The organism is Roseomonas alba (genome assembly GCF_019430885.1).
GTDB classification, from domain to species: Bacteria; Pseudomonadota; Alphaproteobacteria; order Acetobacterales; family Acetobacteraceae; genus Neoroseomonas; species Neoroseomonas alba.
The window spans coordinates 111,788-167,567 of sequence record NZ_JAHYBZ010000002.1 but is presented as its reverse complement, the minus strand read 5'-3'; the positions used below and the strand labels follow the sequence as shown (position 1 = coordinate 167,567).

Genomic DNA, 55,780 nt, shown 5'->3' with positions numbered 1-55,780 from the left:
ATCCCGCGCCAGCCAGTCCAGCACGCCGGCGAAGCCGTAGCCCTGGTTGCCGCCGATGCCGACGATATGGCTGAAGCCGACCGCCTCGCCCGCCGCCCAGTCCAGCACCGCGCGCGCGATGGCCGAGGATTGCGTGACCAGCGCCAGCCGTCCCTTGGCCGGCATGATGTGGGACAGGGTGGCATTCAGCCCGATCGCCGGGATGGCGATGCCGAAGGACCCTTGCCCGAGCACCCGCATGCCGCTGCGCTGCTCCATGCCGGCGATGTCGCTCGCCTGCCCCGGCACCACCCCGGCATGGCAGCCCTTCGCGGCAAGCGCGATCATGGCCGCTTCCAGCGCATCGGCCGGCAGGCACAGCACGGCGAGATCCGGGGCCACGGGCAGGTCCGCAATGGACGCGACGGCTTCGAAGCCCTCTGGCGTCCCGCCGACGGCCATCAGCCGCCCGCGGAAGCCGCCCGAGGCGATATTGCGCGCGAGGATCGGGGCCTGGGCGCTGCCTTCCCCGATCACCAGCACCAGGCTGGATGGGTGGAGCAGCGCGGCATCTCGAAAGCCCCCGCGCGGGGTCAGGGTCAGTGAATTCAGCATTGTGCAGTGCAACATGATGATGCGGCGACGGACCTGCAACCGCGGAATCCGCATGCCGGGGGACCACCACCTTGCGGCGGATCGTGACCCGGCTTCCACTGCGCTCCGATGAAGGAGTCAGGAATGAGCCAGGATCGTTGGGACCCCGAAATGCGTGCCTTCACCGCCATGATGGAGGAACGCGGCCGCGCCTTCCCCCCCATCGTGATGGCACCGCCGCTGGATGCGGCGCGGGCGTCCAATGACGGTCCGGGCATCGCCCTGGCGGCGGCCACCGGGCCGAAGATGGCGGAAAGCGCCGATCGCTGGCTGTCCGTCCGCGGCCGGCGCCTGGCCTGCCGCGTCCACCGCCCGAGCACAGACGCGCCGCTGCCGGTGATGGTCTATATCCATGGCGGTGGCTGGGTCTGGGGCAGCATCGACACCCATGACCACATCATGCGCGGCTACGCCGAGGGCGCCGGCTGCGCCATCGTCGGCCCGGACTATGCGCTGTCGCCCGAGGCCGCCTTCCCCCAGGCGCTCGAGGAATGCGCCGCGGTCGTCCGCTGGGTTGCGCGGAACGGCGCCGAATGGGGCCTCGATCCGTCGCGCATCGTGGTCGGCGGGGATTCCGCTGGCGGCAATCTGGCCCTGGCGGTGGCGCTACTGCTGCAACAGACCGATCCCGAGTTGAAGCTCGCCGGGCTGCTGCTGAATTACGGCGTGTATGATTCGCGTCTCGACACGCCGTCCTATGTCGAATTCGCCACGGGCCACACGCTGACGCGCGAGAAGATGGACTTCTACTGGCGCTGCTACTGCCCGCGCGAGGCCGACCGGATGCATCCCCTCGCCGCCCCGCTGCGCGCCGACGCGGCGGACCTCGCGAAGCTGCCGCCCTGCCTGATGCATGTCGCCGAACTCGACGTGCTGGCGGGCGAGAATGTCGCGATGGAGAAGCGCCTGCGCGATGCTGGCGTGACCGTTGAAAGCACGACCTTTCCCGGCGTGCTGCACGGCTTCCTGCGGGCGATGGGGCATGTGTCGGCGAGCGACCGCGCGGTCGCGGAGGCCGGGGCCTGGCTGAAGCGAATCCTGGCCTAGCGGGGGATGTCGGGAAGGGACTAGCCTCGAAGGTTCGAAGGTTGGACGGAGAGGGGCTTTGCCCCTCCCCGAACCCCTCCCCACCAAAGGCCACAGGGCCTTTGGAAACCGATACTTGGCGCTACGCGGGGAATCGCTTTCGCGATCTCGAAGGGCGCTTGGTGCAAGACGCCCGATCATCTTCCCCCGGGGCTGGGCGCAAACCGCGCGCTCCACGATGGCCTGAACCTAAGTGCGGGGCGCCAGATGACGGTTTCCAAAGGCCCTGTGGCCTTTGGCGGGGTGAGGTTTGGAGAGGGGCAGAGCCCCTCTCCATTCCCGCCAGCGCCCCTACTTCGGCGCCTCCACCAGGATCTTGATATGCTGTTTGTCGTGCACCAGCGTCTCGAAGCCCTCGGCGACGATGTCGTCCAGCGCGATGCGCTTCGTCACCAGGCGCTCCGCCGCGAAGACGCCGCGCGTCATCAGCTGCATCACCGCGGGGAAGATGTCGCGATAGGCGATGATGCCGCGGACCACCCGTTCCTGCAGCACCACGGTGTTGGGCTGGAAGGACGCTTCCTTTTCCCAGATCGAGACGATCACCGTCTCGCCCTCGAAATGCGTGCTGTCGATGCACTGCTTCAGCACCGCGGGCACGCCGGTCACCTCGAAAGCGACATCCACGCCGCCATCGGTCAGGTCGCGCAGCCGCGCCACCGCATTCTCCTGCGACGGATCGATCACCGTCGTCGCGCCGAGTTCCTTGGCCTTCGCCGCGCGCTGCGGCGAAAGCTCCACCACGTGGATCGCCGCGGCACCCGCCGCGCGCAGCGCCTCGACCACCAGCAGCCCGATCGGCCCGGCGCCGAACACCGCGGCCGTGTCGCCCGCCTTCAGGCTCGACAACCGCACCGCATGCAGCGCGACCGCGGCGGGTTCGACCAGAGCGCCCTGCTCGAGCGACAGGCCCTCGGGCATCTTGTGGACCATGCGCTCATCCACGACGGTATGGGCGGAGAACCCGCCGCCACCGCCCGACAGCCCGTGGAAGCCGAGCTTCTCGCAGATGTTGTACTTGCCGCGGCGGCAGGCGGCACATTTTCCGCAGGCGAGGATCGGTTCCACGACCACCCGGTCACCTGGCTTCACGCGCGTGACGCCCGCGCCGACCTCGCTCACCACGCCGGAGAATTCGTGCCCCATGATGATGGGCGCCTTCTCGTGGCTCAGCGGATGCGGCGCGGCGACGGGCACGAAGATCGGGCCGGCGACGTATTCATGCAGGTCGGATCCGCAGATCCCGGTCCAGGCGACCTTGATCTTCACGCGGCCGTCCGAGACGGCAGGCTCGGGCACATCCTCGACGCGGATATCCTTGGCCTTGTACCAGCGAGCAGCTTTCATCGGGGTATTCCTTGGCCGGTGAGTGAAGCGCCACCTTAGTCCGGCGACCCGAGCCGGCCTTGATGTACGTCATCACACGGTCGCCCCCTGGCCGAGCGCGGCCCCTGGCGGTAGGATTCCTGCGCTCAGAACCACAATACGGAACCGTCCATGAGGTTGATCTTACGCCGTGACGCCCTGGCCGGCCTCGGCACGATTCTCGCTGCCCCCGCCCTGCGCGCGCAGTCCTGGCAACCCAGCCGCCCGCTCCGCATCATCGTCACCTATCCGCCCGGCGGCGTGAACGACATCGTCGCACGCATCGTCGCCGAACCGCTGTCGCGCGAGCTCGGCCAGCCTGTAGTGGTCGAAAACCGCGCCGGCGCCGGCGGCAACATCGGCACGCAGCACGTCATCCAGTCGGATGCGGACGGCACCACCATCCTGCTCGGCACCACCGCGCTGTTCGGCGTGAATCCCATCGTCTATCGCAGTTCCGGCGTCGATGCGGTGCGCGACACCACCAGCCTCGGGCTGCTCGGTCAGGTCGCGAACATCCTCTCGGTCATCCCCGGCAAGGTCGAGGCGACCGACCTGCGCAGCTTCATCGCCGAGGCGAAGCGCCGCCCGATGGTCTTTGGCTCGGTCGGCAACGGCTCCTCTTCGCATCTCTCGGCCGTGGTCTTCATGAAGATGGCGGGCATCGAGGCGACCCACGTGCCCTATCGCGGTTCCTCGCCGCTCGTCGCGGCGATGCTCGCGAAGGATGTCGATTTCGGCTTCGACACCTCGGCAACCTCGACGGCGCATATCCGCTCCGGTGCCTTCCGCCCGCTCGCGGTGACGACCACGACGCGCGCCTCTGCCCTGCCGGAGGTGCCGACCATGGCCGAGGCCGGGCTGCCGGGCTACGACCTCGGCATCTGGTTCAACCTCGCCGTGGTGAAGCGCACGCCGCCGGAAGCAGTGGCGCGGCTGCGCGACGCGCTCGGCAAGGCCATGGGGCCGCAGACGGTGGAACGGCTCCGCACCGCCTATGTGGATCCGATCAGCGTGCCTGTGGCGGAGAACGACGCCTGGATCGCGGCGAGCGCGGCGCGCTGGCAGGGGATCGCGCGGGACGCGAATATCGCCGCCGATTGACGCGGGCGACCGGAGAGGGGCGCCGCCCCTCTCCGAACCTCACCCCGCCAGGGTGCCGGGCAACCCAGGACCGCCGGCACTTGATGCCGGGCACCACGTCCGCACGCCATGGCGCCATGCCATCCACGGCACGAAGGATCGTCCATGACCACTCTCGAAGAACGCCTGACCGCGGTCGAAGACCAGCTCGCCATCGCGGATCTGCGCGCCCGCTACTGCCATCTGCTCGACGGGCGCGACTGGCCGGGCTTCATCGACCTCTTCACCGAAGACGGCGTCTTCGAGGGACTCTCCGCCGTGCGCGGGCGCGCCGCACTGACCGAATTCTTCAGCCGGCGCGTGCCCGCCATGACCGAGGAATTCTGGCATTTCTGCTCCAATGGGACGGTCGTGCTGGACGGCACCCGCGCCACGGGGCGAATCTCGATGGAATACCTCTCGGTAATGAACGGCGTGTCCTATGTCTCCGCCGGCCACTATGACGACGAGATGGTGAAGCAGGACGGCGTCTGGCGCTTCGCCGCGCGCCGCCTCACCTTTTACTTCCTCACGCCGCTGCACGAGGGCTGGGCCGGGCGGCCCTTCCACAACCCGGCCGCCTGAGAGGCTGTTTGGAAACGCGCCATACGGCGCGATTCCGCGTTCGGCACCGGCCCGCACCCCGACCCGGCCACCCAGGTCAGTATCCTGGAATGGGTGGCCGGGTGGCGGAGCGGGCCTGTGCCGGACGTTTGAGGCAGTCTCTGACGCGGCGCCTACTACCCGGCCAGCGCCCGCTTTGCCGTTTCGGCCAGGAACTTCGCCGCCGTCGGCAGCACCTCGTCATTGAAGTCGTAGAGCGGATTGTGCAGTTCGCGCCCATTCTCCGCCGGCCCGTTGCCGATCCAGACGAAGGCGCCAGGGACGTATTTCAGGTACCAGGCGAAATCCTCGCCGGTCATGGCCGGCAGCATGTCGCGCCGCACTTCCGTCACCGCGGCGGCCGCCTGCGCGGCCAATTCGCGTTCGGCTGGCGCATTCGCCGTCACCATCACGCCGGCGCGGAAGGAGAAGGTTGCATGCACGCCATAGGTCGCGGCGATGCCGTCGGCGATGCGCGACAGCCCCTGCTCGATCGTCTCCTGGTCCTCGTCGCGCAGCCAGCGCGCCGTGCCCTTCAGCGTGACGCGCGCGGTGATCTGGTTCTGCGCCTCGCCGCCCTCGACCACCGTCAGGGACACCACGCCGCCGGTCAGCGGATCGAGATTGCGCGCCACGATGGTCTGGATGGCCACGATGGCGTGGCCCGCCGCCACCATCGGGTCGCGCGTCAGATGCGGCAGCGCGGCGTGCCCGGCATGGCCGTCGAAGGTGATCTCGAACCGCGCCCCGGCCGCCATCACGGCCCGGTCATGCACGGCGATGGTTCCGGCGGGCAGGCCCGGCCAGTTGTGCCAGCCGAAGATGCGCTCCATCGGGAATTTCTCGAACAGCCCGTCCTCGATCATCTTGCGGGCGCCGCCGCCGCCTTCCTCGGCCGGCTGGAAGACCAGCCGAACCGTCCCGGTCCAGGACGGATCGTCCAGCAGCACCTTTGCCGCGCCGAGCAATGCGGTGGTATGCCCGTCATGCCCGCAGGCATGCATGACGCCGGGGTTGGTGGACTTCCAGGGCAGATCCTCGTTCTGTTCCTGGATCGGCAGCGCGTCCATGTCGCCGCGCAGGCCAACGGCGCGGTTGCCGCCGCCCCGTTGCAGCGTGGCAACCACGCCATGGCCTCCGACGTTCTCGACGATGTCGGTGACGCCCATCTCCTTCAACCGGGCGACGACGAAGGCGGCCGTCTCCCCTTCGTGAAGGGTCAGGCCAGGGTTGGCGTGCAGATGTCGACGCCAGGATGTAAGGGTCGCGGCAAGATCGGTGTGCATGACTTTCAAAGCCTATCCCGCCGCGTTGCGACGCACCACAGCCCTTGGCGCCACAGCGGCGCTTTGCGCATGGCTGGCCTCAGTGCCCCTGTCCCTGGCGCAGGGCGAGGACGAGGACGCGCCCGCCACGCCGCCTTCACCGTCCGCCGAGGGCGGTCCGGCAACCCCAGAACCCGCCACCCTGCCCTATTCCGTCGAGGTCACGGCGGGTGACGACTCGGACCTTGCCGATCTCGGCCGCGCCGTCGCACAGACCGTCACCCTGCGCGAACGCGCGCCCACTGATGCGCTGGGCCTGCTCGGCCGCGTCCGGTCCGACCTGCCCCGCCTGCAGGAGGCCCTGCGCGCCGAGGGGTATTGGGGTGGCCAGGTCAGCGCGACCATCGACGGCCTGCCTCTCGACGACCCGGCCCTGCCGGCGCGCCTCGCCGCCGCGACCGGCCCCGTGCCTGTGGTCATCACACTGGCGCCGCGCCAGCGCTACCGCATCGGCCACGTCACCGTCGTCGCCGAACCCTCCGGCGCCGCGGCCGAGGTGCGGAACGCCGCACTCGCCGCCGACCTTCCCGAAGGGCAGCCCGCGCGCGCCGAGGCGGTGCTCGCCGCCGAATCGGCAATGCTCGACGCGCTGCGCGCCGGCGGCCATCCGCTCGCAACGACGGCGGGCCGTGACATCACGGTCGATCACGATCGCCAGGCCATGGACATCACCTGGCGCATCGCCCCCGGCCCGCGCGCCCGCTTCGCCACGCCGGAGGTGCGCGGCCAGTCCCGCACCGACACCGGCCTGCTGCGCCGCACCGCCGCCCGCCAGCTCGAAGGCCGGGACTATTCGCCCGCCGCCGTCGAACGCGCCCGCCGCGCGCTGGTGTCCCTCGGTGTCTTCGACAGCGTCCGGGTCGAGGCCGGCACCACGGTCGGCCCCGACGGCACCCTGCCCATCGCCTTCGTGGTCAGCGAACGCCCGCTCCGCGCCCTCGGAGGGTCAATCGCCTATGAGACCAATTTCGGCCTCGCCGTCAGCGTCTTCTGGGAACACCGGAACCTGTTCGGCGGGGCGGAGCGCCTTCGCCTCGAAGCGGAAGCCTCGCGCATCTCGGATGGCAGCTTCGGCAATGCCACCTATCGCACCTTCGCCACCCTCACCCAGCCCGAGATCTTCGAGCGCAACATCCGCCTGATCAGCCGCATCGGCCTGGTGAAGGAGAATCTCGAAGCCTATGACCGGGAGGCCTTCGTCGCCTCCTCCATCGCCGAGCATCCGCTGACCGAACGGCTGACGCTGCAATTCGGCCCGAGCTTCGAGACGGGGCGCATCGGCCGCTATGAGGAACTCGATCCCTATACGCTGGTCGGCTTCCTCGGCGGGCTGCGCTGGGACAGCACGAACAGCCTGCTGAACCCGTCGCGGGGAATCCGCGCGAGCGTCAGCGCCACGCCCTATTATTCGATCGATGACAGCTCGTCCTATGTCCGGCTGATGGCGACCGGCAGCACCTATTTCGACCTGACCGGAGACCAGGGCAGCATCCTCGCGCTGCGTACGGCGGTCGGTTCGGCGCTCGGGGCGAGCTTCGACCAGATCACCCTCGACAAGCGCTTCTACGCCGGCGGCGGCGGTTCGGTGCGCGGCTACACCTACCAGTCCATCGGCCCGCGCGATTCCGGCAACCGCCCGCTGGGCGGGGCGAGCCTGCTGGAACTCTCCGCCGAATGGCGGCAGCGCATCTCGGGCCCCTGGGGCGCGGTCGCCTTCGTCGATGCCGGCACGGTCAGCGAGGACGAGACGCCGGGCACCGGCACGCTGCGCGTCGGTGTCGGCGCGGGGCTGCGCTACCTGACCTCGATCGGGCCGATCCGCGTCGATGTCGGCGTGCCGCTGAACCCGCAGCAGGGCGATCCGGCCTACGGGCTCTATGTCGGCATCGGGCAGGCCTTCTGATGCGCCGGGCCCTTCGCATCGGCATCTTCGTCCTGCTCGGCATCCCGCTGCTGCTGGTGCTGGCGGTTGCCGGCGGGCTGGTCTGGGCGAACAGCGAGGGCGGACGCGCGACCATCGCGCGCCTCGCCGGCGATGTCGTCCCGGGGCTGACGATCGAGGGCCTCAGCGGCCCGCTACCGTCGCGGATCGGGGTCGAACGCCTGGTCATGGCCGATGAGAACGGCCCCTGGCTGGAACTGGACGGTGCGACGATCGCGCTGGACCTCCCGGCGCTGCTGCACCGGGAGGCAAGGATCACTGCGCTCACCGCGCGCCGCGTGGCCCTGCACCGCCTGCCGCCCGGCAGCGGGGAACCGCCGCCGCCACCCGATCCCGACGCGCCGCTGATCCCAGCCCTGCCGGACCTGCCACTCACCGTCCGGCTCGACCGCCTGGCGGTGGATCGCATCGAGCTCGGCGAACCCGTCGCCGGCGTCGCCGCCACGCTGCGCGCGGAAGGCGAGGCGCTGTATGCCGCATCGAGACTGTCCGCGAAGCTGGCGGTCACGCGCCTCGACGCACCCGCCGAGATCCGCGCCGACATCGACCTCGCCCCCGGCGCCGACCGGCTGACGGCGCGCATCGACGCGAACGAGCCCCCTGGCGGACTGGTCGCGACCCTGCTTGGCCTGCCGGACCGCGCCACCATCGCGCATCTGACCTTGGACGGCCCGGCGAGCGGCGCGGCGCTCGACCTGCGGGCCTCTCTTGGCGACGACATCACCCTCACGGCGAACGGCACCGTCCGTGCCGCCCCGGATGGTGCGGCGGGCGCTCGCCTGTCGCTCTCCCTCGCGGCGGCGCCTCTGGTGCCGGAAGACCTGCGCCCCACCGCCATGCCGCTCGCCGTGGACCTCGACGCCGGCATCGACGCGGCGCAGCGCGTCACGCTGACGCGCCTCGAAGCCCGCGCCCCGATCGGCACCGTCGCCGCGGAGGGCAGCGCCGATCTCGCGGCCTCGACGGTCGATGTCTCGGCGCGGGTCGAGGCGGGCGGTTCCGCGCTGCTCGGCACGCTGGTCCCGGACGCGGCGCGCTGGGACGCGATCCGGGCCACGGCCCGCGCCACCGGGCCGATGGCGACACCCAACGTCACCCTGGACCTCGCGACCGAGGGCTTCGGCAGCGCCATCCCGCAGGTGGTCGCCGCACTCGGCCCGACGCCGCGCCTGTCGGTCCGCGCCACCGTCCCCGACCGCATCGAGAGCCTGACCATCGACGGCGCCGCCCTGCATGTCACGGCCGAGGGCGCGGTCGGCGAGACGCTCGACGCCACACTCCGTGCGACCGTCGCCGATCTCGCGCCGCTCGTCCCCGGCCTCGTCGGCGGGCTTCAGGCGGAACTGCACGCCACCGGCCCGCGCAACGACCCCTCCCTGGCCCTGACCGCACGGGGCGAGCGCATCGAAAGCCAGGGCCAGGTCGTCGAGGCTCCCGCGCTCGACCTCCGCATCGCCACCCCCCTCAGCGCCCCCCGCGCCGAGGGCACGCTGCGCGCGACCTATGCCGGCCTCGCGGCGTCGGTGGACCTGCGCGCCCTGCCCGAGGGCGAGAAGGTGCGCCTCGAATCCCTCGCCGCCGCCTTCGGTCCGGCGCGACTGAACGCGCAGGGCCTGGTCGACCCGCAGGCCATGACCTTCGTCGGCGACCTGTCGCTGAACGTCCCGGACCTCGCGCCCTTCGCGACCCTCGCCGGCACGCCAATGTCCGGCCGCGTCGGGCTGACAGCGCGGCTCGACCTGCGCGATGGCATGCAGGGCTTCGACGCGACCCTCGATGTCCCACAGGCGAATATCGGCGGCACGCCGCTCGGCGTCTCGGTCAAGGCCGCCGGCACCTTGGCCGACATGGAAGCCGGCATCGAGGCCCGCGCCCAGGACGCCCGCCTGACCACCCGCGCCCGCGTCACCCCCGATGGCGCGGCGCGGCGCGTCGAGATCCCCGAACTCCTGCTCCGCCGCGGCCCCGACAGCGTGCGCACCACCGCGCCCGCGCGCATCCTCGTCGCCGCCGATGGTGGCGTGAGCATCGAGGCGCTGGCCCTGACCACCAGCCGCGGCGGCACGCTGCGCGCCGAAGGCCGCTGGGGCCCCGAGCAGGCCGACCTGCGCGCGACCCTCGCCGCCCTGCCCGTGGCCGGCATCCTCGCCCTCGCCGCGCCGGGCCAGACCGCGGAAGGCACGATCGCCGGCGAGGCGCGCATCACCGGCCCGACCTCCGACCCCCAGGCGCGCTTCCGCATCGAGGCGACCGGCCTGCGCAACCCTGACCCCTCGCTGCGCGGGATTCCCGCCGCGCGAGTGATCATGGAGGGCACCGGCAGCGCCCGCGCCGCCGATGTCCGGCTGGAGGCAACCGCCGGCAACGCGCTGCGCGCCACCGGCACCGCCCGGCTGCCCAATGGCTTCGCCGCCAATGCCCCGGTCACCGCCCAGCTCGACGCCCAGGCCGATGTCGCGGCCATTGCCGGGCCGCTGCTCGCCGCCGGCGCCCAGCGTGTGACCGGGCGCGCGACGCTGAACGCCTCGGTCGCCGGCACGCTCGGGGCACCGCAGATCACCGGCCGCGCCACGCTCAGCGACGGCACCTTCCGCGACCTCGCCCAAGGCGTGACGCTCAACCGCATCAACGCCGTGCTCCGTGGCGAGGGCGACCGCATCACCATCGAACGCCTCGAAGCGCGCACGCCGGGCAACGGCACCATCTCCGGCAGCGGCACCCTCTCTCCCGCCGCGGAGGGCCTGCCCGCCGACATCACCATCACCGCCCGCAACGCCCGCCCGCTGCGGTCGGACCTGGTGACCGGCATCTTCGACGCCGACTTGCGGTTGGCCGGTCAGCTCCTGGCGGACTCCCGCGCCACGGGCCGGATCGCGATCCGACGCCTCGACATCACCGTCCCGGAGCAGTTGCCCCGCAGCGTCCAGACGTTGGACGGCGTGCGCGAGACTGGGCGGCGGCCGCCGGGCACGCCTCCGCTCGCCCCGCCGGTGCCGCCGGGTGCGGCATCCGCGGGCCCGCAGATCGCACTCGCCATCGACATTGCCGCCCCGCGTGCCGTCTTCGTGCGCGGCCGCGGCATCGACGCCGAGTTCGGCGGCACTCTCGCCCTGGCCGGCACGGCCACCGCACCCGTGGTCAATGGCGGCCTGACCCTGCGGCGCGGCGAGATCTCCGTCTTCGATCGCCGCCTCACCTTCACGCGGGGCACCATCGCCTTCGACGCCGGCACGCTGGTGCCGACGCTCGACTTCCTCGCCAGCGCCCGCGCGCGGGAGGTGACGGCGAACGTCACCGTGACCGGCCCGGCCAACGACCCGAAGCTGGAATTCTCTTCCACGCCGGAACTGCCGCAGGACGAGATCCTGTCCCGCCTGCTCTTCGACCGCCGCGCCAATGAGCTCAGCCCCTTCCAACTCGCGCAACTCGCCCAGGTGCTGGCCGGCGCGGCCGGAATCGAAGTGCCCGGCGCCGGCGGCATCCTCGACCGCATACGCCGGACCCTCGCCCTCGATCGCCTGTCGGTGAACCAGGACAGCCAGCAGGGAACCGACAACACAAGGAACCAGGGCGGGGCGTCCCTGGAAACCGGCCGCTACGTCGCGGAAGGCGTCTATGTCGGCGTGCGGCAATCGAGCGAAGGCGGCCCGCCGCGCGTCGGCGTGCAGGTGGATGTCCTGCCGCGCGTGCGGCTGCAGGCGGAAACGGGCGGCAACAGCAGCGCGGGGGATCGGCTCGGCGTGACGTTCGAGTTCGAGTACTGATCAGCGAGAGGCGTCATCGAGACGAGCTCTGATAGCAGCGGCCCCATGTCCTGACCTGTGGAACCGAGAGGCGCTTTGCAGACCGCAACCTGATGTCGTGCGCCGCTGCCAGGATAGTGTGCCGAGACCCGCACTTGTGCATGGAGCGCACCTGGCGGGTGCAGCATGCCCGTGCTGCCGGGCACCAGAAGACTGCGTTCCCAGTGCTCCAAGCACTTGGCGGGGTGGTTTGGAGGGGCAGCGCCCCTCCAACTCCGCCCGCATCAGTCATTTTCCCAAGGGCCGTCGGCATGAGCCGGTGAATTTGCCGTGCGCTGGCTTCATTGTGGCGGTGCCGGACGTGCTCCCGCGCCGCTGCTGCCTCGCTCCACGCGACGCGCATGTCGCTCGCCGGAATGCGCCGCGGCCCCACCACGCCGCTTCGCCGCGGAGCACGGGTTCATCATGGGCAATCGTCGCGGCCACGGGGCGCCGCCCGCCGAGGCCGCTCCGAAGCGCGCCGCCGCCCTACGGAGCCACCGCCAGGATCGCCTTCGCCACCGCGTGCAGGTCTTCGGCGACGAAGCAGCACAGTGCGCGCTCCGCCTCGCGGGCTGGCACCAGGTCCGGCACCATCACCACCGCCATTCCCGCCGCGGCCGCCGCGCGCACGCCGTGCGGCGAATCCTCTAGCGCGAGGCAGGTCCCCGCCACGGCGCCAATGCGTTTCGCCGCCAGCAGGAAAGGATCGGGCGCCGGCTTGCCGCGGGCATAATCGCCGCGCGCCACCACCGCATCGAACCGCCCGTCCAGCCCATGCGCGGCAAGGTTCCGCCGCACCGCCTCATGCGAGGAGGAGGTCGCGATCGCCCGCTTCAGCCCCAGACTGTCGAGCAGCGCCAGCATCTCCCCTACGCCCGGCTTCAGCGCGGGCCCTGCGGCAGCGCGCCGGGCGTAGCAGCGCGCCCAGCGCGCCTCGAAGTCATCCACGGCGAAATCCTCGCCGAAATGGGCCAGAAGCCGGGCCCGATTATCCGGCCAGGTGCCGCCGATCAGGCTCAGGAAGACGGCGTCGGGCAATTCGCAGCCATGCTCGATCGCCGCGTCGCGCGCGGCGTCGCGATGCAGCGTCTCGCTGTCGAACAGCAGCCCATCCATGTCGAAGACGACGCCCATCGGCATGCGGGGCAGGGTCATTCCGCGTCTCCTGGCGCTTGCCGGTGCCTCTTCAGTCGGCCGCGGCGACGCCGATCAGGCCGCCAGTGTCCCCCACGCCGCGGCCCGACGCCAGCCAGCGGTCGGCCGCGCCGTGGCCGGCCTCGAAGAAGCGGCTCAGCAGCGGCCAGGAAACATTCACCGGGCTGGCCGAGCCGGCATCCTCAACCTCCTCCCACAGCGACAGCCGATGCAGGCGCAGTCGGTCGAGCCGATGGCAGAAGGCCGGTCGGTCCGATTGCGCCTGGCTGCACAGCCAGCGAAGTTCCTCAAGCGCCTTCAACTCCCGCTTCAGCGGGGCGGAGAAGGCGATTTCCAGCGAGCGTTGGGTGATGTCGTGCCGCAGCCGCGGGCTGCCGGGGCGATGGTCGGGCGTGAGCTGCACCAGCAGCAGCGACTCCGCCTCGCTCGCGGTCATCAGTTCGCGCAGCGGAGGATTGGCGCTGTAGCCACCGTCCCAGTAGGGCTCGCCGTCGATCTCGACGGCCTCCCGCATCAGCGGCAGGCAGGCGGAGGCGAGCACGGCTTCGAGCGTGACCTCGTCCTCGCGGAAGATGCGGGCCTCGCCGCTGGTCACATGGGTCGCGGCAATCAGCAGCGGCAGCGGGCGTTCCGACCGCAGCCGGCGGAAGTCGACCAGGTCGCCCAGCAGCTCCTTCAGCGGATCGGGGCCCGAGAAGCCGAAGCCGAACGGCGTGACCGGAAAATCCGCCAGGGCGAGGACCGAGCCCAGCACCGGCAGTCCGGCCATGCCCGACCAATCCGACAACAGGCGCCAGAAGCGGGTGAGGCGCGCCCGTGCCTCCTCCCGCCCGCCGGCGAGGAGGCCATCGGCCAGCAACACGCCGTTCACGGCGCCGGCGCTCGCGCCGGAAATGGCGGCGAGCGGCACGGAAGGTTCGGCGAGGAGCCGGTCCAGCACGCCCCAGGTGAAGGCCCCGAAGGAACCGCCACCCTGGAGCGCCAGGCCCAGGGGCGCCGGCTTGGAAGTCAGGTCATGCTGCATTGCACAACGTCACATATGCTGACCCTTTGCGTCCACAAGTCCCGCTCCGACGAGACATGTGGACAGCGCAGGGCTTCCGGGCGGGCGCCGGCGGTGCCACAAGAACGGCCCGACCAGCAGGGAGCGATGAGCATGACCGCCGACCGTTACGATCTTCTTCTCCGCGGCGGGCATGTGGTGACGCCCTGGGGTGTCGAGACCGCCGATGTCGCCGTGCGCGACGGCCGCATCGTCACCTTGGGCGACCTGCGCACGGCCGAAGCCGCCGAGACCATCGACTGTGCCGGCCTGCACGTCCTGCCCGGCCTGATCGACCCGCATGTCCATCTGCGCGATCCGGGCGACCCGGCGGTCGAGACCATCGAGACCGGGACCAAGGCCGCGGTGCTGGGCGGCCTCGCCGCCGTGTTCGACATGCCGAACACGACGAAGTCGGTGGTGACGAAGGACATCCTGGACGAGAAGCGCGCCTATCTGGCAGGCCGCGCCTATTGCGATGTCGGCCTGTATGTCGGCGCCTCGAAGAAGAACATTCCGGAGCTCGCGGAGCTCGAACTGCAGCCGAATGTCTGCGCCGTGAAGGTCTTCGCCGGCTCCTCCACCGGCGACCTGCTGGTCGAGGACGATGCGAGCCTGGAGGCCGTGATGCGGTCCGGTCGCCGGCGCATCTGCTACCACTCCGAGGACGAGTACCGGCTGCAGGAGCGCAAGCCGATGTTCACCCCCGGCATGCCACACCGCAACCACATGGTCTGGCGCGACGTCGAGACCGCGATGCTGGGCACGAAGCGCCTGATGGCCATCGCCCGGAAGACAGGCCGCCCCGCCCATATCCTGCACGTCTCGACCGCCGAGGAACTCGACTACCTGCGCGACTTCCGCGACGTCTGCACGGTCGAGGTGCTGCTCAACCACCTGACCCAGACGGACGAGGCCTATGACCGCCTCGGCGGCTTCGCGGTGATGAATCCGCCGATCCGCGACCAGCGCCACCTCGATGCCGCCTGGGCCGCGGTGAATGACGGCACGGTGGACTGCATCGGGTCCGACCACGCGCCGCATTCGCGCGAGGCCAAGGAACGCCCCTGGCCCAACACCGCGGCCGGCCTGACCGGCGTGCAGACGTTGGTGCCGCTGATGCTGGACCACGTCACCGCCGGGCGGCTGTCGATCTCGCGCCTGGTGGACCTGATGTGCGCCGGCCCGGCCCGCGTCTATGGCGCTCTGAACAAGGGGCGGCTCGCCGCCGGCTACGACGCCGACTTCACGCTGGTGGACCTCAAGCGCCAGCGCATGATCCGCAACGACTGGCTGGCCACACCGGCCGGCTGGACGCCCTTCGACGGCACGGTCTGCACCGGCTGGCCGGTCGCGACCATCATCCGCGGCCAGGCGGTGATGCGGGAGGACGAGGTGCTCGGCGCGCCCGTCGGCAAGCCGGTGTCCTTCGCCGACACCCACCGCGCGTGAGCACGGACCCGGTCGCGGCGGCGATCACTTCCCGCCGCTCCATCCGTGCCTTCCTGCCGACCCCGGTGCCCCGGGCCGATGTCGAGCACCTGCTCGACATCGCCGCCCGTGCGCCCTCGGGGACCAACATGCAGCCCTGGCGCGGCTATGCGCTGACGGGTGAGCCGCTGAAGCGTCTCTCCGCGGCCCTCGCCGCCGCGCATGACGCGCACGCGCCCACCGAGGCGGAATACCGCTACTACCCGGAACACTTCCCCGAGCCCTACCTGTCCCGCCGTCGCAAGGTCGGCTGGGACCTCTATGGCCTGCTCGGCATCGCGCGGGGTGAAGCGGCGAAGATGCACCGCCAGCACGCCCGCAACTACGCCTTCTTCGATGCCCCGGTCGGCATCATCTTCACCATCGACCGGCGGCTCGAGATCGGGTCCTGGCTCGATTACGGCTTCTTCCTGGGCAATCTGACGGCGGCGGCGCGGGGCATGGGCCTCGACACCTGCCCGCAGGCCGCCTTCGCGCCGCATCACCGCGTCATCCGCGACCACCTGCCGATCCCCGAGGAGGAAGTCGTGGTCTGCGGCATGGCGCTCGGCCATGCCGATCCCGCGGCGCCGGAGAACAGCCTGATGACCGATCGCGTCCCGGCGCGGGAGTTCTGCCGCTTCCTGGGCTGGGACTGACGGACCGTGCCGCCGCTGACGGGCTGGGCGCTGTGGCTGCGGCTGGTCACCATTGCCATGCTGTGGGGCGGGGCCTTCCCGCTCATCCGCTTCCTGTCAGGCTACCTGCCGCCCTTCGCCATGGCCGGGGTGCGCGGCGTTCTGGCGGCCATCGTCGTCTTCATCTTCCTGTGGATGCGCGGGCAGCTCGGCGGCTTCACGCGCAAGGTGGCATTCGGCGCCCTGGTGCTCGGCACCTTCAGCGGCGTGCTGCCGAATACGCTGATCCCCGTGGCCCTGCAGCGGATGGAGGCCGCCCCGGCCTCGCTGATCCAGGCCTCGGGGCCGCTCATCATCACCCTGCTCGCCGGGCTGCTGCTGCCGGGGGAAAGGCCGACGCGGCGGATGATGTTGGGCGTCGGCATCGGCTTTTGCGGCATCGCCCTGGTGATCGGGCCGGCCGCCCTCGGCGGCGGCGAGGCTCTCGGGGCCGTGCTGATCCTGGTGGTCACGACCTCCTACGCCATCAGCACCATCTGGGTGCGCATGGCCCCGCGCGGGCCGGCGGCGGCGCTTGCCCTGGGGCAGCAGGCGGTGTCGGGCATCGTCTCGGGCAGCCTGGCCATGGTGGTGGACGGGCCGCAGGCGCTGGTCCAGCCGCCGGAGGTCTGGGTGCTCGCCGTGGTGCTGGCGATCTTCGCCACCGCGATTCCGCTGACCCTCTTCCTCGGCCTCGCGACGCGGGCCAAGGCGGCGGATGCGGCGATGGTGGGCTACCTCCAGCCGGTCTTCGCGACGACCATCGCGGCACTCTGGCTGGGCGAATGGCCGTCCTGGCAGGTGGTCGCCGGCGGGGCGGTCGCCCTCGCCGGCGTCTTCGTGGTCACGACCCGGCGCTGACCTGCGCGATCCAGTCCGGCAGGTTGTAGAACATGGTCACCCGGGCGATGCGCCCGTCCCGAATGGCGTAGAAGGCGCCTGCCGGAAGGCGGTAGGTCTGGCCCTTCGCCTCCGGCAGGCCCTCATCGGTCGCGAGGTATGTCCCCTCGACGATGAATTCCGCCGCCGCACGGGCGCCGGCCGGTTCCGCCATGACCACGATGTCCACCAGGCATTCGCGGTAGCAGCGATCCATCCGCGCCATGAAGGCGGCGAAGGCGTCGCGCCCGACCTCCCGCCCGCCCTGGTTCACGTCATGGGCCACGTCCTCGGTCAGCAGGTCCAGCATCGCGGCCCGATCGCCACGGTTGAAGGCATCCAGATAGGCACGGATCAGGGCAGCGGCGTCCAAGGCGGGCTCCATCGCAGGCGGTTTTCTTGCCGGTTGAATGCCGTAAGCCTATAGCTGCGCCGCAACAACACCAGCACACCCGGATTGCCCATGCCGCAGAAGCCGCCGAGCTTCCAGGACATCATCCTGCGTCTTCACCGCTTCTGGTCCGAGCGCGGCTGCGTGATCCTGCAGCCCTATGACATGGAAGTCGGCGCGGGCACCTCGCACCCCGCGACGACCTTGCGGTCGCTCGGCCCGAAGCCGTGGAAGGTCGCCTATGTGCAGCCGTCCCGCCGGCCCGCCGATGGTCGTTACGGGGAAAATCCGAACCGGTTGCAGCACTACTACCAGTACCAGGTGCTGCTGAAGCCCTCGCCCGCCGATCCGCAGGCGCTGTTGATCGAATCCTACCGCGCGCTGGGCATCGACCCTGCCCTGCACGACATCCGCTTCGTCGAGGATGACTGGGAGAATCCGACGCTCGGCGCCTGGGGCCTTGGCTGGGAAGTCTGGTGCGACGGGATGGAGGTGACGCAGTTCACCTATTTCCAGCAGGTCGGCGGCATCCCCTGCGAGAAGCCCTCCGCCGAGCTAACCTACGGGCTCGAGCGCCTGGCCATGTACATCCAGGGCGTGGAGAATGTGTACGACCTCGATTTCAATGGCGAAGGCGTGAAGTACGGCGAGGTCTTCCTGCGTGCCGAGAAGGAATATTCGGCCCACAACTTCGAATACGCCGATGTCGGCATGCTGTTCCGCCATTTCGAGGATGCGGAGAAGGAATGCGCCGCGCTGCTGGAACGGAAGCTCGCCTTGCCGGCCTATGACCAGTGCCTCAAGGCGTCCCACCGCTTCAACCTGCTCGATGCCCGCGGCGCGATCAGCGTGACCGAGCGCGCGGCCTATATCGGCCGGGTCCGCACCCTGGCGAAGGGCTGCTGCGAGGCCTGGCTGGCGGGGGAGGCGGCGTGACCGCGCCCCTGGATGTGGTTGAGACAGCCGACGGCTTCCGTTTCGAGGGTGAGGCGGCAGCCATGCTACAGGACCTCGCCGCCCTGCTTGGCGTCACGCCGCTGGCGGCAGTTCGCCTCGCGGTGCGTGAACGACTGACCGAACTGCGTGACGTGAAGACCCAGAGCCGCGACGATGCCTGAACTGCTTCTCGAACTCTTTTCCGAAGAGATCCCGGCGCGCATGCAGGCGCGTGCGGCGGAAGACCTCGCGCGCCTGTTCGGCGAACGCTGCGCCGCGCTGGTCGAGGCACCTCCCCTCACCTTCCACGGTCCCCGCCGCATCGGCCTGTCGGCCCTGCTGCGCGCCTCGGTCACCACCGAGGGCAAGGAGGAACGCGGCCCCCGCATTGGCGCCCCCGACGCGGCGCTGGACGGCTTCCTGCGCAAGCATGGCGCGACGCGCGACGCGCTGAAGCAGGAAGGCCAGTTCTGGGTGCTGTCCAAGCCGGGCGAGACGGTGGAGGCGCGCACGCTCCTCGCCGCCGCCATCCCGGCGATCATCCGCGCCTTCCCCTGGCCCAAGTCGATGCGCTGGGGCGGGTCGTCCACCATGGCCTGGGTGCGGCCGCTGAAGCGCATCCTCTGCGTGCTGGACGGTGCCGTGGTGCCCTTCGACCTGCGCACCAACGAGGATGACGGCCACGCCCTCGCCTCCGGCAACGAGACCGAGGGCCACCGCATCATGGCCCCCGGCGCCTTCGCTGTGCAGGGCCTGACCGATTACCAGGAGGGCCTGCGCGAACGCCGCGTGGTGCTCGACGCCGCCGAGCGCGCGCGGGAGATCAAGGACGGCATCGCCGCCCTGGCCGCCGCCGAGGGGCTGAGCGTCGTCCCCGACGAGGGCCTGGTCGCCGAGGTCGCGGGCCTGGTGGAATGGCCGGTGACGCTGCTCGGGCGCATCGACGACGCCTTCATGGACCTGCCGCCCGAGGTGATGCGCACGACCATGCGCGTGAACCAGCGCTACTTCGCGCTGCGCAAGGCGGATGGGTCGGCCGCGCCGCGCTTCGCGCTGGTGGCAAACATCGCGGCGCCGGATGGCGGCGCGGCGATCACCGCCGGTAATGAGCGCGTGCTCCGCGCGCGCCTGTCGGATGCGCGGTTCTTCTGGGACCTCGACCGCAAGCAGTCGCTGGAGAGCTTCCTGCCGAAGCTGGACAGCGTCGTCTTCCACGCGAAGCTCGGCACGCAGGGGCAGCGGGTCACGCGGCTGGAACGGCTCGCGCGCATCATCGCGGAGAAGGTCGGCGCGGACCCGCACGACGCGGCGCGCGCCGCGAAGCTCGCCAAGGCGGACCTCGCCTCCGGCATGGTGGGCGAGTTCCCGGAATTGCAGGGCGTGATGGGGCGCTACTACGCGCTCGGCCAGGGCGAGAAACCCGCGGTCGCCGAGGCGATCGCGGCACATTACCGGCCGCTCGGCCCGGGTGACGAGGTGCCATCCGAGCCTGTGGCGATCAGCGTGGCGCTGGCCGACAAGCTCGACCAGCTCGCCGGGTTCTTCGCCGTGGGCGAGAAGCCGACCGGCTCAGGTGACCCCTTCGCGCTGCGCCGCGCCGCCCTCGGGGTGATCCGCATCGTGCGCGAGAACGGGCTACGCTTGCCGCTGGTGGCGCTGCTCAACGCCGCGATGGTCCCGCTCGCCGCGGACATCGGCACGGTGTCCGGCGCGCCCTTTGCGTCTGTGAAGCGTCCCTTCGGCCATGCCGAGCATCGCGTCGAGGTCTGCGCCATCGAGGTCCTCGACTTCCTCACCGACCGCCTCCGCGTCCAGCTCCGCGCCGAGGGCACCCGTCACGACGTCGTGACCGCCGTGCTCGGCGCTGCCCCGGATGACGACCTGGTCCGCCTCCTCCGCCGCGCCGACGCCGTCCGCTCCTTCGTGGAATCCGAGGCCGGCGCCGACCTCCTCGCCGCCTACAAGCGTGCCGCGAACATCCTCCGCATCGAGGAAAAGCGCGACGGCCACGCCTTCGACACGGGCTATGAACACCACCTGCTCAAGGCCCATGAGGAGGAAGCCCTGGCTGCCGCCCTCGAACCCGCAGCCAGCCGCATCGCCCTCGACCTCTCCGCCGAGGATTTCGAGCGCGCCATGGAAGCCATGGCGACCCTTCGTGCGCCTGTTGACGCTTTCTTCGACAAGGTCATCGTGAATGACCCGGCGCCGGAACTTCGCCGCAATCGTTTGAAACTTCTCGCTCGCCTCCGCGCCACGATGGACGCTGTGGCGGATTTCTCGAAGATCGAAGCCTGAGGGGGAACCCCTGATGACGCAGTGGGTCTACAGCTTTGGCGCCGGCCGCAACGAAGGTCGCGCGGATATGCGCAATCTGCTTGGCGGCAAGGGCGCGAACCTCGCGGAAATGGCCTCGATCGGCCTGCCCGTTCCGCCCGGCTTCACCATCACGACCGAGGTCTGCACCTGGTACTACCAGAACAGCGAGAGCTACCCCGCTGACCTGGAAGACCAGGTGAAGGCCGGCCTCGCCCGGGTCGAGCAGGCCGTCGGCAACAAGTTCGGCGACCACCACAAGCCGCTGCTGGTCTCGGTGCGCTCCGGCGCCCGCGCCTCCATGCCCGGCATGATGGACACGGTGCTCAATCTCGGCCTGAACGACGCGACGGTCGAAGGGCTGGTGGCGGCCTCGGGCGATGCGCGCTTCGCCTGGGACAGCTATCGCCGCTTCATCCAGATGTTCGGCTCGGTCGTGCTCGACGTGGACCATCACCGCTTCGAGGAGATCATCGAGCACATCAAGCTCGACACCGGCAAGATCGACGACACCGAACTCACCGCCTCCGAATGGCATCGCGTGGTCGATGGCTACAAGGAGATGGTGCGCGAGGTCACCGGCAAGCCCTTTCCGCAGGATCCCTGGGATCAGCTCTGGGGCGCCATCGGCGCGGTGTTCGGGTCCTGGATGAACCAGCGCGCCATCACCTATCGCCGCCTCAACGACATCCCGGCCGAATGGGGCACGGCGGTGAACGTCCAGGCCATGGTCTTCGGCAACATGGGCGATGATTGCGCGACGGGCGTCTGCTTCACCCGCGACCCGTCCACCGGCGAGAACGTCTTCTACGGCGAATACCTGGTGAACGCGCAGGGCGAGGACGTCGTCGCCGGCATCCGCACCCCGCAGCCCATGTCGAAGGAGCGCGCCAAGCCCGGCGAGAAGCCGATGGAAGAGGTGATGCCCGGCGCCTATGCGGAACTGGTGAAGGTGCGCCAGACGCTCGAGCGCCACTACGCCGACATGCAGGACATCGAGTTCACGGTCCAGTCGAACAAGCTCTACATGCTGCAGACGCGCAACGGTAAGCGCACCGCGGCCGCGTCGCTCAAGATCGCCGTCGACATGGCCCAGGAAGGCCTGATCGACCACGCCGAGGCGGTGAAGCGCGTGAACCCCGCCGCGCTCGACCAACTCCTGCACCCGACGCTCGACCCCAAGGCGCCGCGCAAGCACCTCTCCAAGGGCCTGCCGGCCTCCCCCGGCGCCGCCTCCGGCATCGTCGTGTTCAGTGCGGATGAGGCCGAGGCGCGCGCGCAGAAGGGCGAATCCGTCATCCTCGTGCGCATCGAGACCTCGCCCGAGGACATCCACGGCATGCACGCCGCGAAGGGCATCCTGACCACGCGCGGCGGCATGACCAGCCACGCGGCGGTCGTCGCCCGCGGCATGGGCCGCCCCTGCGTCGCCGGCTGCGGCGGCGTGTCGGTGGACTACAACAACCAGGTGCTCTCCTCCGGCGGCATCCAGGTGCGCGGCGGCGAGATCCTGACCATCGACGGCGGCACGGGCGAGGTCTTCGTTGGCTCCGTCGCCATGGTCGAACCCCAGCTCTCCGGCGACTTCGCCACGCTGATGGGCTGGGCGGACGAGGTGCGGCGCCTCAAGGTCCGCGCCAATGCCGAGACCCCGCTCGATGCCGAGACGGCGCGCAAGTTCGGCGCCGAGGGCATCGGCCTGTGCCGCACCGAGCACATGTTCTTCGACCCCGAGCGCATCGGCGCCGTGCGCCAGATGATCATGGCCGAGACGGAATCCGGCCGGCGCGTCGCGCTGTCCCGCCTGCTGCCCTTCCAGCGGCAGGATTTCGTCGATCTGTTCCGCATCATGACCGGGCTGCCGGTCACCATCCGCCTGCTCGACCCGCCGCTGCACGAATTCCTGCCGCATACGGATTACGAGATCGCGGAAGTGGCGAAGTCCCTGGGCGCGGATGTCGATGCGATGCACCGCCGTGCGCAGGAACTGTCGGAAGCCAACCCGATGCTCGGCCATCGCGGCTGCCGGCTCGGCATCTCCTTCCCCGAGATCTACGAGATGCAGGCCCGCGCGATCTTCGAGGCCGCCTGCCAGATCGGCAAGGAGACCCACAAGGCCCCGCATCCCGAGATCATGATCCCGCTGGTGGCGACGAAGCGCGAGTTGGAGATCACCCGCGCCCAGGTGGACCGCGTCGCGCAGGAGGTCTTCGCCGAACTCGACTACCATGTGGAGTACAGCGTCGGCACCATGATCGAACTGCCGCGCGCGGCACTGACCGCGGATGCGATCGCGGAGACCGCCGACTTCTTCTCCTTCGGCACCAACGACCTGACGCAGACGACCTTCGGCCTGTCGCGCGACGATGCCGGCAAGTTCCTGCCGCTCTATGTCGAGAAGGGCATCTTCCCGAAGGATCCCTTCGTGTCGATCGACCCGGACGGCGTCGGCGCGCTGGTGAAGATCGCCTCCGAGAAGGGCCGGCGGGTAAAGTCGGGCCTCAAGCTCGGCATCTGCGGCGAGCATGGCGGCGATCCCTCCTCGATCACCTTCTGCGAGAGCGTCGGGCTCGACTACGTCTCCTGCTCGCCCTACCGCGTGCCGGTGGCGCGCCTGGCGGCGGCGCAGGCGGCCCTGGCGGGCGGCGGCGGCGACCGCACCGCCTGACGCGGCGGGCAGGAGGGTAGGCGCCTAGAGCATTTCCGGCGAACGTCCGTTCACCTGCAATGCTCTAGGTGTTTGTTTTGCGACCATCTTCACCTGTCCAGATGAGCTCATCCGGACAGGATCTGCTCTAGGCTGCCGGCCCGCCCCGCCGCGCCATCATCCGGTTGCCCGGCCTTTCGCTGACATAGGCGAGGTCGGCAAAGCCACGCAGCCGGCTCTCCACGCTCTCGAAGGCGCTGCGCTGCGCTGGGGTCAGCGGCGCATCCGGCGTATCGCGCCGATGCACGAGATACCGCGCCAGCATCCCCGCCCCGCGCCGATGCGCCGCGGCGACCATCGCCCCCTCGGTCAAGGTGATGCTGCCGCCATCCAACGCGGTGATCGTCACGCCCACCTGGGACAGCGTGCCGCCGCGGTCGAGGATCGTCTCCTGCCGCGCCAGGAAGGCCGACATCGCCGCCTCCTGCGCTGCGGGGCTGGCCAGGAAACTCCCCTCATCCGTCACGCCCAGGCGCTGCGCCGCGGTGGTCCAGCCGCCCGATGCGTCCATCCAGCCGATGTCGCGCAACGCGGCCGGCACGAACTGGTATCGTCCCAGCGCCCCGGACACCGGATTGCGCAGCGCGTAGCCCTCCTCGCGATGCTCGGCGCTGCGCTCGGCCTCGGCGATGCGCCGGCGGAAATCGGCATTGGGCTGGGCTTCCCAGGGGCGCAGGGCGACGGCCTCGGCGGGGCGCGCCACCGCCGGCGTCGCAAACGGTGCCGGGCCGCGCGCGATGGCGGGCTGGATCGTGGGCCGGGTGGGACTCGGTATGGCCGGCGGCGTGCTGCGGGCCAGCACCTGCTTGAAGTCGCGGTGCTTCGGCGCCCGCGCCGGGGCGGCAACCGGCTGAGGCACGGAGGCTGCCTGGCGCGGAGCAGGAGGATTCGGCATGGCCGGCACATTCTGCCGGTCAAAGACTGAACGGAAGATGAGCGTGGCGGGACCCATCACCCGCGCTGCACCCCAGGCCGTGGCGCCGGGGTCATACCCTCGCCTCACCGGCGCGGTGGGAATTGGAGGGGCTCTGCCTCTCCAAGCCGCCCCGCCACAGGCCACACGGCATTTCGAGACCGATACCCGGCGACCGGGCACCAATGGTCGGGCGCGAGGATGAACGGTGTGATGGGCACGGCGCGCGTACGTACGCCGGAAACCGTCTTCCGCGCCGACCATCAAGTGTTGGTCTCCAAAGGCCCTGCGGCCTTTGGCGGGTGGAGGTCCGGGGGAAGGCATCGCCCTCCCCCGTTCCGCCATCACCCTCATCGTCACGCGTCAGGGGCGCGGCCCCTCCCCACTCCGCGGATCAGGGAGAAGGGACCGCCCGCGTCAGACCGCGGCCTCGGCGAAGATCTGGCTGACATCCCCGCGCCACACGGTCGCGCAGCGATCGAGCCAGCGATCCGCCTGGGTCTGCCCGGTTGCCACCACGGCATCGAGCGGGTCGAGGAACATCGCCTCATCCAGCCCGCGCGCGACCAGGCCGTCACGGGCGATGGCGAGCACCTCGCGCGCGACATCGATCAGGCTGCGCCCGGCGATGGTCGCAGTCAGGCCAGCGGCGGGCACAGCCTCGCGCAGCGCGCGCATCTCGCCGACCGTCCAGTCCTTCGTGAGCGCCCGCGCGGCCTTCTGTGCCGCGTCGTCATAGAGCAGCCCGACCCAGAAGGCCGGCAGCGCGTTCAGGAAGGCCGGTGCCCCGGCATCCGCGCCGCGCATCTCGAGGAACCGCTTCAGCCGCACATCGGTGAAGACCGTCGTGACGTGGTCGGCCCAGTCGCCCATCGTGGCCGTGTGGCCCTTCAGCTTCTCCGCGCGGCCTTCGAGGAAGGCGCGGAAGGACATGCCCGCCGCATCGATCCACTGCCCGTCGCGCATGATGAAGTACATCGGCACGTCGAGCACCCAGTCGGCGAAGCGTTCGAAGCCGAAGCCGTCCTCGAAGGCGACCGCGGGGATGCCGGTGCGGTCGGGGTCGGTGTCGGTCCACACCTTGCCGCGTAGCGTGCGGTAGCCATTGGGCTTGCCCTCGGCGAAGGGCGAATTGGCAAAGAGCGCGGTGGCCAGCGGCTGCAGCGCGAGCGAGACGCGCAGCTTCTCGACCATGTCGGCTTCCGCGCCAAAGTCGAGATTCACCTGCACCGTGCAGGTCCGCAGCATCATGTCGAGGCCCATGTGACCGACCCGCGGCATGTATTCCCGCATGATCGCGTAGCGGCCCTTGGGCATCCAGGGCATCTGGTCCCGCGTCGCCAGCGGATGGAAGCCGAGCGGCGCGAAGCCGAGGCCGAGCGGTGCCGCCACCGCGCGCACCTCCTCCAGATGCTGGGCGAGTTCGGCCGCCGCCTCATGCATTGTTGCGAGCGGTGCGCCGGACAGTTCGAACTGCCCGCCGGGTTCCAGCGAGACCGAGGCATCGCCGCGCTTCAGCCCGATCGGGTTGCCGCGGTCGAGGATCGGTTCCCAGCCGAAGGCCATCAGCCCTTCCAGCATGGCGCGGATGCCGCCCGGCTCGTAGGGCGGCGGGGAGAAATCACGGGTGCGGAAGCCGAACTTCTCGTGCTCGGTCCCGATGCGCCAGAGGTCGCGCGGCTTGCTGCCGGCGGCGAACCACTCGGCAAGCTGACGCGCCGAGGTGATCGGCGTGGGATCCGACTCGCCAGGATTCGACATGCAGTCCTTCCGCGGTCGCCGCAGGACGCGGCGCGTTCAGCTCACGTCCCAGTCCCCCGCCAGTGCCTGGAGCACCGCGAGGCCCGCGACCGCCGCCGTCTCGGCCCGCAGGATGCGGGGGCCGAGGGCGACGGCGGTAACAAAGGGACGACTTACGGTATCGTCAAGCTCACGACCCTCGAAGCCGCCCTCGGGACCGACCAGCCAGCCGAGAGGAAGCCTTGCCCCGGCAGCGGCATGCCGGAGGGGCATTGCACCCCTGCGCTCGGCGGCAACGAAAAGCGCTGCCCCATCCCAGGCGTCCAGCGCGGCATGCAGCGGGACGGCAGGGCAGACCGTGGGGACCGACAGGCGCTCGCACTGCTCGGCCGCGCCGCGGGCGATGGCGGCCAGGCGATCGGTGTTCACCCGGTCCACGATGCTGCGCCGCGTCATGACGGGCTGGATGACGGAAACACCGAGCTCGGTCGCCTTCTCCACGACCCAGTCCAGCGCATCGCGCTTGATGGCGGCGACCAGCAAGCGGAGATCGGGTTCCGGGCGCGGCGCGCGCAGGCGATCCCCGACGGCGAAGGCGCCGCGATCCTTGCGCAGCGCCGTGACCGTCGCGGCGAATTCGCCGTCCCGGGCGTTGAACAGCGCAACGGCATCGCCCGGCCCGCGCCGCAGCACGGTACCGAGGTGATGCGCCTGGGCGGGCGTCGCGGCGATCTCGGCGCCCGGTTCGAGCACGGCGTCGGTATGGAGTCGTGGGGTGGACATGGCGGGCCTCGCTGGCGCTTATACGCCGCGTGAGCGGATACACCGACATCCGCGCCACCGGCTGGGTGGCGCATCTGCCCGAGAGCTGGCGTCCCTATGCGCTGCTGATGCGGCTCGACCGGCCGATCGGGTCCTGGCTGCTGTTCCTGCCGGGGCTCTGGGCCTTCGCCATGGCCGCGCCGTCCTGGGGGCGAGGGCTGTGGCTGACCCTGCTGTTCGGCGTGGGGTCCGTGCTGATGCGCGGCGCGGGCTGCGTGGTGAACGATCTGTGGGACCGCGACATCGACCGCCAGGTGGAACGCACGGCGGGGCGGCCGCTGGCCTCGGGCGCGGTGCGGCCGAAACAGGCGCTGGCCTTCCTGGCAGGCGTGCTGGCGGTGTCGCTGGTCATTCTGCTGATGCTGCCGCCGGTCGCGATCCTGCTCGGCGTCGTGTCGCTGCTGCCGGTCGTGCTCTATCCGCTGGCCAAGCGGGTGACGAACTTTCCGCAGGCGATGCTTGGCCTGGTCTTCTCCTGGGCGGCGCCCATGGGCTACGCGGCGGCGACGGGCCGGGTGGATGCGGCGGCGATCGCGCTGTGGGCGGCGGGGTTCTTCTGGATCCTCGGCTACGACACGATCTATGCGCATCAGGACCGCGAGGACGACGCGCTGGTCGGCATCGGGTCCACCGCCCTGCATTTCGGCGAGAAGACGCGCCCCTTCCTGATCGCCTGCTATGGCGTGGCGATAGTCCTGCTGGTGCTGGCGGGCTGGCTCGGCGGATTGTCCTGGTGGTTCGCGCCGGCGTTGCTGCTGCCGGCGGCACTGCTGGCGCGGCAGGTGGTGCTGCTCGACATCCATGATCCCGAACTGTGCCTGCGACTGTTCTGGGCGAACCGCGAGGTCGGCTTCGCGATCGCCCTCGCCTTCCTGATCGGACGGCTGTGAGCCTCCGTTCGTCCCCCGGGCGCCGGCCATCTGGCCGGCTTGGCTTCGCGCCGTGCATGGGCGCTCCGGCGGCCGCAGCCAGCCTGGGCGCGTTCGCGGTCCGATGCTGGGCGCTGGACCATTGAATGTCCGGCATGACGCCTGAGGATTTCGTCGTAGCCCATACGGTGGTCGGGCGCGCGCCGCTGGTGCCGGAAATCGCGCTGTATCTTGCCAGCGAGATCACCCCGATCTGGCAGGCCACGGAAGACTGGCTGAAGGAACGCAACATCGAGCCGCCCTTCTGGGCCTTCGCTTGGCCGGGTGGGCAAGCGACGGCGCGGCTGCTGCTCGATGAACCGGCACGCGTCGCCGGCAAGCGGGTGCTGGATTTCGCGGCGGGGTGCGGCATCGCCTCAGTGGCCGCGGCGATGGCGGGCGCCGCTTCGGTCGAGGCTGCCGAGATCGACCCCCTCGCCCTGGCCGCGGTGCGGCTGAACGCCGCGCTGAACGGCGTGACCGTCGCGACGCCCGAGGGTGACATCGTCGGCGCCCCCTGCCGCTGGGACGTCATCCTCGCCGGGGATGTCTGCTACGAGGCGCCGATGACGGCGCATATCCTGCCCTGGCTGCGCGGCATGGCCGCGGGCGGGGCGGAGGTGCTGCTCGCCGATCCCGGCCGCGCCTACCTGCCGCGCCAGGGGCTGGAACCCGTTGCCCGCCACGTCGTGCCGACGACGCTCGAGCTGGAAGACCGCCGACAACGGGAGGTGACGCTGTTCCGCCTGCTACCGTGACGACATCGGAACATGCTAGGTTTGGCGATTGCATCCGACGCAGCGCCATGCTTCGCATTGTCATCGCACTCCTCCCCCTGCTGCTGCTCGCCTGCCCCGCCTGGGCGCAGCGCCAGACGATCTACGACGCCCAGGGCCGCTACCAGGGCTATACGGAGCGCCGCGGCGATCGCGTCACCCGCTACGATGCCCAAGGCCGCTACCAGGGCTACACGGAGCGCAGCGGCGGGCGCGTCACCCGCTACGACGCGCAGGGCCGCTACCAGGGCTATACCGAACGCAGCGGCGACCGCGTGAACCGCTACGACGGCCAGGGCCGCTATCAAGGCTACACGCAGCGTAGCGGCAATCGGACCCAGAGCTATGACGGGTCTGGCCGCTACACCGGGACGACCGAGCGCGGCCCGGGCGGCACGCGCAGCTATGACGGCACTGGAAAGTTCACCGGCAGCACCTCGCGCTGATCAGCGCGTCGCATGTTCCAGGAAGCGCAGCAGCGCCTCCATGTCCTCGGCACTCTCCAGCCGCTGTACCGGCATGGTCGTGCCGGGCGTCACCACATCAGGCCCGCGGGTGAACAGGTCGGCCACCGTCTCCGGCGTCCAGACGATGTCCCTGCGCGCCAGTCGTTCCGAGTAGGCATAGCCCGGCACGCTGCCCATCCGCCGGCCGAACAGGCCATGCAGCGTCGGGCCGGCCATGTTGCCGCCTTCCGGCGTCAGGGCATGACAGGCCGCGCAGGCACGGAACACGCGCGCGCCATGCGGGTCGAGGCCATCGGGCAGCGCCGCCTGCTCCACCTCCCCCGCCGGGCCGAGTGCCCGGCCCGCCAGCGCGTCCCAGCGCCGCACCCGCCGGTCGGCACCACCGGTCCACAACGTGCGTCCATCACTGTCGAAGGCCGCGGACCAGACCGGCGTGCCGGGGCCTTCCAGCGTGTGCAGCAGCCGCCCTTCGGGCAGCGCCAGGATCGCCACGCTCCCGCCGAGCGATCCCGCCGCAAGCAGCGTCCCGGACCCGTTCACCGCCAGCGCCACCACCGGCCGTCCCAGGGTCAGCACCTCCCGCACCGTCCCGGTGGGGGCGATCACCCGCACCGTCCCGTCGACGCCCCCGACCGCGAGGCCCCCATCCGGCAGTGCCGCCAGCGCGTTCTGCGGCAGTCCGAAGGCGGCGGTCACCTCGCCCAGCCTGTCCGCCCGCCACGCCCGCACCGTCCCGTCGAAGCCCGCGCTCATCGGCACGCCATCGGCCCGGAAGACGATGGCATTGACGTTGCCCTGATGCCCTTCCAGCACGCGGGCCCTCCCGTCCGGCGCCCAGACCCGCACCGTCCCGTCCCAGGACGCCGAAGCGATCACCCCGTCCCGAGCCGCCAATCCCGCAATCGGCCCGTTGTGTCCCAGCAACGTGCGTTCCAGCCTGCCCTCGCGCGACCAGACGGCGATGCGCCCATCCTCCCCGCCCGAAACCACCGCGCCATCGGCCAGGGGCGCAAGGGCGTTCACCGCCCCGCCATGCCAGCGCACCACTGCCCGCGCTCGGCCCGAGGCCAAGTCCCAGAAGATCACCGACTGATCGAAGCCGGCCGATGCCAGCGATCCACCCTCAGGCGCAACAGCGAGGGCGCGGACAGGGCCGCCATGCACCGCGGCCTGGTCCTGAGCCAGGGCCGGGGCTGTCAGCGCCAGAAGCAACGCGACGCATTGGAGGGGCCTTGCCCCTCCAAACCACCCCAGCATCGGGGTCCCATTGACGTTGCTACGCAATGCCAATGGATGCCCCTGATGCTTGGAGCACCTGGACCGCAGTCTTTTGGCGTTGGGCAAGGCAGTCGTACTGCACCCACCAAGCGCGCTTCGTGCGCAAATGCGGGTTTCGGCATCCGTTCTGTCAGCGGCGCCCGGCGTCAAGTTGAGGTTTCCAAAGGCCTTTCGGCCTTTGGTGGGGTGGCTTGGAGGGGCAAAGCCCCTCCAATTCCAGAGCGAAAGCATGGCGCTAGTCAGGAGGGCCCTTGCAACCCCTGACCTGGCGTCGCGCCGGACCACCGGCCCCTGCACACCAGGCGCGGTCGAAGGGGTCGTCATCTCCGCCGCCAAATGCCGCGGGCATCTGGCGGAGCGAGACCCGGAGGAGGCCGAAGCCCCTCCCCGCGTGCCCTCACACGACGACGCCACCGCTGACATGCAGCACCTGCCCCGTCACATATCCCGCCGCCGGCGACGCCAGGAACGCAATCCCCGCCGCCACGTCGTCCGGCGTGCCGAGCCGCCGCAGCGGGATGCGCGCCGCGATCGCCTCCCACTGCGCCGGCGTCATGGCGGCGTGGGCGCCGGGGTCCTTGCGGGTATAGCCTGGAACCACCGCGTTCACCGTCACATCCGGCGCCCATTCCAGCGCGAGGGACTTCACCAGCGCCTCGACCGCCGCCTTGGCCGCGGCGGAGGCCGGGAAGGCCGTCACGTCGTTGCGGAACAGATGCGCGACGAAGGAAGACACGGCGATCAGCCGCGGGTCCCTGCCCTGCTTCAGGATCGGCCCGGCCTCCCGCGCCAGGCGCAGGAAGGCGAGCGCGATCGCGTCGTGGCTCTTCGCGAAACCTTCGTCGGTCAGGGCGGCGATGGGCGTGCGGTCGGCAAAGCCGGCGTTGGACACGACCACGTCCAGGCCGCCGAGCAGATCCGCCGCCTCGCGCACCGCACGTTCCGGCGCGCCCGCTTCGGACAGGTCGCAGAAGATTTCGTAGGCCTCGCCGCCACGGTCGCGGACGGAGGCGACGGTGCGCGCCGAACCCTCGCGGTTGCCCCGCGTGTGCACGGCGATCGTCACGCCCGGCCCGGCCAGCGCCCGACAGGCGGCTGCTCCGATGCCGCTCGCCGCACCGGTGACCAGGATGTTGCGCTCCGCCATGCGTCCGAATCTCCAAAGACTGCGTGGCGACTATAGGATCGCGAGGCGCCGCGGTCAGTCCATCGCCGCATGCGCCGGATCGGCCGCAGGGCGCGGCCCGCCGGGGCGCCGCATCATCAGCACCAGCGCCGCGGTCGGGATGCAGAGCAGCAGCAGCAGATGAAAGTCGTTGGCATAGGCCATGATCTGCGCCTGGCGTGTGACCTCGTCATTCAGCATGGCGGCGCCGGCCGTCGTGGTCGGGTCCCAGTACTGCGACACGCCGGACAGGTGCAGCATGCGGTTCAGCGGGCCGACATTGCCGGCGATCTCGGCATGCAGCACCTGCGTGTCGTGTTCCAGCACCGCGATGGTGGTGGAGATGCCGATCGCACTGCCGATGTTGCGCACCAGGCTGGTCAGGGCGGTGCCGTCGGTGCGCATCTCGGGCGGCAGGGTGGCGAAGGCGACCACCTGCAGCGGGATGAAGATGAAGCCGAGTCCGAAGCCCTGCGCCGCCGTGACGAGCATGAGTTGGTGCTGGCTCAGATCCGGCGTCCAGCCCGTCATGTCCCACATCGTCCAGGCAATGACGCCGACGCCGAACAGCATGAGCATGCGCGGATCGACCCGGTCGGCGAGCCGCCCTGCGACCATCATCGCCGCCATGGTCCCCACGCCGCGCGGTGCCATGACCAGCCCCGCATCAAAGACCGGATAGCCGCCGAGCGTCTGGAGGTAGGGCGCCAGCAACGCCGAGGTCGAGAACAGGATCGCCCCGACCACGAACATCATGAAGAAGGCCGAGAGGAAGTTCAGGTCCTTGAAGATGCGCGGCGGGATGAAGGGCCGCTCCGCCGTCAGCAGATGCACCAGGAACAGCCACAGGCCGAGCGCGGCGAGGCCGGCCTCGATCAGGATCTCGGTCGAGGTGAACCAGTCCTCCCGCTGCCCGCGGTCGAGCATGAGCTGCAGCGCGCCGATGCCGAGGCTGAGCGCGGTGAAGCCGAACCAGTCGAAGGATCGCGCATGGGCCGGACGATCCTCGCGCAGGAAGATCCACAGGCCCGCGAAGGCAAACAGCCCGACCGGCAGGTTCACGTAGAAGACCCAGCGCCAATTGTAGGATTCGGTCAGCCAGCCGCCGAGCGTCGGCCCCAGGATCGGCCCCAGCATCACGCCCATGCCCCAGACGGCCATCGCCGACCCGCGCCGCGCCGGGGGATAGATGTCGAGCATCGTCGCCTGGGACAGCGGCACCAGCGCCGCGCCGAAGGCGCCCTGCAACAGGCGGAACAGCACCATCTGCTCGAGCGACTGCGCCGCGCCGCACAGCAGCGAGGCAAAGGTGAAGCCGCCCACCGAGACGAGGAAGATGCGCTTGCGCCCATAGCGTGCGGCGAGCGCGCCGACCGGCGAGGTCATGATCGCCGCGGCGACGATGTAGGAGGTCAGCACCCAGGTGACCTGGTCGGCGGTCGAGGACAGCCCGCCCTGCATGTAGGGCAGCGCGACATTGGCGATGGTTCCGTCCAGCGCCTGCATCAGCGTCGCCGCCATGGCGCAGACGGTGATCAGGGCGCGGTTCGGTTCCGCACTCGCGGGGGCCGCGACGGCCGTGGTTGCGGCGGACATGGCATGCCTCAAGGGTTGTTTGGAAGCACGCCATTCGGCGCGTTTCCAGGCCCGGCCCCGACCCCGCACCCCCGCCCGGCCACCCAGGTCAGTATCCGGAAATGGGCGGTCGGGCGGGGGTGCGGGCCAGTGCCGGACGTTCCAAACGGACTCTCAGAACAGATCGGACAGGCTGCGCCGGTGGCCGGTGTCGATGCTGGCGACGACGCTCATCCCCGCACGCAGCGGTGGGGCACCGGCTTCCGGCGTAACCTGCACGCGCACGGGCACGCGCTGGACCACCTTCACCCAGTTGCCGCTGGTGTTCTGCGCCGGCAGCACCGAGAACTGCGCGCCGGTCGCCGGCGCGATCGACGCGACCGTGCCGCGCCACGTGCGCCCCGGATAGGCATCGACGGAGAAGGTCACCGGATCGCCGGGGTGGACATAGGTGAGGTCGGTCTCCTTCGGGTTGATCTCGACCCAGGTACTGCCGGTGCCGACCAGGCCGAAGGCCGGCGTCGAGGCGGCGAGGTAGAGGCCCGGCTGCACCGATTCGACCCGCGTCACGATGCCGTCGAAGGGCGCGCGGACGGTGCTGTTGGCGAGCTGTCGGCGTGCCTCGTCCAGCGCGGCCTGGGCCTGCTGCACCTCGGGCTGGTTCGCGACCGGCTGGTCGGGATCGCCGCCAAGCTTCGCGCGCTGCACCTCCACCTGCTGGCGCAGGCTGGCGAGCTGCTGTTCCGCCTGGCGCAGATGGAAGCGCGAGTCGTCATAGGTGGCGCGCGAGACGGATGACGTGCGCACCAGGCTCTCGGCCCGTTCGAACTGCGCGCGGGCGAGATCGACCGCGGCCTCCTGCGCCGCGATGTCGCTTTCCATGCGGGTGAGGTCGGCGCGCATCGCATCGACGGTCAGCACCGCCTGGCGCAGCCGCGCCTCGGCGCCGGCGACGGCGATCTCGAAGGGCGTCTGGTCAAGCTGGTAGAGCACCTCGCCCGCCTTCACCGTCTGGCCTTCGTGCACCGGCACGGCGCGGACGATGCCGGCGACGTCGGTCGAAACCATCAGCATGTCGGCGTGGACATAGGCATTGTCGGAGGAGACGTAGCGCCCGCCCGTCAGCCAGCCATAGCCGGCCACGCCGATCGCGGCGACGAGGCCCGCGGCCATCAGGACATGGCGCAGGCGGCGCTTGCGGGGCTGTGCGGTGGTGCTTGCGCGCTCGACCGCGCGCGGTGATTCGCTCAATGGACCTTCAGGCATGGTGGACGTTCCTCAGGCAGCTTCGTCCGGCAAGCGGTCGTCGGCCAGGAGCTGCTCTTTCATGGTGATCAACGCCTCGACGACGCGATGCACGGTGGCGTCGTCGAGGTCGCGCGTGACCTGGGCGTGGAGTTCCTCGCGATAGGCGGCGATGCGTTCCAGGACGGGGCCGGCAGCCGGGGTCAGGTGCAGGCGCCAGACGCGGCGATCGGTCGGGTCGGGGTGCCGTTCCACCAGGCCGCGCGCCTGCAGCCGGTCGATCTGCCGGCCGACGGTGATCGGCTCGACCTCCAGCGCATCGGCCAGTTCCTTCTGGCTGAGCCCGCCCATGCGTTCGAGCCGCGCCAGGATGACCCATTGCGCGCGCGTCATGCCGCTCTGGTTGGCGCGGCGATCCGCATGAATGCGGACCAGCCTGCCGACATCGGAGAGCAGGAAGAGCAGGTCGCGATCGAGGGCTTCTGGCATAGCACCGATATAATAAGCAGCGTTATGATCAGCTTCAATGGGTATATGCCATGCCTCGCCCGTAGGGCACCGCGACATATGGACACCCAGCGAAACCGCGGCGAAACGCAAAGCCTGACCCAGATCAACCCAAGGAGGCCCTGCCCGGATTACAGGCAGGAAAGATCCTGACAGGATGACCTGCATGTCCAAAGCCTCGCCGCCGAACGCCGGAACGCCCCGGCCATGAACCGGATCCGCCTCGCGCTTTGGGGGCTGCTCGGCCTCGTCACGCTGCTGTGGGTCGTCGCCGATCCCGGGGCGCTGTGGACGAGCGCCTTCTTCCGCCTGCGCGACGCCATGATCCAATGGACGGGCCTGCTCGCCATGGCCTGCATGAGCGTGGCGATGATCCTCGCCCTGCGCCCACGCTGGCCCGAGCGCTGGTGCAATGGGCTCGACAAGATGTACCGGCTGCACAAGTGGCTCGGCATCGCGGCGCTGACGATCTCCGTCATCCACTGGCTGTGGACGCAGGGGCCGAAATGGGCGGTGGGGTATGGCTGGCTCACCCGGCCGCCGCGCGGGCCGCGCCCGGTCATCACCGATCCCGTCGAGGCCTTCCTGCGGTCGTATCGCGGCACCGCGGAAGGCCTGGGCGAATGGGCCTTCTATGCGGTCGTCGCGCTGATCGTCCTCGCGCTGATCCCGCGCTTTCCCTATCGCTGGTTCTTCAAGACGCACCGGATCCTGGCGATCAGTTACCTCGTGCTGGTCTTCCACGCGGTGGTGCTGACGCAGTTCGCCTATTGGGTCACGCCGCTCGGCGTCGTGCTGGCCGCGCTGCTGGCCTATGGCACCTATGCCGCCATCATCGTGCTGCTGCGGCGGGTCGGCGCCGCGCGACAGGTCCAGGGAGAGATCGTCGCCCTCACCCGCTATCCGGAACTGCGCGTGTTGGAGACCGAGATCGCCGTGCCACAGGGTTGGCCCGGACATCGGGCAGGGCAATTCGCCTTCGCCATGTCCGACCCGTCCGAGGGTGCGCATCCCTACACCATCGCCTCCGCCTGGCATGAGGGCGACCGGCGCATTACCTTCGTCACCAAGGCGCTCGGCGACCATACCAGCCGGCTGGCCGACCAGCTGCAGATCGGCCAGAAGGTGCGGGTCGAAGGCCCCTATGGCTGCTTCACCTTCGAGTGTGACCGGCCGCGCCAGATCTGGATCGGCGCGGGCATCGGCATCACCCCCTTCATCGCGCGGATGAAGCAGATCGCGCTGGACCGCCAGGCCGGCCTGAACACGCCGCCGATCGACCTGTTCCACCCGACCGCCGACTTCTCGGAAGAGGCCATCGCCAAGCTGACGGCCGATGCCGCGAAGGCAGGCGTCCGCCTGCATGTGCTGCACGACGCAAAGCATGGCCGGCTGAACGGGGAACGCATCCGTGCCGAGGTCCCGGACTGGCGCGATGCCAGCCTGTGGTTCTGCGGCCCGGCCCGGTTCGGGGAGGCGCTGCGAGACGACTTCGCCGCCCAGGGCTTCCCAGTGCAGGAGCACTTCCACCAGGAGCTCTTCGCCATGCGCTGATGCCGCGGAGGGCGACTTGCCTGTCGGCCCCCGCCCCCGCATCCTCCGCCCGCGACCAGGAGGAAAACGCATGACGCTGACCGTGCTCGAGCCCGAAGGGCTCTATCCCGACACCGATCTCGAGCAACGGGTCATGGGGCCTTCGGTACGCATCGTGCAGGGTGCGTGCAAATCGTCGCTGGCCGAATTGCCGGACGCGCTCTGCCAGCAGGCCGATGCGCTGATGACACTGCGCATGGCCGTGCCGGCCGACCAGATCGCCCGCTTCCCGAAGCTGCGCGTCATCATCCGCATGGGCGTGGGCTATGACCGCGTCGATCGCGCGGCGGCGGCGGCACGCAACATCAAGGTCTGCAACGTGCCTGACTACGGCACGCAGGAGGTCGCGGAATTCGCCGTGCTGATGGCGCTCGGCCTGCGGCGGGGGCTGACGCTGTACCACGACACGCAGCGCGGCCCGAACCCGGCGCGCTGGGGCGTGATGCCGAGCCCCGCCGTGCGGCGGCAGGAAGTGCAGACCTTCGGCATCGTCGGCCTGGGCCGCATCGGCACGGCGGCGGCACTGCGCGCCAAGGCGCTCGGCTATCGCGTCGCCTTCTACGATCCGGCGCTGCCGAACGGCGCCGACCGCGCCATCGCCGTGTCGCGCTGCCGCACGCTGGACGAGTTGCTCGCGCAGTCGGATGTACTGTCCATCCACTGCCCGCTGACGCGCAACACGCGCAACCTGATCGGTGAGCGCGAGCTGCGCCTGCTGCCGAAGAACGCGGTCGTCATCAACACCGCGCGCGGGCCGATCCTCGACATCGATGCGCTGGAACGCGTGATGCGCGACGGGCACGTCGCCGCGGCTGGGCTCGACGTGATTCCGGTGGAACCGCCGGTCGAACCCATTCCCGCCCTGCTGCGCGCCTATCGCGATAAGGAGGATTGGCTGACCGGCCGGCTGATCATCTGCCCGCACATCGCCTTCCACACACCCGAGGCCTGGGACGACATCCGGCTGAAATCCGCGGAGACGATGCGGGACGTGCTGGTGGAAGGGCTCAACACCAACGTGATTGCGCCCGAAAGCGACTGATCGACCAGAGAGGGGCTTTGCCCCTCTCCGGACCTCACCCCACCAAAGGCCACAGGGCCTTTGGAAACCGATACTTGGCGCCGTGCAATGCGGTCGTCATCCACCGATGGCTGTGGCGTCGTGCCCGGCGCCAACAGATGGCATTCCAAATGCTCTCAGCATGTGGCGGGGTGGTCCGGAGGGGCAGAGCCCCTCCGGCAGCGACCGCTGCAAGGAGGAAACCCCCATGATCCGCGACCCCGCCGCCCAGGCGAAGCGCCTCGCCGCCGCCGCGCGCCTCGTCGAGGACATCCTGATCCCCGCCGAGGCGCAGATGGACGCCGAGGACCGCATGCCCGTCCCGGCCCGCGACGCCATCCGCGCCATGGGCCTGTTCGGCATCTCACTGCCCGAGGCCTATGGCGGGCTTGGCCTGACCATGGAGGAAGAGGCCGAACTCATGCTGGTGCTCGGCCGCGCCGCGCCCGGCTATCGCGCGGTCTATGCGCTGAACAGCGGCGGGGCTGCGCAGATCCTGCTGCGCGCAGGAACCGAGGCGCAGAAGGCCCATTGGCTGCCGGGCCTGGCGCGAGGCGACCGCATCGCCTGCTTCTGCCTGTCGGAACCGGACGCGGGATCGGATGCGGCCTCCCTGACCACGACGGCGCGGCGAGACGGCGATGGCTGGCGCATCGACGGCCACAAGCGCTGGGCCACTAATGCGCCGGAATCCGGCATGCTGATGGTCATGGCGCGGACGGGTGGCGAGGGCGCGCGCGGCATTTCCGCCTTCGTCATCGACCCCGCCACGCCGGGTGTACGGATCCAGCCGGTCCAGGCGAAGATGGGCATGCGCGGCGCCCAGGTGGCCGACATCGTCTTCGAGGAGTGCCGCGTTCCGGCGGATGCGCTGATCGGTGCGGAAGGCGAAGGGCTGAAGCTGGCGCTTGCCGGGCTGGACAAGGTGCGGCTGCATCTCGCTGCGCTGTCCGCCGGGCTCATGGCACGCCTGATCGACGAAGGTCGCCGGCATGCCCTCGCCCGCCGGCAATTCGGCAAGCCGATCGCTGAGCAGCCCGCGATCGGGGCGCTCTTCGCCGATTCCTCGGCCGAGGCGCTGGCCACGCGCTGCATGGCGCTCGAACTCTCCCGCGCGCGCGATGTCGGGACGCTGCGCCCGGCGGATGCGGCCGCGGCGAAGCTGTTTGCGACCGAGGCGCTGGGGCGCGTGGCCGACCGCATGCTGCAGGTGCATGGCGGCGAGGGCTACATGCAGGGCAGTGCTGTCGAACGCCTGTATCGCGATGCGCGGGTGCTGCGGATCCTCGACGGGACCTCGGAGATCCAACGGATGGTCGTGGCGCGCAGCGTGATCGGCGAAGGGCTTTGACCTTCCTCCCCGAAAGCGTGAAGGCCTTCGGAAACCGACAGCTGGCGCCGGCCCCGGCAGCCAACGCTGCCGCCGCGCCCCGCGCCAGGGTCCGGGGTGGCCAGGCGTGCCGGCGGGCAACGCGCGGAGAGGCGAAGCGCCGCTCGCGTCACGCCGACAGCCGCCGCCACCGCAGCAGCATCAACCCCGCCACGACGGCGAGCCCGACCCCCAGGCCCATCCAGATCCCGCGCGGGCCGAAGCCACCGAATTGCGCCAGGGCCAGCCCCATCGGCAGGCCGATCCCCCAATAGCCCAGTGCCGCGAAGAGCATCGGCACCCGCGTATCCTTCAGCCCGCGCAGCGCACCGGCGACCACGACCTGCAACCCGTCGCCGAGCTGAAACAGCCCCGCGATGCGCAGCAGCATCGTGCCCAGAGCCGCGACCTCCATCGCCCCCGGGACCCCGGGATCGAGGAACAACCAGGCGATCCCGGGCGCGGCAACCAGCAGCGTGACCGCCATGGCCAGCATGAAGCCGCCGCCGAGCGCCACCGCCACCCATCCCGCACGCGCCGCGCCGGCCACGTCGCCGGCGCCGATGGCCAGCCCCACGCGCGCCGTCGCCGCCTGCCCGATGCCGAGCGGCACCATGAAGGTCGTGGAGGCGGTCTGGATCGCGATGGCGTGCGCACCGACCGCAATCGCACCGAACCAGCCCATGGCCAGTGCCGCGGCGGAGAAGACCCCGATCTCGAGCAGCATGGCGCCGGCGATGGGTAGGCCGACGAGGAAGACCTCCTTCGTGCGGGCCGCATCCGGCCGCCAGAAGCGGCCGAGGATGCGGAAGCGGCGGAACACCCTGTCGCGCGCGATCAGCACGAGCAGTGCCGCGACCATCGCCGCATTGGCGACGGTGATGGCGAGCCCCGCCCCCGCCACGCCGAGCCCCGCCGGGAAGATCAGCGCCCAGGCCACCGGCAGGTTCAGCGCGACGGCACCGAGGGATACCCACATCGCCGCGGCCGGCCTCTCCATGGCCGCGAGGAATCCACGCAGCACGATGAAGGCGCAAAAGGCCGGGATGCCGAACATCGCCCCGCGCGTGTAGTGCTGCGCCAGGTCCGCGAGCGCCGGATCCTGCCCCAGCGCCCGCAGCACGGCAGCCGATTCCCACAGCACGGCCCAAGCCGGCAGGATCGCGAGGACGACGGCCCAGAGCGAGGCGCGCGTCGCGCGCCGCATCCCGCGCACCCAGCCGCGCCCTGCCCCACCCGCCACCCGCCCATGGCCGCGGATCTGCGCCTGCAGCGGCGCGGCGGCGAGCGCGAGGCCCAGCGCCGGGGCCAGCATGGCGAAATGGAGGCTCGCCGCGAGCATCCCCGCCGCCAGTTCCCGGGTGCCGAACCGCCCAAGCAGCGCCGTCTCGGTCAGGGCGAGAGCCATCTGTGACAGGTTGGTCAGCACGATGGGCCCCGCCAGCGCGACCGTTGCCCGTGCCTCGGCGCGCCATGCCGCGGAATCGCGGCTGGCGGGCATCGTCGTGATCCCAGCGTCCATGGCGCCGGTTTAGGCGAAACCTGCCCGCGGCGCGAGCACCCCCGCCTCCCATCCGTCCCCCTCCTCGGATCGCGACCCTGCCGCGATCCGGGAGTGCGAAGCGCGACCGCGCCCAACCCGCCAGTCGCCGCCAACGCCACAGTTCGGGGCGCGCAAGCCAAGCCCGCGCATGCGGGCGCCCGGCGTCTGAGGGCAAACCAAAGACTCCGCGATCGGCCCGGCCGTTTGAGGGATCAAGCAAAGGGTTCTATCAAGGCGCCGAACCGTGGATGAGGCCGCCATGAACCGACGTGCCCTGATCGCGACCCCGCTCGTCGCGCCAATGCTGGTCAACGCCGCCCAGGCCCAGACGCCGAGCCTGGTGACCGAGGAATACATGGTCCCCACCGGCGATGCCGGCATCGAGATCTTCCTGCGCAACAAGCGGCAGGAGACGATGACGGCCTATTCGCCCTCGCGGACCGTGCTGTTCGTGCACGGTGCGACCTATCCGGCGAGCACCGCCTTCGACGTACCGCTCGGCGGCCTGTCCTGGATGGACTACATCGCCGGGCGCGGCTTCGATGTCTGGTGCCTCGACATCCGCGGCTATGGTCGTTCGACGCGCCCGCCCGAGATGTCCCAGCCGCCCGAGGCGAACCCGCCCATCGTGCGCGGCGATGTCGCGCTGTCGGATATCGGCACGGCGGCCGCCTTCATCCGCAGCCACCGCAACCTGCCGAAGATCATCCATATGGGCTGGTCCTGGGGCAGCACGCTGATGGGCCGTTTCGCGGCGGACAATCCGACGGTGGTGGAGCGCCTGGTGCTCTTCGCCCCGCCCTGGCTGCGGGAGGGCGCCAGCCCCGCTTCGGCCGGCGCGGGGGATGCGCTCGGCGCCTATCGGTATGTCACGCAGTCCCAGGCGCGGCAGCGCTGGCTGAATGGCGTGCCGGAAGCCAAGCGCGCCGGGCTGATCCCAGCCGGCTGGTTCGAGCATTGGGCGGGCGTCACCTGGGCCTCCGACCCCGAGGGCCTGCGACGCAATCCGGCGGCGCTGCGCGCGCCGAACGGCGTGCTGCTCGATGGCCGCGAATACAACCAGGCGGGCCGTCCCTATTGGGATCCGTCCAAGGTGACGGCGCCGGCGCTGCTGGTCGTCGCCGAATGGGACCAGGACACGCCGCCCTCCATGGCGACGGCGATCTTCCCGCTGATGACGAACAGCCCGGGCAAGCGTCTGGTGATGCTGGGCGAAGGCACGCACATGATGCTGCTGGAACGCAACCGGGGTGTTCTGTACCAGGCGGTGCAGGGCTTCCTCGAGGAAGCGCCGGCGGCCTGAACGGGCGTCTGGGCATGCGCCGTGCAGCGCATGTCCGGCACCGCCCCGCACCCCAATCCAGCCACCCAGCGACAGTATGTTGAATTCGATGGCCCGGTGGGGTGCCGAACGGCTCCCTGAACGGCTTCATCGTCGGTCAAGCATCGGCGGCGCAGGGTGATGGCGCCGCCGATCCGGCGGCATCATCCCGGATGCCCTCCATGAACGCTCGCCGCGTCCTTTTCGGCCTCGGTTCCGCCGCCGTCGCCACCGCCTTCGCCTTCGGCCTGGCCGGTGCCGCGCAGGCCCAGACCACCGACCCGTCCTTCCGGCTGAACAACCGGTCGAACCAGACGATCATGGAGCTCTATGTCTCCTCCTCGCAGGACAGCAACTGGGGCCAGGACCGGCTGGGCCAGAACGTCCTGGCGGCCGGACAGACCTTCATCGTCCGTCTGCCCGACGGGCAGTGCGTGAACGACATCCGCATCGTCGTCGAGGGCGGCCGCGCCGTCGAACAGCGCAACATCAACACCTGCGAACTGACCGACATCAACTTCCCCTGACGCGCCTGCGCCGTCGGGCCGATTGACAGCCCCGGCGGCGCGGACCCAGGCTCTCCCAAAGGCAAACGGAGGGAGCGCCATGGCGGACCAGGACCAGACCAAGCGGCCGTTCACGCTGCGCAGCCAGCGCTGGTTCGACGATCCGACCGATCCGGGGATGACCTCGCTCTATGTCGAGCGCATGCTGAACTTCGGCATGACGCGCGGCGAGCTGCAATCCGGCCGCCCGATCATCGGCATCGCCCAGACCGGGTCCGACATCGCGCCCTGCAACCGGCATCACATCGCGCTCGCGGACCGCGTGAAGGCCGGTATTCGGGATGCGGGCGGCGTGCCGCTGGAATTTCCCGTCCATCCGATCCAGGAAACCTTGAAGCGCCCCACCGCGGCGCTGGATCGCAACCTGCAATACCTCTCGCTGGTCGAGATCCTGCACGGTTATCCGATGGACGGCGTGGTGCTGACCATGGGCTGCGACAAGACCACGCCCGCGCAGCTGATGGGCGCGGCGACGGTCAACATCCCGGCCATCGGGCTGTCCGGCGGCCCCATGCTGGATGGCTGGTGGAAGGGACGGCTCGCCGGGTCGGGGACGATCGTGTGGGAGGCGCGCAAGATGCTCGCCGCCGGGGAGATCGACAACGACACCTTCATCGACATGGTGGCCGCGAGCGCGACCAGCGTCGGGCATTGCTCGACCATGGGCACGGCGCTGTCGATGAACTCGCTGGCCGAGGCGGTCGGCATGTCGCTGACCGGCTGCGCCGCGATCCCCGGCCCGTATCGTCAGCGCGGCCAGATCGCCTACGAGACCGGCCGCCGCATCGTCGAGATGGTGCGCGAGAACCTGCGTCCCTCCGACATCATGACGAAGAAGGCCTTCGAGAATGCGGTCGCGGTCGCCTCGGCGATCGGCGCGTCGTCCAACTGCCCGATCCACATGGTCGCGATCGCGCGGCACATGGGCGTCGATCACACCGTCGAGGACTGGCAGCGCGTCGGCGCCGACATCCCGCTGCTGGTCGATTGCCAGCCGGCCGGTCGCTACCTCGGCGAGGCCTTCTTCCGCGCCGGCGGGGTGCCCGCGGTGATGAAGCAGCTGCTCGACGCCGGGCTGCTGCATGGCGACGTCATGACGGTGACAGGCAAGACGCTGGCCGAGAACCTCTCGACCGTCGCTGAGGCCGACCCGGAGGTGATCCGCCCGCTGGCGAAGCCGATGAAGGAACGCGCCGGCTTCGTGGTACTGTCGGGCAATCTGTTCGACAACGCCGTGATGAAGATCAGCGTCATCGACAAGGCGTTCCGCGACCGCTTCCTGTCCAACCCGCCCGATGTCTTCGAGGGCAAGGTCGCCGTCTTCGAAGGCCCCGAGGACTACCATGCCCGCATCGAGGACCCGTCGCTCGGCATCGACGAGAAGACGGTGCTCGTCATCCGCAATAGCGGCCCGGTCGGCTATCCGGGCTCGGCGGAGGTGGTGAACATGCAGCCCCCCGCCGCGCTCATCAAACGCGGCATCGGCGCGCTGCCGACCATGGGCGACGGGCGGCAGTCCGGGACCTCGGGGTCACCGTCGATCCTGAACGTCTCGCCCGAGGCGGCCGTCGGCGGCGGGCTCGCGCTGCTGAAGGATGGCGACCCGATCCGCATCGATCTCACCACGCGCAAGGTCGATGTGCTGATCCCGGCCGAGGAGCTCGCCGCCCGCCGTGCGGCGTGGAAGGCCCCGGATATCCTGCACAAGACGCCGTGGGAGGAGATCTACCGGAGCATGGTCGGCAGCCTCGGGACCGGCGGGTGCCTGGAGCCGGCGACACTGTTCCTGAACATCCTCGAGACGCGCGGGGAGAGCCGGCACAATCACTGAAACGCGGGGTGGCGATAGCGACCAGAGAGGGGCTTTGCCCCTCTCCAACAGCGTCCTACTCCGCCGCGCTCTCCATCGCCGCCGCATAGCGGCTCGCCGGCCGGGCGAGGCCGAGATTGTCGCGCAGCGTCGCGCCCTCGTATTCCCGGCGGAACAGCCCGCGCTCCTGCAGGATTGGCACGACCTGGTCGACGAAGGCGTCGAACTGCCCCGGGAAGAAGGGCGGCATCAGGTTGAAGCCGTCGGCCGCGCCTTCGCGGAACCACAGCTCCATCGTATCCGCGACCTGCATCGGCGAACCCACCACCATCAGATGCCCGCGTGAGGCGGCGACGCGGTAGCAGAGTTCGCGTAGCGTCAGCCCCTCGCGCCGTGCGGTTTCCAGCAGAAGCAAGGCGCGGCTTTTCAGGTGGTCGCTTTCCGGCAGTTCCGGCACGGGCCCGTCGAGGTCGAAACGCGACATGTCCGTACCCAGCCGGTCGGACAACACGGTGTTGGCCTGCTTCATGTCGAGGTTGCGGTTCAGCGCGGCAAACAGCGCCTTAGCCTCGGCCTCATCCTTGCCGATGATGGGCATGAAGCCGGGCATGATCTTCAGTTCATCCTCGCGCCGCTTGTATTGGGCGAGTTGCGCCTTCAGGCCGCGATAGAAGTCCTGCGCATCGGTCAGGCTATTCTGGGCGGTGAAAACCACCTCGGCCGTGCGCGCGGCGAGCGCCTGGCCCGGCGCGGAACTGCCCGCTTGGATGATGACCGGATGCCCCTGCGGGGAGCGCGGCAGGTTCAGCCCGCCGGTGATGGTGAAATACGTGCCGTGGAAATCCGGCACGTGCAGCGAACCGGGACGGACAAAGGTCCCCGCCGCCTTATCCATGACGAAGGCGCCGTCATCCCAGGAATCCCAGAGCTGGAGGCAGGCCTCCACGAACTCGCCGGCGATGGCGTAGCGATCGGCGTGCGAGGGATGCTCGCGACCGAACACCGCGCCATTCTTGGGGTAGGACGACGTCACCACATTCCACGCCGCGCGCCCGCCCGACAGATGGTCCAGCGAGGCGAAGGCGCGGGCGACATGATAGGGCTCGGAATAGGTGGTCGAGGCGGTGGCGGCGAGGCCGAGATGCGTGGTGTGGGCCGACAGCACCGAGAGCAGCGTCAGCGGTTCGAACTTGCCGATCGAGGAGGGATGCTCGGCGTAGCCCGTCGCGAAATTGTCGGCCAGGAAGAACATGTCGAACTTGCCGCGCTCAGCGGTCGCGGCGATGTGGCGCATCAGGGCGATGTCGGGCCCGCCAGGAATGGCGTCCGGATGGCGCCAACCGGCGACGTGATGCCCCGCCGCCTGCACGAAGACGCCCATCCGCATCTGCCGGTCCGAATTCCCTGCGCCCATGGCCGCCGCTCCTGTCATCGGCCCACAGCAAGCCGCCCGGCGGGCCGCTGCGTCAAGCCGGGTCCGGCTTGCCGACAAGGTCGTGACCCGCCTACCCTGCCCGCCGCGCTCGCCCTGCGGCCGCCGTAAGCGTTCACGTCAATCAACGCGCCCCCTGCACCCGATGGGTGCGGGCCGGCGCGGCTTGGCGGGCGCGATCTCCTCCCTGCCTCGCGTCGGCCCTTCGCTGGAAGGATACGCCGTGACCGCCTCCGCCCTTCTCGTCTTTGCCGGCGCCTATCTTGCCGTGCTCGTCATGCCCGGCCCGGGTGTGACAGCCCTGGTCGCGCGTGTGCTGGCGCGCGGGCCGCAGGGGGCGCCCGCCTTCATTGCGGGATTCGTCGCCGGCGCACTCGCCTGGTTCAGCCTGGCCGCCACCGGCATGGCGCTGCTCGCCGCTCTTCTGGCCCCGGTCTTCATCGTCATCCGCTATGCCGGTGCGGCCTATCTGCTGTTCCTGGCGTGGAAGCTATGGAACGCCGCGCCGCGCGCAGCCGTGCTGACCGATGCGGCGCCGTATGGGCGAGTGCGGCTGTTCCTGCTTGGCCTCGCGATCAACCTCGGCAATCCGAAGGTGATCCTGTTCTTCCTCGCCCTGCTGCCGACGGTGGTGGATCTCCCGGCCCTGACGCCGCTGGGATTCCTGGAACTGTCGGGGCTGGTGATGCTGATCGCCTCCTCGGCGCTCGGCACCTATGCCCTGGTCGCGGCGCGGGCGCGGCGGCTGCTGACCGCGCCGCGGGCGCAGCGCCTGGTCAACCGGGGCAGCGCGGTCGCCGTAGCCGGGGCGGCCGCCAGCATCACCTTACGCTGACGCAGGCTTCGGTTGACGCCGCCCGGCGCGCTTCCGCAATGTCGGTGCCGTAACAGGGAGGATGGCGATGCCCGGCAGGCTGGCAGGCAAGCGCGCACTGGTGACGGCGGCGGGTCAGGGCATCGGGCGCGCCGCGGCGCTCGCCATGGCGGCCGAGGGGGCTTCCGTCATCGCGACCGATCGCGATGCGCGCAAGGTTGGCGAACTCGCCGCGCGGGGCATCGCCCATGTGCCGCTCGACGTGCTGGACGATGCCGCGGTCGAGCGCGTGGCGAAGGAGGCCGGCCCGATCGACGTGCTGTTCAACTGCGCCGGCTTCGTCCACCAGAACACCATCCTGACCTGCACGGATGAGGAATGGGATTTCGCCTTCGCGCTGAATGTGCGGGCGATGTGGAAGATGGCGCGCGCCGTTCTGCCCGGCATGATCGAACGCCGCAGTGGCGTCATCGTGAACATGTCCTCGGCCTGTTCCTCGGTGAAGGGCGCGCCGAACCGCTTCGTCTACGGCACCACCAAGGCGGCGGTGATCGGCCTGACGAAATCCATCGCGACCGAATACGTGACGCAGGGAATCCGCTGCAACTGCCTGTGTCCCGGCACGGTGGACACCCCTTCCCTGCATGACCGCATCGCCGACAATGCGGCGGCCGCCGGATCGGTCGAAGCCGCCCATGCCGCCTTCGTGGCGCGCCAGGCGATGGGCCGGCTCGCGACCGCGGAGGAGATCGCCGCCCTCGTCGTCTATCTTGCCGCGCCGGAGAGCACCTTCGTCACCGGCCAGGCCATTGTCATCGACGGCGGCTGGACGCTGTGACGAATTCGTTGCGATGCCACCATGACGTCGTTGCGCCAGGGAGCCACCGATCCGGCGCGGCCATTGACGCATGCGGCCCGGCGTTGGACACCACCGGGTCAGGGTCGATGCTCCACACGGCCATCGCCCAGGGGAAGCAGGAAATCAGATCATGAAGCTGCTGCGCTACGGACCGGCCGGCGACGAAAAGCCCGGCATCCTGGATGCGGAAGGCGCCATCCGCGATCTCTCCGGCGTGATCCCGGACATCACGGGGGCAGTGCTCTCGCCCGAATCGCTCGCGAAGATCGCGGCCGTCGACATCGCGAGCCTGCCCAAGGTGCCGGGTTCGCCGCGCATCGGCGCGCCGGTGACGGGGATGAAGAACCTGGTCTGCATCGGCCTGAACTACGCCGACCATGCGGCCGAGACCGGCGCGCCCATCCCGAAGGAGCCGATCGTCTTCCTGAAGTCGCTCAACGCGCTGCAGGGCCCGAATGACGATGTCGTCATCCCGCGCGGCAGCGTGAAGACGGATTGGGAAGTCGAGCTCGCCGTCATCATCGGCACGCGCGCGAAGTATGTGAGCGAGGAGAACGCCCTCGAACACGTCGCCGGGTATGCCGTCGGCAACGACGTGTCGGAACGCGAATGGCAGGCCGAGCGCGGTGGCACCTGGGACAAGGGCAAGGGCTTCGACACCTTCGGCCCGCTCGGCCCGTGGCTCGTCACCAAGGACGAGGTGCCCGACCCGCAGAACCTCGCGATGTTCTGCGACGTGGACGGCGTGCGCCAGCAGGACGGGTCGACGCGCACCATGATCTTCGGCGTGAAGCAGCTCGTCGCCTATGTCAGCCAGTGCATTACGCTGAACCCGGGCGACGTGATCTTCACCGGCACGCCGCCGGGCGTGGGGCTGGGCAAGAAGCCGACGCCGGTCTTCCTGAAGGCGGGCCAGGTGATGAAGCTTGGCATCGCCGGCCTCGGCGAGCAGCAGCAGACGCTGGTGGCCTCGTCGTGATGCGCGCGGGCCTCATCGCCCTCGCCCTGATGCTGCCGGGGGCTGCCATGGCGCAGCAGCGGACGCAGCAGCAGCAGGCACCACGCCAGGACACGCTGGCCGATCAGGTCGAGCGCAACATCCGCACCTGCATCGGCTCATCGCAGGACATGGCGCTGATCGCGCGCTGCATGGACAGCCAGCGCGCAGTCGTCGCGCCGCGGCTGGAAACGGCGGTGGAACGGCTGCTCGCGACGCAGGCCGATCCGGCGCGACGCGACGGGCTGATGGCCGTGCAGGCGGCCTGGGCGAACTACCGCAACCTGCGCTGCGACTTCGCCGGCAGCAACCCCGAGCGCGGTGCCGAAGCCGCGGCGGATCGCGCGGCCTGCCTGTTGCAGTTCGACCTGGCGCGGACGCTGGAGATCGAGGCCTTCCTCCAGCCGCCTCCGCCGACGCCACCCCAGCCGCAGCGCCAGCAGCAGCGGCGGTGAGCGACGATCCGACGATCGTCGTCTTCGACTTCCCGGCCCGCCCGCCTGGTGGGCCGGAACAGGCCGCTGCGCTGCGTGCGCTGGCGGAGGACATCGCGGCCGAACCGGATCTGCTGTGGAAGATCTGGACCACCTCAGCCGAGGAGAAGCGCGCGGGCGGGATCTACCTTTTCCGTTCCCGCGCGGCGGCGGAGGCCTATCACCGCAAGCACGCCGCGCGGCTGGCGGCCATGGGGATCGAGGGCATCGAGGCGACCTATCGCCGCTTCGACGCCACCCTCACGGCGATCACGCGCGGGCCCGTGGCACCCCCCTGACGGAACCGCCGCGTCAGGCGTGACGCGGCGCGTCGCTCTCCTCGACACCCCCTGCCGTCAGATGCACGAAGCGCACCCCGCGCTCGGCGAGCCGCGCCGCCCCCTGCACCACCCCGAGCCCGCTCGCCCGTTCCGGGTGGTTCACATGGGCAATGATCACGTCGCCATCCCGCGCCGCGGCGACGCGCGCCGCGACCCGCGCGGCCGGCAGCGACGCCCCCTCATCCCCATTCAGCGAGAAGCCGGCCACGCGGAATCCCATCGCGCGGATCGCCACCAGCGCCTCGGGGCTGTAGAGCGCCGTCGCGCCACGATACCAGCGCGGCGCCGGAACCCCGGCGGCGGCCATCGCCTCCGCGCCGCCGGCCACCTCGGCGCGCACCGCTTCGATCGTCCCGGCCACGCGGATGCCGTACAGCCGCGCGCCGCCCAGCACCGGCGGCACATGCCGCGCCCCATGATTCTGCAACTCGAACAGATCGCTGCGTTCGCGCAGCAGGACGACGGTCTCCGGATTGGCCCGCAGCCACAACCCGGTGACGAAGATGGTTGCCGGCAGGCCGAGCCGGATCAGCCCGCCCAGCACCCGCAGATCCGCAGCGCCGGAACAGGCATCGAGCGTCAGCGCGACGCGCGGCGATCCGCCCGGCACCGGCGCCAGGCGCAGCCGCGGCATGACCAGGGGCTCGGCCCGCGCCGGCGCTGCGGCCAGCACCGCAGGGGCCAGGGCACAGGCGAACAGCCCGCGCCGACCGACCCAGGGCGAGCAGCGGCGGCACATGATCGGATCTCCGGGGCAACGAGCGAGGCGGGGCGTAGCATCGCCGCCGCCGCCGGTCGATGATCCAGCGCATGGACACCACCGACCGGCCCGACGGCACGACGCTGGCACTGGACCCCGACCCCGCCCCTGCCTTCCGCGCGGAGCTCGCCCGCCACATCCACGCCTTCCACAGCCGCACCGTGCCCTACGAGGCGCGGCGCTTCGGCCTGGTCCTGCGCGACGCCGATGCCCGGCTGCTGGCCGGCATGACCGGCCTGGTCAGTTGGGGCTGGCTCTTCGTGGAGGCCGTGTGGGTCGATGACGCGCAGCGCGGCCGCGGCACTGGCCGCCGCCTGATGAACGCCGCCGAGGCGCATGCCCGCGCCCAGGGCTGCCATTCCGCCTGGCTCGACACCTTCCAGGCCGAGGGCTTCTACCGCGCCCTCGGCTACGAACGCTTCGGCGCGCTGGACGACTACCCGGGCGGACAGAGCCGCGCCTTCCTCCGCAAGCGGCTGGGCTGAATCCGCACGCGAGGGCGGTCCTACCAGGCAAGCGCCCGTGGCCCGAGAGCGGCACCGATGCCCGCGACGGTGAGCACGGCCAGCGGGTACCACAGGGCGACGAAGGCCGCGCCGTCATTCACGCAGGCCAGGGTATAGGCGAGCGCCCCGATGGCGCCGGCCAGAAGCCCGGCGTAGAGCCCCGCCCGGCCGAGGCGCGTCGGTATGCCGCGCCGCATGGCCAGCAGCGTCAGCCCCAGGGCCGGCAGGGCGGCGAGAGTGATCCCCCCCAGGCACAGCAGGGCTGACAGCAGCGGCCGCGCCCCGGCCGGCGGCACGCCCGACCGGTCAAGCACCGCGCTCAGCGCGAGGAACACCGCGGCCGGGGCCAGGGCGGATATCGGATGCGGCTCGGTTCCGGGGGTCATGGCAGCCCGGACCAGGCGCAGGCCGCCTACGGCCAGCAGGAGCATCCCCGTCACCTTGAACAGGAGTATCCAACTCCCGGCGATCGCCGGCAGGTCGGCACGGGCGCCGATCATCGCCAGCACGACAAGGACCGACGCCCCCAGCGCGGCAGCTACAAACCCGGCGAACACCAGGTTGCGCGGCGGCCCGCGGGAAGCTGCATGGCCGGCCTCGCGCGCGAGACGGCGCACCAGTTCGTCGGTTCCTGGCGAGCGTCCGCCGGCCGCGTGCCGCGTCATTGCCCGTCTCCCTGCCGCACGGCCGCCATGAGTCTCTTCAACGAACGATGCAGCGTCACGCGCAGCGCGCCCTCGGTGGTCCCCAGGCGATCCGCGGCCTCGCGATGGGATGCCCCTTCGATCGCAACCGCCCGCACCGCCGCCTGCTGCCCCGGCGGCAGCACCACGATGAGGCTCTCGACATCCATCGCGTGATGCTCGCGGCCGCTCTCCTCGGCGACGAAGATTGCGGACCATTCCTCCTCGGACAGGTCCACGCGCCCGCGCGCCTGGCGCCGCAGCCGCCGTACCGCGTCGATGGTCTTGTAGCGCGCGATCGCGTTCAGCCAGGGCACCAGCGGGCGTCCCGCATCCCACTCGGCGCGCCGGGCATGCACGGCGATCAGCACCTCCTGCACCACATCCTCCGCCTCGTCGGCGGTCAGGCGCAGCCGGCGCAGTCGCATCGCGACGATCCGGCGCATCGACGCCGCAAAGTCGCGGAGGAATGCCTCATAGGCCATCGCATCGCCGCGCCGCTCGGCGAGCAATCCCTCGCGCCATGGGATCTCGTGCATGCTCATGTCAGTGCATTCGATCCAGGCGCCGCCTTCGTTACGGCGGGCCCGGCAGCGATTTTTCGTGGCATGCAGCAGGGCGGGCCCAGGCAGCTGTAACGACGACGCCGGGCGGTTCGAAGACCCTCATCGAAGCGCGCTTCGTTCGAACGCTTCCCGACCGACAATCCCTGGAGAAGTCCCCATGATGAACCGTCGTCATTTCTCGGCGTCCATCGCCGCCGGCGCCGTGGCGTCCCTGGTCGCGTCGCGCGGCGCGGCTGCCGCCGACGCCGTCCGCCCGTCCGCCGCGCGCAACATCGTCTTCGTCCATGGCCTCTTCGCCGACGGGTCCTGCTGGAGCGACGTCATTGCCCGCCTGCAGGCGCGGGGAATGAACGCGACCTCCGTCCAGAACCCGCTGACGACGCTGCCGGAGGCGGTCGCCGCGGCCCAGCGCGTGCTGGCGCGTCAGCAAGGGCCAACCGTGCTGGTCGGCCACTCCTTCGGCGGCATGATCGTCACTGAGGCCGGCATGCATCCGAATGTTTCGGCGCTCGTCTATGTCGCGGCCCGCGCGCCCGATGCGCAGGAGGATTACGGCGCGCTCGCCGGAACCTATCCGACGCCGCCGGCCAGCGCCGGCATCGTCTTCGACGGCGACGAGGGGCGGCTGAGCGAGCAGGCGTTCCTCCGCGACTTCGCCGGCGACCTGCCGGAGGCGCGGGCCAAGGTGCTCTACGCGGTACAGCAGCCCTTCAGCAGGCCGCTGCTGGCCGGCCGGGTGACGCAGCCGGCGTGGCGGTCCAAGCCCAGCTTCTATGCCGTCTCGACCCAGGACCGCACGATCAACCCCGATCTGCAGCGCTTCATGGCCGCCCGCATGAAGGCAAGGACCATCGAGGTCGCGGCGAGCCACCTGTCGCTTGTCTCCCGCCCTGACGACATCGCCGGCCTGATCCTCGAAGCCGCCGGCCAGGCGGCATAGCGGCGGCCCCGCCCATCGGGCATCGCCGCGGCAAGCTCCCGGCCCTGCACGCGAAGGCGCGACGCCTTCCGGGCCGAGGGCTTCTGCGGCGTGCTCGAGAGAGGGCGCGTCATCGCGCTCGGCCGCTACCGCGCCAAGCTGGTCAAAGGCCGCGTCATGGGGATCCCCTTCCAGCATGTCTGGACCGTGCGCGCCGGCCGGACCATCGCGCTCGACGCCGTGGCGGATTGTGGCTGCATGCCCCCGGCCTGAGCCTGATGATGCGCCCGTCTCCGACGCGGATCATGCGTAGCGCCGCATCCGCTGCCCCGGCAGCAGGTCGTAGGGCGCCCGCCAGCCCGGCAGCGCCGCGATTCGCCCCAGCCAGGCATGCACTGCCGGATGCGTCGTCGCGAGGTCGTACCCGCTCTCCTCCGGCGGAAAGACCAGGTAGCCGGACATGGAGATATCCGCGACGGTCGGCCGATCCCCGGCGATGAAGGGCCGCGACGCCACCTCGCCCGCCAGGATGCCCAGGAAGTCGTCCACCCGCGCCCTCAGGAAGGCGAGCACCGCCGGATCGGGATCAGGTGTGAAGGCGCGGCGGTAGCGATAGGTCGCCATGTACCCGCTGAGCTTGTGGTTGTCCCAGAACAGCCAGCGCAGCACCTCGAAGCGCTCGCGCTCATCCGCGCCGCCGAAGCGGCCATGGCGTTCCGCCAGGCTCAGCAGGATCGGCGCGGTCTGGGTCAGGCGTTCGCCATCCTCCTCCAGCACCGGGATCTCGCCCATCGGGTTGACCGCCGCGCGCCATTCCGGCGTGCGCGTCACGCCGCCGGCGAAATCCGTCCAGACGGGCTCGAAGGACTGCCCGCACAGCGTCAGCATCAGCGCGAGCTTGTAGCTGTTCCCGGACTCCGGAAAGTAGTGCAGCCGATATCGGGTCATCGTGGGCTCCTGCGGTCGGCGGCAGGCTTAGGCCGCCACCCGCGCCCGGACCATTCGCTTTCCGGCCCGGCCCTTCAGCCTGATGCAAGGCTCCCCGCTGCCTCGCGCCGCAGCCAGTCGCGGAACTGCGTGAAGCGGCGATCCGCCGGCGCCGAGGCGCGGCGCAACAGATGGAAATGCCGCGGCAGAGGCAAGGCCGCGGGCAGCACGGGCACCAGCCGCCCCGCCTCGATGAAGGGCCGCACGATCGGCTCGATGCCCAGCGCCACGCCCATCCCCGCCGCGGCGGCCTCGTAGACCAGGTGCAGCGTGTCGAAGCTGCGCCAGCCGACCGGCGCGGCCTCCACGCCGGCGGCGGCGAACCACTCCCGCCAGAAGGCCGGCTGGTGATGCGTGCCGATCAGCCGCTGCCCCAGCAGGTCAGCCGGCCCCCGCAGGACCGACATGTCCCGCACGACCTCCGGGCTCGCCACCGGAAAGGCGCTGACCGGCAGGAAGGCCTCCCCGCGCAGGCCGGGCCAGGGCCCGGTGCCAAGCCGGATCGCGCAATCGAGGTCAGGCCGCGCGGACAGGTCCAGCGGCTCGGCCTCGCTGTGCAGTTCCACCGCCACGGCGCCGGGGCGCGCCTGCAACCGCGCCAGTCGCGGCACCAGCCAGCTTGCCGCGAAGCTCGGCAGCACCGTCACGCGCAGGGGATGGCCACCCTCGCGGTGGCGGGCGGCTTCGGTCGCGGCCTGCATGGCATCCCAAGCCGGCCCCAGCGCCGCGATGTAGTTGCGCCCGGCCTCGGTCAGCCGGACGCCCCGCGGCCCCCGCTCGAACAGCGTGACACCCAGCTCGGCCTCGAGCTGCCGGATGCGCCGGCTCAGCGCCGGCAGGGTCAGGGCCATGGAGGCAGCCGCGGCGGTCAGGCTGCGCATCCGCGCCGCCGTCACGAAGGCTTCGATCGGCCCGAGGGGCATGCGCCGCATGACCTGAAGATGGGCTTCACCCGGCACCGGGTCGAGCCCCTAGACCCAGCGTCGCACCCGCGCGCGATACGCGTCGTAGGCAGCCCCGAAGCGGCCGGCGAGATACGCCTCCTCCTTCGCCACCACCAGCCGGTCCAGCACCAGATGGCTCGCCACCAGCGCGATCCAGCCCCACAGATCGCCCCAGCGCAGCGCAAACCCCAGCATGCCCAGGATGAAGCCGAGATAGATCGGGTTGCGGCCGAAGCGGAACGGCCCGCGTTCCACCAGCGCGGCGTCCGGCTTGTCGGGCCGCGGATCGTTGCCCGCCTGCATCATGACGATCAGCGCCCAGCCGATCAGCGCGAGCGCGGCAAACACCACCAGCGCCCCGACCTCCGGCAGAGGCGGCCCCAGCGGCACCGGCACCGCCCGCCCGAGTCCCCAGGCCACCGCCAGCAGCCCGGCCACCATCACCGGCGGCGGCACCCGCACGCCGGGGCCGTGGTCGGTGGCGGTCACGCCTGCTCGCGCGCCGGCAGCCGCATCCAGGCGGGGATCTGCGGGGTGACGATCGTCTCTCCGGCCCGGAAGGGCGCGCGGTCCAGCGCATCGATGCGCAGCAGGGCAAGGCCCCTACCCTCGCGCCCGGACCGCATCTCGCCGACCTCGGCCCCGGCCGCATCAGTCAGCGGCGTGCCCGGTTCGGGCATCGCGCCGTCCACCTCGACCGGAAACAGCCGCTTCTTGAGCAGCCCGCGATAGCGCGTCCGCGCCGTCAGCTCCTGCCCCATGTAGCAGCCCTTGGACCAGGACACGCCGTTCAGCTCGTCGAATCCGCCTTCCAGCAGCACCGACTTTTCCGCCGCCATGTCCCGCGAGCCGTCCGGCAGCCCGAGCGCCAGGCGATGCGCGTCATACGCCTCCGCCGAGGCATCCGCCGGCAGCGGCGTCGCGTGCAGCACCCGCCACCCGGCCCCAGCCAGGCGCGGATCGGCCGCGACCACCTCGCAGCCCGGCGGCGGCGCGCCCCAGGCCGCATGGACATGCCATTCCGCCGAGACGTCCCGCAGCGTCACCTTCGACCGCAGCCGGAACCGGGACAGCCGCTGCACCAGCTCCGGCACCGCCTCCCGCTCGGCATCGATCAGGAAGGCCTCGCCCGTTTCGATGACGAAGAAATCGGCCAGCCACTTGCCCTGCGGCGTCAGCAGCGCCGCCCACACGGCCTGTCCGGGCACCAGCCCCGAAACATCGTTCGACACCAGCCCCTGGAGGAAAGCGACCCGGTCAGGGCCGGTCACCTCGATCACGCCACGGTCGGGAAGCACTGCGATCGCCATGACCCAACAGGTGAGGCGGAATGGCCCGCGCTGCAACCTCCCCCTCTCCGCGCGGGCGTGGTAAGGCGCCCGCCGTGCGCATCCTGTTCATCACCTC

53 protein-coding genes (2 of these 53 cut by a window edge) are annotated in these 55,780 nt (G+C 70.6%); 30 read left to right on the top strand and 23 right to left on the bottom strand.

Features of this window, described 5'->3' with window-relative positions; translation table 11 throughout:
* On the bottom strand, nt 1-594 hold the beginning of the coding sequence (locus KPL78_RS05210; RefSeq protein ID WP_219761865.1) for a bifunctional acetate--CoA ligase family protein/GNAT family N-acetyltransferase. It extends 2,037 nt beyond the left edge of the window; 594 of the gene's 2,631 nt are visible here — the first part of the coding sequence; its start codon is at nt 592-594; the stop codon falls past the left edge of the window.
* Nucleotides 595-717: 123 nt separating this feature from the next.
* Between KPL78_RS05210 and KPL78_RS05205 the strand changes: the two genes are divergently transcribed.
* A complete protein-coding gene (locus KPL78_RS05205; RefSeq protein ID WP_219761864.1) occupies nt 718-1,680 on the top strand; it encodes an alpha/beta hydrolase in 963 nt (320 codons plus the stop codon).
* A gap of 330 nt (nt 1,681-2,010) precedes the next feature.
* Here the strand turns inward: KPL78_RS05205 and KPL78_RS05200 are convergent, their stop codons facing one another.
* On the bottom strand, nt 2,011-3,066 hold the full coding sequence (locus KPL78_RS05200) for a 2,3-butanediol dehydrogenase (RefSeq protein ID WP_219761863.1): 1,056 nt from the start codon (nt 3,064-3,066) through the stop codon (nt 2,011-2,013).
* A 150-nt stretch (nt 3,067-3,216) separates the two neighbouring features.
* On the opposite strand from KPL78_RS05200, the gene KPL78_RS05195 reads away from it, so the two are divergent.
* Together KPL78_RS05195 and KPL78_RS05190 are read left to right on the top strand one after the other, a co-directional pair.
* Nucleotides 3,217-4,188, top strand: coding sequence for a Bug family tripartite tricarboxylate transporter substrate binding protein (locus tag KPL78_RS05195; RefSeq protein ID WP_219761862.1), 972 nt, complete (start codon nt 3,217-3,219; stop codon nt 4,186-4,188).
* Between the two features lie 144 nt (nt 4,189-4,332).
* Nucleotides 4,333-4,791, top strand: coding sequence for a nuclear transport factor 2 family protein (locus KPL78_RS05190; RefSeq protein WP_219761861.1), 459 nt, complete (start codon nt 4,333-4,335; stop codon nt 4,789-4,791).
* Between the two features lie 155 nt (nt 4,792-4,946).
* Here KPL78_RS05190 and KPL78_RS05185 read toward each other — a convergent pair whose 3' ends face one another.
* The gene (locus tag KPL78_RS05185; RefSeq protein ID WP_219761860.1) at nt 4,947-6,095 is read right to left on the bottom strand and encodes an amidohydrolase; all 1,149 of its coding nucleotides are present in this window, start codon (nt 6,093-6,095) and stop codon (nt 4,947-4,949) included.
* Between KPL78_RS05185 and KPL78_RS05180 the strand changes: the two genes are divergently transcribed.
* Both KPL78_RS05180 and KPL78_RS05175 read left to right on the top strand, forming a co-directional pair.
* Nucleotides 6,094-8,037 carry an autotransporter assembly complex protein TamA gene (locus KPL78_RS05180; protein ID WP_219761859.1) on the top strand — a complete coding sequence of 648 codons (1,944 nt, stop codon included), beginning with the start codon at nt 6,094-6,096 and terminating at the stop codon, nt 8,035-8,037. The genes KPL78_RS05185 and KPL78_RS05180 overlap by 2 nt on opposite strands.
* Entirely contained in the window at nt 8,037-11,840 is a 3,804-nt protein-coding gene (locus KPL78_RS05175) for a translocation/assembly module TamB domain-containing protein (RefSeq protein ID WP_219761858.1), read from the top strand. The genes KPL78_RS05180 and KPL78_RS05175 overlap by 1 nt, the downstream gene beginning before the upstream one ends.
* 507 nt (nt 11,841-12,347) lie before the next feature.
* On the opposite strand, the gene KPL78_RS05170 is transcribed toward KPL78_RS05175, so the two are convergent.
* Complete coding sequence (locus KPL78_RS05170) at nt 12,348-13,016, bottom strand: HAD family hydrolase (protein ID WP_219761857.1); 669 nt, start codon at nt 13,014-13,016, stop codon at nt 12,348-12,350.
* A 31-nt stretch (nt 13,017-13,047) separates the two neighbouring features.
* Nucleotides 13,048-14,040 (bottom strand): patatin-like phospholipase family protein, encoded by a 993-nt coding sequence (locus KPL78_RS05165; protein ID WP_219761856.1) that lies wholly within the window; start codon nt 14,038-14,040, stop codon nt 13,048-13,050.
* A 132-nt stretch (nt 14,041-14,172) separates the two neighbouring features.
* Here KPL78_RS05165 and KPL78_RS05160 point away from each other — a divergent pair, with 132 nt between their 5' ends.
* The 3 genes from KPL78_RS05160 to KPL78_RS05150 are packed head-to-tail and all read left to right on the top strand — an operon-like array spanning nt 14,173 to nt 17,066.
* The gene (locus KPL78_RS05160) at nt 14,173-15,510 is read left to right on the top strand and encodes a dihydroorotase (RefSeq protein WP_219761855.1); all 1,338 of its coding nucleotides are present in this window, start codon (nt 14,173-14,175) and stop codon (nt 15,508-15,510) included.
* Nucleotides 15,507-16,187 carry a nitroreductase gene (locus KPL78_RS05155; RefSeq protein ID WP_219761854.1) on the top strand — a complete coding sequence of 227 codons (681 nt, stop codon included), beginning with the start codon at nt 15,507-15,509 and terminating at the stop codon, nt 16,185-16,187. The genes KPL78_RS05160 and KPL78_RS05155 overlap by 4 nt, the downstream gene beginning before the upstream one ends.
* Nucleotides 16,188-16,193: 6 nt before the next feature.
* Nucleotides 16,194-17,066, top strand: coding sequence for a DMT family transporter (locus KPL78_RS05150; RefSeq protein ID WP_219761853.1), 873 nt, complete (start codon nt 16,194-16,196; stop codon nt 17,064-17,066).
* Here KPL78_RS05150 and KPL78_RS05145 read toward each other — a convergent pair.
* Nucleotides 17,050-17,469, bottom strand: a complete 420-nt coding sequence (locus tag KPL78_RS05145; RefSeq protein WP_219761852.1) for a ketosteroid isomerase-related protein — start codon at nt 17,467-17,469, stop codon at nt 17,050-17,052. The genes KPL78_RS05150 and KPL78_RS05145 overlap by 17 nt on opposite strands.
* A 78-nt stretch (nt 17,470-17,547) precedes the next feature.
* On the opposite strand from KPL78_RS05145, the gene KPL78_RS05140 reads away from it, so the two are divergent.
* Genes KPL78_RS05140 through ppdK form a run of 4 tightly spaced genes read left to right on the top strand, consistent with a single transcriptional unit; the run spans nt 17,548 to nt 23,395 of the window.
* Nucleotides 17,548-18,411: a glycine--tRNA ligase subunit alpha gene (locus tag KPL78_RS05140; RefSeq protein ID WP_219761851.1), complete on the top strand. Its 864-nt coding sequence runs from the start codon at nt 17,548-17,550 to the stop codon at nt 18,409-18,411.
* Nucleotides 18,408-18,593 carry a hypothetical protein gene (locus KPL78_RS05135; RefSeq protein ID WP_219761850.1) on the top strand — a complete coding sequence of 62 codons (186 nt, stop codon included), beginning with the start codon at nt 18,408-18,410 and terminating at the stop codon, nt 18,591-18,593. The genes KPL78_RS05140 and KPL78_RS05135 overlap by 4 nt, the downstream gene beginning before the upstream one ends.
* Nucleotides 18,586-20,709, top strand: a complete 2,124-nt coding sequence (glyS, locus tag KPL78_RS05130) for a glycine--tRNA ligase subunit beta (protein WP_219761849.1) — start codon at nt 18,586-18,588, stop codon at nt 20,707-20,709. The genes KPL78_RS05135 and glyS overlap by 8 nt, the downstream gene beginning before the upstream one ends.
* A 13-nt stretch (nt 20,710-20,722) precedes the next feature.
* Nucleotides 20,723-23,395 (top strand): pyruvate, phosphate dikinase, encoded by a 2,673-nt coding sequence (gene ppdK / locus KPL78_RS05125; protein ID WP_219761848.1) that lies wholly within the window; start codon nt 20,723-20,725, stop codon nt 23,393-23,395.
* Nucleotides 23,396-23,522: 127 nt separating this feature from the next.
* Here ppdK and KPL78_RS05120 read toward each other — a convergent pair whose 3' ends face one another.
* The 3 genes from KPL78_RS05120 to KPL78_RS05110 form a co-directional block, all read right to left on the bottom strand.
* Complete coding sequence (locus tag KPL78_RS05120; protein ID WP_219761847.1) at nt 23,523-24,293, bottom strand: hypothetical protein; 771 nt, start codon at nt 24,291-24,293, stop codon at nt 23,523-23,525.
* Nucleotides 24,294-24,764: 471 nt separating this feature from the next.
* Nucleotides 24,765-26,108: a glutamate--cysteine ligase gene (locus KPL78_RS05115; protein ID WP_219761846.1), complete on the bottom strand. Its 1,344-nt coding sequence runs from the start codon at nt 26,106-26,108 to the stop codon at nt 24,765-24,767.
* Nucleotides 26,109-26,144: 36 nt separating this feature from the next.
* Nucleotides 26,145-26,870: a 16S rRNA (uracil(1498)-N(3))-methyltransferase gene (locus KPL78_RS05110; protein WP_219761845.1), complete on the bottom strand. Its 726-nt coding sequence runs from the start codon at nt 26,868-26,870 to the stop codon at nt 26,145-26,147.
* A 29-nt stretch (nt 26,871-26,899) separates the two neighbouring features.
* On the opposite strand from KPL78_RS05110, the gene ubiA reads away from it, so the two are divergent.
* From ubiA to KPL78_RS05095, 3 genes are all read left to right on the top strand, one after another.
* Entirely contained in the window at nt 26,900-27,799 is a 900-nt protein-coding gene (gene ubiA / locus KPL78_RS05105) for a 4-hydroxybenzoate octaprenyltransferase (protein ID WP_219761844.1), read from the top strand.
* A gap of 134 nt (nt 27,800-27,933) precedes the next feature.
* The gene (locus KPL78_RS05100) at nt 27,934-28,575 is read left to right on the top strand and encodes a class I SAM-dependent methyltransferase (RefSeq protein WP_219761843.1); all 642 of its coding nucleotides are present in this window, start codon (nt 27,934-27,936) and stop codon (nt 28,573-28,575) included.
* Between the two features lie 47 nt (nt 28,576-28,622).
* Nucleotides 28,623-29,039 carry a type IV secretion protein Rhs gene (locus KPL78_RS05095; protein ID WP_219761842.1) on the top strand — a complete coding sequence of 139 codons (417 nt, stop codon included), beginning with the start codon at nt 28,623-28,625 and terminating at the stop codon, nt 29,037-29,039.
* On the opposite strand, the gene KPL78_RS30635 is transcribed toward KPL78_RS05095, so the two are convergent.
* From KPL78_RS30635 to KPL78_RS05070, 5 genes are all read right to left on the bottom strand, one after another.
* A complete protein-coding gene (locus KPL78_RS30635) occupies nt 29,040-30,272 on the bottom strand; it encodes a c-type cytochrome (protein WP_304621868.1) in 1,233 nt (410 codons plus the stop codon).
* 463 nt (nt 30,273-30,735) lie between these two features.
* Nucleotides 30,736-31,485: an SDR family NAD(P)-dependent oxidoreductase gene (locus KPL78_RS05085; RefSeq protein ID WP_219761840.1), complete on the bottom strand. Its 750-nt coding sequence runs from the start codon at nt 31,483-31,485 to the stop codon at nt 30,736-30,738.
* A 54-nt stretch (nt 31,486-31,539) separates the two neighbouring features.
* Complete coding sequence (locus KPL78_RS05080) at nt 31,540-33,099, bottom strand: DHA2 family efflux MFS transporter permease subunit (RefSeq protein WP_219761839.1); 1,560 nt, start codon at nt 33,097-33,099, stop codon at nt 31,540-31,542.
* 153 nt (nt 33,100-33,252) lie between these two features.
* Entirely contained in the window at nt 33,253-34,344 is a 1,092-nt protein-coding gene (locus tag KPL78_RS05075; RefSeq protein ID WP_219761838.1) for an HlyD family secretion protein, read from the bottom strand.
* A gap of 12 nt (nt 34,345-34,356) precedes the next feature.
* Nucleotides 34,357-34,812 carry a MarR family winged helix-turn-helix transcriptional regulator gene (locus KPL78_RS05070; RefSeq protein ID WP_219761837.1) on the bottom strand — a complete coding sequence of 152 codons (456 nt, stop codon included), beginning with the start codon at nt 34,810-34,812 and terminating at the stop codon, nt 34,357-34,359.
* Nucleotides 34,813-35,037: 225 nt separating this feature from the next.
* Here KPL78_RS05070 and KPL78_RS05065 point away from each other — a divergent pair, with 225 nt between their 5' ends.
* The 3 genes from KPL78_RS05065 (at nt 35,038) to KPL78_RS05055 (ending at nt 38,834) form a co-directional block, all read left to right on the top strand.
* Nucleotides 35,038-36,384, top strand: coding sequence for a ferredoxin reductase family protein (locus KPL78_RS05065; protein ID WP_219761836.1), 1,347 nt, complete (start codon nt 35,038-35,040; stop codon nt 36,382-36,384).
* 70 nt (nt 36,385-36,454) lie between these two features.
* Nucleotides 36,455-37,465: a C-terminal binding protein gene (locus tag KPL78_RS05060; RefSeq protein ID WP_219761835.1), complete on the top strand. Its 1,011-nt coding sequence runs from the start codon at nt 36,455-36,457 to the stop codon at nt 37,463-37,465.
* Nucleotides 37,466-37,691: 226 nt separating this feature from the next.
* Nucleotides 37,692-38,834, top strand: coding sequence for an acyl-CoA dehydrogenase family protein (locus KPL78_RS05055; RefSeq protein ID WP_219761834.1), 1,143 nt, complete (start codon nt 37,692-37,694; stop codon nt 38,832-38,834).
* Between the two features lie 148 nt (nt 38,835-38,982).
* Here the strand turns inward: KPL78_RS05055 and KPL78_RS05050 are convergent, their stop codons facing one another.
* Complete coding sequence (locus KPL78_RS05050; protein WP_219761833.1) at nt 38,983-40,353, bottom strand: MATE family efflux transporter; 1,371 nt, start codon at nt 40,351-40,353, stop codon at nt 38,983-38,985.
* A 301-nt stretch (nt 40,354-40,654) separates the two neighbouring features.
* Here KPL78_RS05050 and KPL78_RS05045 point away from each other — a divergent pair, with 301 nt between their 5' ends.
* The 3 genes from KPL78_RS05045 to KPL78_RS05035 all read left to right on the top strand — a co-directional run bounded on the left by KPL78_RS05045 (nt 40,655) and on the right by KPL78_RS05035 (nt 44,113).
* On the top strand, nt 40,655-41,698 hold the full coding sequence (locus KPL78_RS05045; RefSeq protein WP_219761832.1) for an alpha/beta hydrolase: 1,044 nt from the start codon (nt 40,655-40,657) through the stop codon (nt 41,696-41,698).
* A gap of 200 nt (nt 41,699-41,898) precedes the next feature.
* On the top strand, nt 41,899-42,243 hold the full coding sequence (locus KPL78_RS05040; RefSeq protein ID WP_219761831.1) for a hypothetical protein: 345 nt from the start codon (nt 41,899-41,901) through the stop codon (nt 42,241-42,243).
* Nucleotides 42,244-42,322: 79 nt separating this feature from the next.
* Entirely contained in the window at nt 42,323-44,113 is a 1,791-nt protein-coding gene (locus tag KPL78_RS05035) for an IlvD/Edd family dehydratase (protein WP_219761830.1), read from the top strand.
* A gap of 55 nt (nt 44,114-44,168) precedes the next feature.
* Here the strand turns inward: KPL78_RS05035 and KPL78_RS05030 are convergent, their stop codons facing one another.
* Nucleotides 44,169-45,506, bottom strand: a complete 1,338-nt coding sequence (locus tag KPL78_RS05030; protein ID WP_219761829.1) for an LLM class flavin-dependent oxidoreductase — start codon at nt 45,504-45,506, stop codon at nt 44,169-44,171.
* A gap of 241 nt (nt 45,507-45,747) precedes the next feature.
* Between KPL78_RS05030 and KPL78_RS05025 the strand changes: the two genes are divergently transcribed.
* The 5 genes from KPL78_RS05025 to KPL78_RS05005 all read left to right on the top strand — a co-directional run bounded on the left by KPL78_RS05025 (nt 45,748) and on the right by KPL78_RS05005 (nt 48,966).
* Entirely contained in the window at nt 45,748-46,359 is a 612-nt protein-coding gene (locus KPL78_RS05025; RefSeq protein ID WP_219761828.1) for a LysE family translocator, read from the top strand.
* 67 nt (nt 46,360-46,426) lie between these two features.
* The gene (locus KPL78_RS05020) at nt 46,427-47,176 is read left to right on the top strand and encodes an SDR family oxidoreductase (protein ID WP_219761827.1); all 750 of its coding nucleotides are present in this window, start codon (nt 46,427-46,429) and stop codon (nt 47,174-47,176) included.
* A 151-nt stretch (nt 47,177-47,327) separates the two neighbouring features.
* Nucleotides 47,328-48,176, top strand: a complete 849-nt coding sequence (locus tag KPL78_RS05015) for a fumarylacetoacetate hydrolase family protein (protein WP_219761826.1) — start codon at nt 47,328-47,330, stop codon at nt 48,174-48,176.
* Nucleotides 48,176-48,649 (top strand): lysozyme inhibitor LprI family protein, encoded by a 474-nt coding sequence (locus KPL78_RS05010; protein WP_219761825.1) that lies wholly within the window; start codon nt 48,176-48,178, stop codon nt 48,647-48,649. The genes KPL78_RS05015 and KPL78_RS05010 overlap by 1 nt, the downstream gene beginning before the upstream one ends.
* The gene (locus KPL78_RS05005) at nt 48,646-48,966 is read left to right on the top strand and encodes a YdhR family protein (protein ID WP_219761824.1); all 321 of its coding nucleotides are present in this window, start codon (nt 48,646-48,648) and stop codon (nt 48,964-48,966) included. Before KPL78_RS05010 ends, KPL78_RS05005 begins: the two co-directional genes overlap by 4 nt.
* Before the next feature lie 13 nt (nt 48,967-48,979).
* Here the strand turns inward: KPL78_RS05005 and KPL78_RS05000 are convergent, their stop codons facing one another.
* The gene (locus KPL78_RS05000) at nt 48,980-49,747 is read right to left on the bottom strand and encodes a polysaccharide deacetylase family protein (RefSeq protein WP_219761823.1); all 768 of its coding nucleotides are present in this window, start codon (nt 49,745-49,747) and stop codon (nt 48,980-48,982) included.
* A 71-nt stretch (nt 49,748-49,818) separates the two neighbouring features.
* On the opposite strand from KPL78_RS05000, the gene KPL78_RS04995 reads away from it, so the two are divergent.
* Complete coding sequence (locus tag KPL78_RS04995) at nt 49,819-50,253, top strand: GNAT family N-acetyltransferase (protein WP_219761822.1); 435 nt, start codon at nt 49,819-49,821, stop codon at nt 50,251-50,253.
* Between the two features lie 20 nt (nt 50,254-50,273).
* Here the strand turns inward: KPL78_RS04995 and KPL78_RS04990 are convergent, their stop codons facing one another.
* Together KPL78_RS04990 and KPL78_RS04985 are read right to left on the bottom strand one after the other, a co-directional pair.
* Complete coding sequence (locus tag KPL78_RS04990; protein WP_219761821.1) at nt 50,274-50,939, bottom strand: NrsF family protein; 666 nt, start codon at nt 50,937-50,939, stop codon at nt 50,274-50,276.
* Nucleotides 50,936-51,502 carry a sigma-70 family RNA polymerase sigma factor gene (locus KPL78_RS04985; RefSeq protein ID WP_219761820.1) on the bottom strand — a complete coding sequence of 189 codons (567 nt, stop codon included), beginning with the start codon at nt 51,500-51,502 and terminating at the stop codon, nt 50,936-50,938. Before KPL78_RS04985 ends, KPL78_RS04990 begins: the two co-directional genes overlap by 4 nt.
* A gap of 178 nt (nt 51,503-51,680) precedes the next feature.
* Here KPL78_RS04985 and KPL78_RS04980 point away from each other — a divergent pair, with 178 nt between their 5' ends.
* Nucleotides 51,681-52,463: an alpha/beta fold hydrolase gene (locus tag KPL78_RS04980; RefSeq protein ID WP_219761819.1), complete on the top strand. Its 783-nt coding sequence runs from the start codon at nt 51,681-51,683 to the stop codon at nt 52,461-52,463.
* A 90-nt stretch (nt 52,464-52,553) separates the two neighbouring features.
* A complete protein-coding gene (locus KPL78_RS04975; protein ID WP_219761818.1) occupies nt 52,554-52,715 on the top strand; it encodes a hypothetical protein in 162 nt (53 codons plus the stop codon).
* Nucleotides 52,716-52,745: 30 nt separating this feature from the next.
* On the opposite strand, the gene KPL78_RS04970 is transcribed toward KPL78_RS04975, so the two are convergent.
* From KPL78_RS04970 to ygfZ, 4 genes are all read right to left on the bottom strand, one after another.
* A complete protein-coding gene (locus tag KPL78_RS04970) occupies nt 52,746-53,390 on the bottom strand; it encodes a glutathione S-transferase family protein (RefSeq protein ID WP_219761817.1) in 645 nt (214 codons plus the stop codon).
* Nucleotides 53,391-53,464: 74 nt separating this feature from the next.
* A complete protein-coding gene (locus KPL78_RS04965) occupies nt 53,465-54,352 on the bottom strand; it encodes a LysR substrate-binding domain-containing protein (protein WP_219761816.1) in 888 nt (295 codons plus the stop codon).
* A 48-nt stretch (nt 54,353-54,400) separates the two neighbouring features.
* Entirely contained in the window at nt 54,401-54,862 is a 462-nt protein-coding gene (locus KPL78_RS30740) for a methyltransferase family protein (RefSeq protein WP_219761815.1), read from the bottom strand.
* Nucleotides 54,859-55,683 (bottom strand): CAF17-like 4Fe-4S cluster assembly/insertion protein YgfZ, encoded by an 825-nt coding sequence (gene ygfZ / locus KPL78_RS04955; protein ID WP_219761814.1) that lies wholly within the window; start codon nt 55,681-55,683, stop codon nt 54,859-54,861. The genes KPL78_RS30740 and ygfZ overlap by 4 nt, the downstream gene beginning before the upstream one ends.
* A gap of 74 nt (nt 55,684-55,757) precedes the next feature.
* On the opposite strand from ygfZ, the gene KPL78_RS04950 reads away from it, so the two are divergent.
* Nucleotides 55,758-55,780, top strand: the 5' end (the start) of a protein-coding gene (locus tag KPL78_RS04950; protein WP_219761813.1) for a glycosyltransferase family 9 protein. Its footprint extends 904 nt past the window's final position; the window shows 23 of its 927 coding nt (coding positions 1-23); it begins with the start codon at nt 55,758-55,760; the stop codon falls past the right edge of the window.

Excerpts from the sequence above, each read along its gene's own strand:
- KPL78_RS05035 (WP_219761830.1), top strand. The coding sequence starts at position 42,323 with ATGGCGGACCAGGACCAGACCAAGCGGCCGTTCACGCTGCGCAGCCAG.
- KPL78_RS05030 (WP_219761829.1), bottom strand. The coding sequence starts at position 45,506 with ATGGGCGCAGGGAATTCGGACCGGCAGATGCGGATGGGCGTCTTCGTG.
- KPL78_RS05175 (WP_219761858.1), top strand. The coding sequence starts at position 8,037 with ATGCGCCGGGCCCTTCGCATCGGCATCTTCGTCCTGCTCGGCATCCCG.
- KPL78_RS05180 (WP_219761859.1), top strand. The coding sequence starts at position 6,094 with ATGACTTTCAAAGCCTATCCCGCCGCGTTGCGACGCACCACAGCCCTT.
- KPL78_RS05110 (WP_219761845.1), bottom strand. The coding sequence starts at position 26,870 with ATGTCCACCCCACGACTCCATACCGACGCCGTGCTCGAACCGGGCGCC.
- glyS (WP_219761849.1), top strand. The coding sequence starts at position 18,586 with ATGCCTGAACTGCTTCTCGAACTCTTTTCCGAAGAGATCCCGGCGCGC.
- KPL78_RS04990 (WP_219761821.1), bottom strand. The coding sequence starts at position 50,939 with ATGACGCGGCACGCGGCCGGCGGACGCTCGCCAGGAACCGACGAACTG.
- KPL78_RS05200 (WP_219761863.1), bottom strand. The coding sequence starts at position 3,066 with ATGAAAGCTGCTCGCTGGTACAAGGCCAAGGATATCCGCGTCGAGGAT.
- KPL78_RS05205 (WP_219761864.1), top strand. The coding sequence starts at position 718 with ATGAGCCAGGATCGTTGGGACCCCGAAATGCGTGCCTTCACCGCCATG.
- KPL78_RS04995 (WP_219761822.1), top strand. The coding sequence starts at position 49,819 with ATGGACACCACCGACCGGCCCGACGGCACGACGCTGGCACTGGACCCC.
- KPL78_RS05140 (WP_219761851.1), top strand. The coding sequence starts at position 17,548 with ATGCCGCAGAAGCCGCCGAGCTTCCAGGACATCATCCTGCGTCTTCAC.
- KPL78_RS05165 (WP_219761856.1), bottom strand. The coding sequence starts at position 14,040 with ATGCAGCATGACCTGACTTCCAAGCCGGCGCCCCTGGGCCTGGCGCTC.
- KPL78_RS05195 (WP_219761862.1), top strand. The coding sequence starts at position 3,217 with ATGAGGTTGATCTTACGCCGTGACGCCCTGGCCGGCCTCGGCACGATT.
- KPL78_RS05000 (WP_219761823.1), bottom strand. The coding sequence starts at position 49,747 with ATGTGCCGCCGCTGCTCGCCCTGGGTCGGTCGGCGCGGGCTGTTCGCC.
- KPL78_RS05115 (WP_219761846.1), bottom strand. The coding sequence starts at position 26,108 with ATGTCGAATCCTGGCGAGTCGGATCCCACGCCGATCACCTCGGCGCGT.
- KPL78_RS05170 (WP_219761857.1), bottom strand. The coding sequence starts at position 13,016 with ATGACCCTGCCCCGCATGCCGATGGGCGTCGTCTTCGACATGGATGGG.
- KPL78_RS05085 (WP_219761840.1), bottom strand. The coding sequence starts at position 31,485 with ATGGCGGAGCGCAACATCCTGGTCACCGGTGCGGCGAGCGGCATCGGA.
- KPL78_RS05070 (WP_219761837.1), bottom strand. The coding sequence starts at position 34,812 with ATGCCAGAAGCCCTCGATCGCGACCTGCTCTTCCTGCTCTCCGATGTC.
- ppdK (WP_219761848.1), top strand. The coding sequence starts at position 20,723 with ATGACGCAGTGGGTCTACAGCTTTGGCGCCGGCCGCAACGAAGGTCGC.
- KPL78_RS05045 (WP_219761832.1), top strand. The coding sequence starts at position 40,655 with ATGAACCGACGTGCCCTGATCGCGACCCCGCTCGTCGCGCCAATGCTG.
- KPL78_RS04970 (WP_219761817.1), bottom strand. The coding sequence starts at position 53,390 with ATGACCCGATATCGGCTGCACTACTTTCCGGAGTCCGGGAACAGCTAC.
- KPL78_RS05040 (WP_219761831.1), top strand. The coding sequence starts at position 41,899 with ATGAACGCTCGCCGCGTCCTTTTCGGCCTCGGTTCCGCCGCCGTCGCC.
- KPL78_RS05095 (WP_219761842.1), top strand. The coding sequence starts at position 28,623 with ATGCTTCGCATTGTCATCGCACTCCTCCCCCTGCTGCTGCTCGCCTGC.
- KPL78_RS05060 (WP_219761835.1), top strand. The coding sequence starts at position 36,455 with ATGACGCTGACCGTGCTCGAGCCCGAAGGGCTCTATCCCGACACCGAT.
- KPL78_RS05075 (WP_219761838.1), bottom strand. The coding sequence starts at position 34,344 with ATGCCTGAAGGTCCATTGAGCGAATCACCGCGCGCGGTCGAGCGCGCA.
- KPL78_RS05160 (WP_219761855.1), top strand. The coding sequence starts at position 14,173 with ATGACCGCCGACCGTTACGATCTTCTTCTCCGCGGCGGGCATGTGGTG.
- KPL78_RS05015 (WP_219761826.1), top strand. The coding sequence starts at position 47,328 with ATGAAGCTGCTGCGCTACGGACCGGCCGGCGACGAAAAGCCCGGCATC.
- KPL78_RS05185 (WP_219761860.1), bottom strand. The coding sequence starts at position 6,095 with ATGCACACCGATCTTGCCGCGACCCTTACATCCTGGCGTCGACATCTG.
- KPL78_RS05065 (WP_219761836.1), top strand. The coding sequence starts at position 35,038 with ATGAACCGGATCCGCCTCGCGCTTTGGGGGCTGCTCGGCCTCGTCACG.
- KPL78_RS05050 (WP_219761833.1), bottom strand. The coding sequence starts at position 40,353 with ATGCCCGCCAGCCGCGATTCCGCGGCATGGCGCGCCGAGGCACGGGCA.
- KPL78_RS05190 (WP_219761861.1), top strand. The coding sequence starts at position 4,333 with ATGACCACTCTCGAAGAACGCCTGACCGCGGTCGAAGACCAGCTCGCC.
- KPL78_RS05145 (WP_219761852.1), bottom strand. The coding sequence starts at position 17,469 with ATGGAGCCCGCCTTGGACGCCGCTGCCCTGATCCGTGCCTATCTGGAT.
- KPL78_RS04985 (WP_219761820.1), bottom strand. The coding sequence starts at position 51,502 with ATGAGCATGCACGAGATCCCATGGCGCGAGGGATTGCTCGCCGAGCGG.
- KPL78_RS05020 (WP_219761827.1), top strand. The coding sequence starts at position 46,427 with ATGCCCGGCAGGCTGGCAGGCAAGCGCGCACTGGTGACGGCGGCGGGT.
- ygfZ (WP_219761814.1), bottom strand. The coding sequence starts at position 55,683 with ATGGCGATCGCAGTGCTTCCCGACCGTGGCGTGATCGAGGTGACCGGC.
- KPL78_RS05100 (WP_219761843.1), top strand. The coding sequence starts at position 27,934 with ATGACGCCTGAGGATTTCGTCGTAGCCCATACGGTGGTCGGGCGCGCG.
- KPL78_RS05010 (WP_219761825.1), top strand. The coding sequence starts at position 48,176 with ATGCGCGCGGGCCTCATCGCCCTCGCCCTGATGCTGCCGGGGGCTGCC.
- KPL78_RS05080 (WP_219761839.1), bottom strand. The coding sequence starts at position 33,099 with ATGTCCGCCGCAACCACGGCCGTCGCGGCCCCCGCGAGTGCGGAACCG.
- KPL78_RS05055 (WP_219761834.1), top strand. The coding sequence starts at position 37,692 with ATGATCCGCGACCCCGCCGCCCAGGCGAAGCGCCTCGCCGCCGCCGCG.
- KPL78_RS04965 (WP_219761816.1), bottom strand. The coding sequence starts at position 54,352 with ATGCCCCTCGGGCCGATCGAAGCCTTCGTGACGGCGGCGCGGATGCGC.
- KPL78_RS04980 (WP_219761819.1), top strand. The coding sequence starts at position 51,681 with ATGATGAACCGTCGTCATTTCTCGGCGTCCATCGCCGCCGGCGCCGTG.